Here is a 57671-nt window from a genome sequence, read left to right as displayed (position 1 = left end):
GTGGCCCAGTCTGCGAGGATCCACATGCTGGCGCCGAGCGCCATGGCGACGAGGGCGACCGTCAGCGCCGGCCAGGCCCGTTCCAGCCCGGTGCGGGCGTCGGCGGTAGCGAGGTGGGGCATCGCTTTGGCGACTGCGGTGAGCATGACGGCGGTGCCCAGGCCGGACAGCACCTGGCATACGAGGATCGTAAGCGTCATGCGCCGGTCGACGGACCATGCCAGCCGGGCCGTCTGGGCCAGCGCGGTCGGGATACGGCGGGCCATGTCCGCCAGGCTCGCGTCGTCCATGGCCCGGCGGTGCTTGCGCCCGTGGTAGTCCAGCTCGGGTGGAGCCGAGGGCTGAGGATCGGCCGGGCGCGGCGTGGGGACGGTAGCCGTGCCGTCCGCCGGGGGCGGGGTTTGCGGTACGGCGGGAGCGGTCGGCCGTGCGGTGCTGCGGGGGCGCCTCATGCGAACACCTCCGTCATCAGCCGGTTCAAGACGGCCCGACCGGGGCCCGTGGCGGCCCGTGAATCCTCGTACGCCCCGCCCAAGGCGAGGGAGCAGGGCGCCTCCAGTTCAGCCGGGACGGTCGGCAGGTGGTGCCGGCAGTCGTTGGTGAGTAGGAGGTCCCGAACATGGGAGTCGTCCCGCTGGCAGTCGTCCCTGGTTCCAGCGGCGACGCAGATGGCTCGCTCGGTGCAGCCGCGCGAAGCCTTGATACGTGCCTTGGCGTCGCTCATGCCCCCCACCTCGGTGACGGTCGTGATGCGGCTGCGAACGGTGCGCGGCGTGCGGCAGCCGGGCGCTGGACGCGCTGGAGACCCGTGGGCTTGGCGGCCCGAGCGGGAGGATTCTCGAACGCGGGGTAGGCGGCGGGACGAGGGCGCACAGGATTCACGGTTTACTCCTCAGGTAGAGATCGCATTGAGCACTCGGACAACGTGGGTGCCCACGTGGCCGATACGGGCTGGGCCGGGCGATGGGTCGAGCGCAGGTTCGAGATAGGGCGCGTCGCTCAGGCGTGGACGGCACTCCCCTGCGTTCGATTCACTCGTCGGGAGGACAGCGGCGAAGGTGTAACGCGGGTGGGGGATTGCGTGAGGCTGTCGACAGCACTGGTCTCCTCGGTGAGGGTGATGGGCCTGCGGGAGGGAACCATCGACCAGGCCACTGACAATCGGGCGGCGGCGGTGCCGGGTTCCGGACAATCCGAGCCTTCTTTTCGGCGTTGGGCAACGGTTCGCGAAGGTCGGCCGGTGACCTGGGTGAAAGCCGGAAGAAACGGCTTTCGAAGCAGCAGGTGAGTTACCGAGGTTGAGCCGTTGGCAAGTTGGCTTGAACTGCCCCCAGCCCGTCGTGCGGTTGGGTGGATTCGCACGTGGCAGGCCACGAGCGCGCGGAGTGAGGATTAAGGTCGCTTCCGGCGCCCACCTGGTGAGTGCCCGCAGGGGGCCGCCCTTGGCCAGGGCGGGTTTCGGCAGGTGGAGCTCACCAGATCCGCGCCCCGCTTGGCCGGCGGTGAGCCCTGGGGCCTGCGGAAGGTCACGAAGGAGCGCACATGGCGATTCCCACCTGCACGTTCACGACGTGGTCACCGCCTACCTGCGTCGCCATCCTGCCGAGCAGGCACTCCTGGAGCCGCCCCTTCGTCGCTTGGCGGCGGGCGGCACGGACTTCGGCGGCCACGTGACCATCTCAGGTGTCGTCGTCAACGACGGCGACGAAGTCCTGATGCTCCAGGACGAGGCATCGGGGCGACGCATCCCACCGGGAGGTCCCTGCGCCTGCTGATCGCACGTTGACCGGCGCCGTACGGCGGGCGGTCGCCACCGAGACCGGCATCACGGCCCTTCAGCCACTCTGCAGCGGCGAACCGGTCCACGTCGGCGTCCACCCGACCGGCGCCGCCCCGCAGCAACGCGAGCCAGCACACCACATCGACGTCCGCTTCCTCTTCCGCACCCGGTGCATCCCCGAGATCACCCCGGCCGGCGATGGAGCCGGCGCCGAATCGTGCGGTCCCTCGCAGTTGGACGACCCCGTGCTGCGCGCCCGCGTCCTGAAGGTGCTGGGACGCCCGCAACAAGTCCGTCCGGCCAAGGACGACCCGTACGGCACCCTCGTGGTGATCACCAACAGGGCCGGGTGAAGTCCTCATGCACCTGCGGGACGACAAGGAAGGCATCTGGGCGCCGAGCACCTGGGCACCGCTGGGCGGTGGCGCCGAACCCGGCGACGCAGACCCCCTCGCCACCGGCGTCCGCGAACTCGACGAGGAAACCGGGCTGAAGGACATCGCGCTCGCCCCGATGTTCCGCATCCTCTCCGACGGCTACCCCGTCCACATCTTCCACGGTCGGTGGGACGGCGACCCCGACACCCTGATCCTGACCGAGGGCACCGATCTCACTTTCATCAACCCCCGCGACATGCGCCGCCTGCCGATGAGCCCGCTGGCCCGCTATGCCGCGCTGCGCGGGCTCTCAGCCGATCTGGAGGACCGGGCCCACGCCGACGGCATCCGCGACCTGCTCTCCGCGGCCCTCATCCTCCGCGATGACACGATCCTGTTCGTGCGGCGCAGGCCGGAGGACTGCCTCGGCGGCACATCGGAACTCCCCAGCGGGAAGCGTGAGAAGAACGAATCCATCCTGGACTGCCCCACCCGGAAGGTCTGCGGAACGATCAGCCTGCCCCTCACGTCGGTCGACCAATACCTGGCCACTTCGATGACACCAACACACGCGGCGGCCTCAGCCGCCAGTTCGTCTTCACCCTGACTGCCGACCACCCCAGCTCCGTCATCCTCACCGAGCACGACCGCCACCAGTAGATCCCCCGTACCGACGGCCTACCGTCCACTTCAGATGACCTTCGGGCGTTCCTGCGGGCCGTTCACAAGCTGCGAAGTTGAAACACGCGATCGCATCGCCGGTGACAGCGCGGGCGATGGTCTCGGAGTTTTCAGGCGTACCGATCGATGCGAGCGTCTTGGGCGTTTCGATGAGTACATGCGAGACCCGCACGGTCGGATCAGGACCCGGGCACTGCACGCCTACCTGCAGTAGCGCAACCAGAACGCCCGCCACCCCGACATTCTGGCCCCCCAACGACGCGAAGGTGCCCGAATCCGCAGCGAAAGAAGCATCCATTGGGACGGCAGACCCCTACCCACGGGGGCCTGATCACTCAACCCGGTGAACCTTCCCGGTCACAGCACAAGCCGCGGACACGGAAGGTGACGGAGCCCGAGAGCATGTCCAGCTCCCGGGCTCCAGCTTGCCACCCATTTGCGCACACCGGCGGCGTTTAAGAACCGCGGGTCATGTTGAGATCGACGTGTTCTGCCTTTGAACTACAGCGCCACGAGAGAGGCGCCGGAGGGACTTGAACCCCCATCCGTCGATGTTCGCCCACGTTCGGTCGATCCGGTGTTCGGCGGCGAATACTGAGACTGGAGCGAGAATCTGAGTTTCACGGGGCCGCCTCTGCCAGGCTTGGGCCACCCCCGCACGTGGTGCGGGGAGAGGGATTCGAACCCCCAACTGACACCCCTTGATCAGCTTCAACATCAGTTTCAGCTTGCGCTCATCGCGCACCCTCCGCTCGCGACGGAGGGCGTATGTGGGGGCTACCGGAAGAGGTAGCCGAATACCGCGTCACCGACCCGCTGGTCGGTGACCTCGGTGTTGTTCGCCTCCTCGCGGGCGAACTTGACGGACTGCTGGAGCTTCTCGACGCGGTCGAGGAGCTCGTTGACCCGCCGGGCGGGCAGCGCGCCGGAGAACTTCACCGTGGTCCAGTAACCGACCGGGACGTCCTCGTAGTACACCTCGACCTGCGCCGGGTGCTTCTCCGTGGCCTCGGCCTTCACGTGGTTGCGCGGAACCTTCTTCGTGCGGATGGTCCGCACCGGGTCCGTCTTCCACGAGTCCGTCGAGGGGTCCAGGTTCCACGACTCGGACGCGTCGAGCACCGGCAGCTTGCGCACGAAGGTGTGCAGGTCGGTGAGTTGCTTCTCCAGGAACAACAGGTACGGGACGGGCACCTGGGGCAACAGCACCGTACCGTCGACCACCACGTCCGCGACCGCGGACCGGTTCGCCCAGTCCTTCGTCGCGGTCACGTCGAAGAGCCGCGTCAGCGTCCCGGCGGTCGCCCGCAGAGCGTCCTCGGCCTTGATCTGCACCCGCGTGGACTCGGGCGGCAACTGCTCGCCCTCCTCGTCCTTGGGCTGGTAGGTCCGGGAGATACCGGCCAGCAGGGCGGGCTTCTGCACGTCCTGGTGAACCTGGGTGAGCTCTTGGAGGGCCTTGGACTTGACGCCCTTTTCGACTGCGATGATCTGATTCAGCTTCGGCACACGGCAAACCTAACAACCCCGCGCCGCACGCACATCCGATTAATACTCCAGCCGTAGATCGTGATCTTGTTGCTGGAGTGTGGTGGAGAGGGGCCGTCGTCGGTCATCGATGAGATCGAGCTGGGCATCAGAGGCGTCCGCTACTCAAGTTCTCCGAGACGGCGGGCATCTTTGATCTCCTGGAGCCTGGCAGCCGTCAACGGGGTCCACTCCCTCCTCTGTCCGGCGGCACGGAGGGCTTCTCCGACCTCGCTGAGCTTCGCGGCGGACAACACGCCCACACGCTCGATCAGGTCGTCCCGGGCCACGGTGGTCAGCCATGTGCAAGGAGTAAAGCCTGGACGCAGGAACGCGAACCGCAGCACCCCTTCGAAGGGCAGTCCTTCCCGGGCGCCTACGGCCACTTCAACGCCCAGGCCGCTGATGTCGACACCCGCGGGAGCAACGACCTGCATCGCCTGGAACCCGGATGACTCGTCGTCCGACAGCAGCACGACCGGGCGTCGCTCGTCGAAGTCGACCCACCAGACTTCGCCGCGTTGCATGTGTCCTCCTGGCACGAGACGGCGGGCGAACGCTGCGTGCCCGAGCGGGGCACGGGATGGGGCCCGTCTTCGCACGTCGTGACCGAGGGCGCGGTGAAGACGGGTGCGGCCACCGCTGATCATCGGTGTGTGAAGACTAACGATCTTGCGGTGGCCGCAGGTCACAGCGTAGACCCTGCCCGCTGGCAGGAGGCGTTCGAGGTCCTGATGGGCCGAATAGCGGGCCGGTTCGCGCGGGTGGAGCCGAGGCGCCGGGTGCGGGACCTGGTGCTGGGACTGTTGTCGGACCTGCCGCGCAAGAACTGCTGGAGCATCGCCGAGTGGGCCGGGGATGCCAGTCCGGACGGCATGCAGCACCTGCTCGGCCGGGCCAAGTGGGATGCCGACCGCGTGCGTGATGACGTGCGCGAGTACGTGCTGGAGCATCTGCACGACGAGGACGCAGTGCTGGTCGTCGATGAGACCGGGGACGTGCCCCGCCTCACCGCATCCGCGCCCTCCCGTCGCAACGCGGCCACCAACCTGCCGAAGCAACGCGGGCTCAGCCCAGTGAATGGAGCTATGCAGGACGGCTCGGGCGCCGTGATCACAACTGCTACAGCCCGTCATCATCGCAAGGCAGTTCGCTTCGCCTTGCACAAGATGGGCGCCCGCGACTGCACGCTCCGTACTGCGATGCCGGCTCAAGCTGCGATGCCGGCTTCGGGTTGGAGTGCAGGGCCGAGCAGCAGGCCACCGTCCAGGACGAATTCCGAGCCCGTAGCGAAAGATGCGTCCTGGGAGGTGATGAAGAGCAACAGGCGGGTGATGTCAGAGGGTTCGGCGAGGCGGGGGATGGCGAAGGGGTCGGGCGAGTAGAAGTCGGCTATGGCCGGCTGGCCTGCGACGGTGGGTTCGTTGATCAGCGGTGTGGAGACGACGCCGGGGTGGATGGAGTTGACCCGGATGTTGTCCCGTCCCAGCTCCAGCGCGGCCGTCTTGGTCAGCCCGCGCACGGCCCACTTGCTGGCGGTGTAGGGGGCGTAGAAGGCCGTGCCGACGTGGGCCATGGTCGAGGCGATGTTGACAATGGTTCCCCCACCGCCCCTGCGCATCGACGGAGCCACGGCCTTGATGCCGAGGAACTGGCCGGTGACGTTGACGCTGAAGGTGTGCTCCCAGGTGCGGAGTTCGGTGTGCTCGATAGGGGCCGCCGGGTTCTGGACACCCGCGTTGTTCACCAGGATGGTGATCGGCCCGAATCGGCCTTCGACGTCTCGCACCACCGCCGCCCATTCGTCCTCGCTGGCGACATCCAGGTGAACGGACAGAGCACGATGACCGAGCTGAGCAGCGAGATCGCGGCCGGCGTCGCCGCGGCCGGCAATGACGACGTTCGCCCCCTCGGCGTGGTAGCCCTGTACATGACTGCTGCCCATGCCCCCGCTGCCGCCCGTGACGATGACGGTCTGGCCCTCAAAGCGTCCCATGGTGCATCCTTCCAGGCTTGCACTAGTGGTGAGCCGAGTGACTCACCTCTTCTCTCAAGGTAAGGGCAGGACTGGAGGCGAGTCAAGTGACTCACCTCGTAGCGAGAGGCATACTGGAGGCATGACGGCACAGCCTTCGGAGTACCACCGGCGCGTGGCAGCGCAGAAGCGTACGTCCATCATCGAGGCAGCGACGAAGTTGTTCCTCGACTCCAGCTACGACGGCACCTCGCTGGCCCGCATCGCCGAGGCGGCCGGAGTGTCGAGGGCGACTCTGTTCAAGCAGTTCACCACCAAGGCGGCCCTTTTCGAGGCGATCGTCACCGAATACTGGAAGGTCGACGAGGAGGAGGCGCCTCTCCCTGAGCCAGGAAACCTACGTGCAGGGCTTGAGACCATCGGACGCCGATACGTGGCGCTTCTCACCCAGCCCGGCATGGCCGCCCTCTTCCGCATCGTCATCGCTGAGGTACCGCGCTTCCCCGAGCTCGGCGAGACCCAGTTCAAGCTCGGCAAGATGCCCTACTTCGAATCGGTCCGCCGCTATCTGGCGGCGGAGAACGCCGCTGGTACAGCCCGGCTTGACGATGCGGAGATGGCAGCGACCCAATTCCTCGGGATGATCTCCAACTACGTGTTCTGGCCGCGAATGCTACTCGCACACTGGGAGCCCGACGACTCCGCCATTACCGACGCGGTCGACCAAGCGGTGCTGACCATGCTCGCCCGATACGGCACGCCAGGGACCCACGGCGCCTAAGACACCAGATGCCCCACCGCTCTGCGTAACCACCCGACACCTCCCGCACGGGTAGACGTTCGACCCCGTTGAGCACGCAATCGCTCACGCACAGTGCCGGAACTCTTGGAACTGCCGCCTTCGCGACGGAGGCGCGCCCGATAGCCCGCGGCCCCTGCAGCCGATCGAAGCCAAAGGCCAATTGCGGGACAGCCCTTAACGGCAGAATGGCGACCCTCAGCCCTCAACGCCTCAGGAACCGGCCACGTCCACCCGTACGCGGGAGAGGCGTTCCGATAAAGGCGCATCTCTTTCGACACCCTGCCCCGCAGGCCAGGACGATCCGCTACCGCTGGGCCTGCGATTGCGTGGCATTGCCCCACGGCGCAACCACTCCTCCGGCACCGCCGGCTATTCATCGGACAACACCGACTCGGCCTCGGCCGCCTGCAACTGCAGCTCAATGCGTCGTACAGGTAGCGCAGAATCTCCATCGCCGCGTCCATCTTCGGCCAGTCCCACCCTGCCCCGCTCCCAGATGACCACCGCCGTGCGATCTCCGCACGCCCCGGCGATCTCCAGCATGGGGCGACGCGGACTCTCCACCACCTGGCCGCCAGCCCCCGCCGGCTGACTACCCTTGGACGGCTTGCACTGAATTCGGCAGCATCGACGACCCCCGGCTGAAGCGCATCACCGAAGGCTTCCCGCCGCACTGCGCCGCCCGCCCGAGAGCAAGGCGCCACCGAGCAGCAGGTGTTCGGCATCGCCGCCGAAGGCCCGCAGGGGAAGAACTTCAAGGAGCGCGGCCGCCGCGCCCGCGAGGCTGCACAGGGCGTCTGCCGGTCAGGACTCCCCCGGCCGTAGGCGGATCGCGAACTCGGCCGGCTCGAAGAGGTCGTGGGACTCCTGGGTACGGCACATCCTCACGAAGTCCGTCAGGAGGTGGTTGCCGGATGCGGGTCGCCGAGGTACGGGAACCGGTCCAGGATGTCGGTGTGCGGCGTCAGTCCGGTCGGAGGCGCCTCGTTCTTGGTGAGGAACGCGACGCGGATGTCGATGACGTCTTCCCTGAATGTGCGGCCATTCGGGTACGCAGCAGGCATGGACGGGTTGAAGTGCAGCACGTCGGGCAGAAGGCCGTGCTCGTCGAGCGCGGCGATCGCCTCCTCACGCGAGTAGCCGCCGGTGTGGCCCAGCAGGTGGACGAACTGATCCGTCCACCTGGCCCGGTCGTTGACCGGCTCGCTGGCGTTGTACTCCTCCTTCGTGTCGTCAGTGTTGAAGAAGCTGCTCATTGACGGGTGCCCAGCGCGGTCCGCGTGAACGAGTTCGCCATCGCGCAGGACGCTGCACCGGCCCCAGATGTGCAACTCGGGCTTGGGGGCCAGTTGCGCGGTTGGCAGCTCGATGGCCATGGAGAAGACATTGGCCTTGGTGTTGGAGTCGATGCCGGTCCACGGGGACTTTCCGCCCAGATGCGGCGCGGTGAAGTTCCGCTTGCCGCTGGTGTCGAACAGATTCTTGACTCCGTCGAAGTCGAAGAAGAAGGCGTCACTGCGGCTACCGGCAGCGACCTTGTAATCGCCGCTGCTGACCACGTTGGCCCGGGGCCCGAAGGAGACGGCGGCGTCCGACACGATTTTGGTGCCGACCGCCTCGGGCCTGCGGGACTCCGCACCGGTTGCCATGAAGGCGCTGTATGTCTGCGAGCCATCGGATGCCGGCGGGCTGAAGACCCAACTGAAGGCGTGGTCGGTCAGGTAATCGCCGTCGTTGTCAATGTTCAGGCGGTAGACGGCGTCGGGGTGCATGGCATCTGCGTGGGGATTGGCGTTGAGAATGAGAACGGTCCTGCTCGGATCTCCGGGTGCCCCGAAGGCGTACAGGTCACACAGATCGAGGCGCTGGTCGCCTAGTGGTGGCCCGAGGCTGAGGCCGGTGAAGTGGTTGGACATGTCAGGCCCTTACGTTGTCTGCCCGTCGGAAACCGCTAGAGCCCTCAAACGGCCGTTCTTGGGCGCGTGAGGTACACCCCCACCTGGGGTAAATCCACGCTAGCCGCCGGAGCAGTCCGGCCATCGAATGCGCAGGCGCGGCCGTCAATCAACGCTCGAACGGCTCACCGGCAAGGACCTGCACGGCGCGGACTGATCAGTGCGAACCTGCTTGGCACGATCCTGTCCGGCCCAGCACGCGCATTTCAGGGTCGGCGCCGGGCGACGAACTCGATTCCGCCGGCCGCGGCGTTGGTCTGGTACGTCGGTGGGGAGGCGGCTGCGACGGCTGCGGCAGTCCGGTGTGGTGCGCCGCCGGCCTACTGATGGTGCGCCGCAACGTCCCGCGGGATCTCATGGCGTTCCTGCACCATGTCCACGATCGCGCCGTGCTGCGGCAGGACGGGCCGGTCAACCAGTTCCACCACTTCGACCTGCAGCACCACCTCGTACATCAGCAGCCCTGACCAGGCCCACGGCAAGGGTGGAACGGACGCTGCGCCCGAAGCGAACCCGCGCGGCAGGCTTCGGCGATCAGGCGCTCTGGGTACCGCGGGCTGATGTCGAAGGCCGGCCGTCGCTGAGAATGGAAGCCTCTGCGGTGCGGATCGACGTTCCGCCGCCTCCATCAACTCCTCGGTCGGTGGAGACGTCACCCCGCCCTGGGCTGCCATACCGTCCACCTGCCCATTGGTGTCATCCGTCGGCCAGTTGCTGGATGATCTTAAGTGTCTGACCTGCTCCGTTCTCGGTCACCAGACGTTTCGCCGCTCCTGCGGCGGCTTGGCTGTGTGCCTGCTGCTTCACCACTTGTTCAAGTGAGTCGGCAAGCCTCTCTGCGGTAAGGGACCGGAAGGGGATCGGGTCGGTGGCGGCGCCGAGGGCGGCGAGTCGCCTCGCCCAGAACGGCTGGTCTCCGGTCACCGGCACGGTGACCGCAGGCACTCCGGCGCGCAGCGCGGCGGCCGAGGTGCCGGCCCCACCATGGTGGACCACCGCGGCCAGCCGTGGAAAAAGCAGGGCGTGCGGCACATCCCCGATGGTGAGCACGTCGTCCCCGTCGGCGGCGAGTTCGGCGCTGCCGGCTTGGAGGATTCCCCGCAGCCCGGCGTGGCGCAGGGCTCGTACAGCGATCTCGCTCAGCCGTTCCCCGTCACCGGACGCCATGCTCCCGAAGCCGATGAGGACGGGCCGGGGCCCGGCACACAGGAAGTCCTCAAGCTCGGTAGGCAGCCGTTCGGATTCATCATGATGGGGCCACCAGTTGCCTACGACCTTCAGGCCAGAACGCCAGTCGGAGGGACGGGGCACCAGGGTCGCGCTGAAGCCGTGCAGAACGGTCCACTCCGCCTGTTCCTGTCGTCGACGCATCTCGGAGGGGGAGGCCGGGGGGAGCTCAAGGCGGTGGCGCAGCTTTGCGGCCGCCTGGTCGTAGACGCGGTCGGCCATCCGCAGTGCGAAGCGTCCGGTTGCTCGGTTGGCGAGACGTCCCAGCGAGCGGGAGCCTGTCACGACGGGCGGGAAGTCGCCGGTCGGTGCGGTGGGCTGGAGGTACACGCCGAGGCTCGGTATGCCCATGGCCTCGGTGAGGTGCCAGCCGAGCGGGGCCGTAGTGGTCGACAGGAGAAGCAAGTCCGTGCCCTGGTCCACCGCATCCGCGAAGCCCTGACCAAGGTCGGTGATGAACGCGGCAGCGGTCCGCATCAGTTCACGTTTGCCTGTGCCGCCGCGCACTCGTGTGTCGCCAGGCAGACAGCGGAATTCCAGCCCTGCGTCGCGTACGAGGGGCGCGAAGGTGTCCGTGGCGGCGAGGGCAACGTCGTACCCGGCCCTGCGCAGTTCAGCACCCAGGCCCGTGTAGGGGGCGACGTCGCCGCGCGATCCGGCCGTGGCGATCAGGATCCTCATCGGCCCTCCTCGAAAACGCTCCCGCCACCTGCGTGGCGGGCCGCGTTGGCGTAGACCGCGTGGTGTGTATACGCGGCCAGGCCCGGGCGTTGCTGCGAGGGCGGTACGACCAGAGCGAAGGCGCGCGGGTCGGCGATGAAGTCGTCCGCGATGCGCCGGTGCATGTCAGGCGGGCAGGCGGCAAACCAGCGTGCGACATGCAAGCGGTGCTCCTCGGCGAGGTCCATGGCCCGCTCGCCGTCGCTCGGCTCCCCCTCGTCGAAGGCCGCGAGCAGCTCGGCGCGCCAGGCGGCGGCCTCCTCCATGAGCTGACGCCAATCCTCCTTGGTGTGGGCAGCCGCGCGTGTCATCGCCTCGTGCTTCCCCTGCGATCGCGCCCATTTCAGATCTGCCTCGGTGGCATAGCTCAGGTCGAAGGTGACCTCACCAAAGACCTCGAAGCGTTCTTGAGGAGTCAGGGACACTCCGGTCTTCTGGACCTCTATCGCCCGTTCCGCCACCTCGGCCAGCCGCTGCAGCCTGGCGATCTCCTCGGTCAGCTCCCGTTGCCGGGCCCGTAGCCGCTCCAGGGGGTTCGCCTGCGGATCCTTGAAGATCGCCGCGATCTCGTCGAGGGGGAAGCCGAGCTCGCGGTAGAAGAGGATCTGCTGGAGACGGACCAGGTCAGCCTCGCTGTAGAGCCGGTATCCGGCGTGGCTGCGGTCACTGGGCGACAGTAGTCCCGCCTTGTCGTAGTGATGCAGTGTCCGCACTGTCACGCCGGCGAAGGCCGAGACCTGCCCCACGGAGTAGCTCATCCACCTGCCCTTTCGTCGGCATACAGCCTCAAGCCTGACGTAAGGGGAGGGTCAACTCGCGCTCGAAGCGGGGCATGCGCGGGCCGCTTCGGTGACGAGAGACGCAGAGATCATTCGTTGAGGTTCTGGCGAGGAGGGGGTGCCGCCCGTGGCCCACGGAATCCGAACCGGGCCCCAGCAGGTTCTCCCCGAAGCCGTCCCTGTTGGAGTTCCCCAATAGCTGGCATGCGGCCTGCGACGACGCTCTGCACGAGTCTTGTTCATGGTCGGCAGCGACGCGACGAGCGGATCACGGCCTTGCGCTGCGCGAGCCCTCTCCGGGGTCGCGGGGGACTTCCGTGCGCGCCGCCGCGGACCGCGCTGCGTGGTCAGTGGGGCTAGGCCATCCGCGTGAACCAGTCCGCCGCCGCGTCGCCGACCTCCTCCAGCGCGCCCGGCTCCGGGAACAGGTGCGTCGCGCCCGGGATCACGCGCAGTTCGTGTGGTGCGGTGAGTTGCTGCGCGGCTTCCTCGTTGAGCCTGATCACGGCGTCGTCCCGGCCGCCGACGAGCAGCAGGACTGGCGCGCGTACCTCGGCGAGCGCGCCGCCCGCGAGATCGGGGCGGCCGCCGCGGGAGACCACGGCCCGTACGAGCTCGGGACGCTCGGCCGCGGTGATCAGGGCCGCCGCGGCGCCGGTGCTGGCGCCGAAGAGCCCGATGGGCAGATCAGTGGCGCGGGCCGCGAGCCAGTCGGCAGCGCCGCTGAGCCGGCGAGCCAGCAGGGTGATGTCGAAACGGTGCTCGCGGGTGACCGCATCGGTCTGGTCCTCGGCCGGCGTGAGCAGATCCAGGAGCAGGGTGCCGAAACCGCGATCGTTCAACTGGGCGGCGACGGCCTGGTTGCGCGGGCTGTGCCGCGAACTGCCGCTGCCGTGGGCGAACAGCACCAGGCCCGCGGCCTCATCGGGCACCGCGAGGTCGCCGCTGAGCCGCGTGCCGGCGATCGGAAGGGTCACGCTCTCGACGGGCATGGTCGCCTCCCGGCTTCTCTGGGACGGTGTTGCTGAGGGTCGGTCCAGGACAAGGATGGGGCAAAACCAGGAGCACACCCGAAGACGCCGTACGGCGCGTCGCTGCGACGTGGGAAGAATTCAGCCTCGCGGCTCTGCTGGGAAGCCTGGGCCGTTGTGCACGCTCCTCCGGCGTCGTCCGGTGGGACCGCCTCGGCGCCCCGGACGGGGAGCCGCTGGTATTGCTGCACGGCACACCGTTCTCGTCGTACGTCTGGTCGACGGCGTGGCCCGTCCTGTCTGTCGCTACGGCAGGGGCCGAGGTCGCCGTCGACGACGGTCTCGGAGATCGGGGCGCTCCCAGAGGCCGAGGATCTCGTTCGCCAGGGCGACGGTCGGTCGCGGATCCCAGTCGGCGCAGACCTTGATGGCGGCGTCCCGTTCCGGATCCTGGACCAGGTCGGTGAGGGACTCGGCGAACAGCCCGCCACCGACGCTCTGCTCGTGGTCGAGCACGATGATCTGACCCGAAGTGGCCCCCGGGCCCGGCGTCAGATCGACGGCCACCTGATCCCCACCGCCGGTGTCGCCGATGACGATCCATCCCGGCGAGCCGACCACGTCCTGCACGGCAGCGTTGGTGCCGAAGGTGGTCAGGTCCTGCCCGCTGCTGCGGGACTCCACCGAGTTGATCGCGATGAGGAGGGGCCCGGGTTCTGCGGTGCGGGTGTACCGGTGGTGCTCAGGCGCCTCCCTGGGCGCGGCCCCACAGCATCAACAGCACGATGGTGGGCATCGGCGTCAGCAGCCAGCCGGAGTTGTCACCAGCGGCGTCCGATGATCTGGCTAATGGGATCGGTCGGAGCAGTCTGGTTGTCACAGGCGCGGCATCCGGCTTGTCACATACGCGCATTCAGTAGTCCTTCTGTCACCAGAAGCGAAGATCGAGAGCCTGCGGCTCGTCTTGGCGGTTCTATGGGTGCATTGGCCCAAGGCCCGGAATCGTCGGGTCGCAGAAGACAGGTGATGGAAATGCGAGATGAGGCCGCCAAGCGGGTCGAGCTGGTCTTCTCCCTCTTCGACGCCAACGGCAACGGAGTCATCGACTCCGACGACTTCGACCTGATGACGGGCCGTGTTCTGGAGGCGGCGGCTGCTTCGGACGGCGGCGCCAAGGCCGCCATCCGGGCCGCGTTCCGCCGCTACTGGACGACGCTGGCCACTGAACTGGACGCCAATGGCGACGGTGTGATCACCGTGGACGAGTTCCGTCCGTTCGTGCTCGACCCCGAGCGTTTCGGTCCCACGATCGCCGAGTTCGCCGAGGCCCTCTCCGCACTCGGCGACCCCGACGAGGACGGCCTGATCGAGCGGCCCCTCTTCGTATCGCTGATGAGGGCGATCGGCTTCGAGGAGGCGAGCAGCCACGCCCTCTTCGACGCCTTCGGTCCGGACGCCGAGGGCCGCATCACCGTGGCTACGTGGGCCGCCGGCATCAAGGACTACTACGCGCCGGACTTGGCCGGGATCCCGGGCGACCATCTGGCGGCTGCCCGGGCCGGCTGACACGGTCGTCAGCGGCATTACCGGCCGTGGGCGCCACCGCTACGACGTCACCGAACTGCGGCTTCCATCGGGGACGTCCCATCGAGCAGGGCCCGCGGCCGGGGCCCGCTCTCAGCCCCAGTGCGACGTCGTCGTGAGCGGTCGGGCGTCACGGCGAGGGCTTGTGCGCGAACACCCACCGGTTTCCCTCCAGTGCATCGTTGGGCTCGGGCAGAGGGCCGCGTCGGTGCCGGCGGGTGAAGTCGAAGGGCGTGTGCATCGAGGTGGACCAGCCCTTGGCCGTCAGATCGCCCGCGGAGTCGGGTCGTGGCCCCTTGTCGAAGAGGTGGAGCAGGTCGATGCCGATCTGCTCACGCGTCGCCGTGTAGATCGGGCTGTCGCGGTACGCCTGCAGGTCCTTTTCCAGCTTGGCCTCGAAGGCCAGTGCGCTGCCTCCGGCGGCCAGCCTGTCCACCGTGTCGATGAGGTACGTCTCGGCGGGGCCCGGCAGGTAGAAGAGGAGTCCCTCGGCCAGCCAGACACTCGGTGCGGCCGGGTCGAAGCCGACCGTGGTCAGTGCGCTGACCCAGCCCTCGCGCAAGTCGATCGGAACGGGGACGCGCTTCACCTTCGGGGCGGCCGACAGGTCCGTGAGCACCTGTTGCTTGAAGGCCAGCACGCTCGCCCTGTCGATCTCGAAGATGACGCAGTCGGACGGCAGATCCAGCCGGAAGGCGCGGGTGTCCAGCCCCGCTCCCAGCAGGACCACTTGGCGGGCGCTCGCACCGACCGACCGGAGGAGGAAGTCGTCAAGGGCCCTCGTCCGCAGGCCGAAGTAGCGGGCGAACCTCCCCCACAGCGGGTTGTCGTCCCCGTCCGGAACCTGCTCGATGCGCACCGGCCAGTCCGCGCAGGCAGGGGCCGCGCGCACGAAGTGTTCCGCGTAGGCGTCCTGGGCCAGGCTGTCGTAGCGGTGTGTCTCGATGGCCCGTGCCGCGGCGACCAGGAGGGCGGTCAGGCCCACGCCTCCGTCCACGCCTTCCACGTCTGTGTGCTGGGGCGTCGTGCCTGCCATGTTTCCTCCGTCGGCGGAAGTGGGGGATGCGGGCTGCTCACTTGTCTGATGGGGTGAGTCCTTGCCGCCGCGTGCCTCGCTCATCGGCTTGTTCTCTCCGGAAGCAGGACGGGTTTGACCACACGGCCCGCGTCGCAGTCGCGTTCGGCCTCGTTGATGCCGGCCAACGGGTAGGTGCGGATCAGTTGGTCGAACGGGAAGCGTCCGGCCTGCCACAGTCCGATCAGCCGGGGTACCAGCACTCCGGGTACAGCATCTCCTTCGCAGATGTGGCGAATGCTGCGGCCGCGGTCGAGCGTGCCCGGTTCGAGCGCCAGTGGGGTGTGGAGGCGTGCCACCAGGCCGAGGCTGCCGGTGGGACGCAGGGCTTGGAGCGCCTTGTTGATGAGCGGGGGTGAGGCCGTGGTGTCCAGCGCGTACTGGGCGCCGCCGTCGGTCAACCGCCGGATCCGTTCGGGCAGGTCGGGTGAGGCGGCAGGCAGGGGGGTCGCGCCGAACCGCTCGGCCAAGGCGAGCCTCTCGGGATGCCGGTCGACGGCCACGGTCAGTACGCCTGCGGCGGTGGCCGCCATCACCGCGGCCAGGCCCACCGCTCCCGCACCGAAGACCACGAGGGTGTCGCCGGGACCTGCGCCGAAGGTGTTCAGCACGGCTCCGGCGCCGGTGAGGGAACCGCAGCCGAGGGGCCCGAGCAGTTCGAGCGGTAGTGCGGGGTCGACCCGTACGGCGTTGCGAGCCGGAACGAGGGCGTACTCGGCGAACGAGGACTGCCCGAACCACCGGGGTGCCAGTGCTTTGCCGGTCGCGTCGGTGAGCCGCGGCGGTTCCTCCTTGCGCCCTCCGAAGAGGTTGAGGGAAGCGAAGGAGTCGCAGTAGGCAGGGGCCGCCGCGCGGCAGGTCCGGCAGTGTCCACAGGAGTCGAAGCTCAGCACGACGTGGTCACCGACGCCGATCGCGGCGTCCGGGCCGCCCCCCGTCCGCACCACGACCCCGGCGCCCTCATGGCCGAGGATGGCCGGCACCGGGCTCCGGCCGGCGGACCGCCGGACCGCGAGATCGGTCCGGCACATCCCGGTGCCCGCGATCTCGACCAGGATCTCGCCGACGGCGGGCTCTGTCCGCAGAACCACCTCCTCGACCGTGAACGGGTTCTCGTACGAGCGCAGTACGGCCGCCTCGAACCTCATCGTCACGCCTCCTGCGGGCGGTGGACGACGAACGGCCGGAGGTTGCCGTACAGCCCCCACGGCCCGCCCGCGACGCCGACCCCGCTGTTCTTGACACCTGCGAAGGGCTGGGCGAGGGACAGTTCCGCATGATGGTTGACCCAGGCTGTGCCGCATTCGAGCCGCTCGGCCACCGCCTCGGCCCGGTCGAGATCGGTGCCCCATACGGAGCCGCCCAGTCCGAAGCCGGTGCCGTTGGCCGCGTCGACGGCTTCGTCGAGGCACTGGTACGGCAGCACCGGAAGAACCGGTCCGAACTGTTCCTGGGTCACCACCGGAGTGCCGGGCGGCACATCGGTGAGGATCGTGGGAGCGAAGAAGTACCCCGGTCCGTCCAGCCGGTGGCCGCCCGCCGCCGCCCGGGCACCGTCCACGAGAGCCTGCTGTGTGACCTGCTCGATTCGGGCGAGCTGCGGGACGTTGTTGACAGGGCCCAGCCGGGTGTCCGGGTCGAGGCCGGCCCCGACGGCGACGGTCTTCGCGCGCTGGGCGAGGGCTTCGACGACCTCGGCGTGCAACCGGGCCGGTGCGTAGACGCGTTTGACCGCCATGCAGACCTGCCCGCAGTTGCGAAACGCCGCCCAGAACAGCCGGTCTGCGATCCGGTCCACGTCGACGTCGTCCAGCAGGACGGCGGCGTCATTGCCGCCCAGCTCCAAAGTGACCCGGGCGAGCGAGGCCGCCGCCGCTTCGGCGACGGCCCGCCCGGTGGACACCGAACCGGTGAAGGTGACGTGGCGGATGCCCGGATGGGACGCGAGACGGGCACCGAGGGGTTCGCGGCCGGTGACGACGGTCAGGACGTCCTCGGGCAGGACGGTGGCAAGGATGGAACCGAGCAGCCGGGTGGCCAAAGGGGTGAACGGGGACGGTTTGAGGACCATGGTGTTGCCCGCCGCGAGCGCGGGCGCGAACTTCGCCGCCGCGAGCTGGAGGGGAAAGTTCCACGGCACGATCGCGGCGACGGGCCCGAGTGGTCGCCAGCGGATCTCGCTGCGCAGCGGCCGGCCGTCGACGATCCGCCGGGTTCTGGGGGTGAGGTCTGCGAAGTAGCGCAGGCGGGCCGCCGTACGGGCGACCTCCGCGTACGACTCGGCCAGGGGCTTGCCCTGCTCCCGGGTGAGCAAGCGGGCGAGGTCATCGCCGGCCGCCTCCACTGCACCGGCCGCCACGCGCAACGCAGCGGTGCGTGCGACGGGGTCGGCCCGCCAACCGTACCAGGCCCGGTGGGCACGGTCGACCACGGCGTCCAACTCGTCCGGCTGCTGATCGGGAGCCTCGTCGAAAGCTTCCCCGGTGGCCGGGTCGACGACGGCGAAACGTACGGCCTGGAGTCCGGGGACGCGATCGGCCTCAGAGGTCGGCATGGCGGCGGTCAGTGCACGGAAGAGACGCCGACGGTGTGCTCTCGGGCGTGCCGGTCCATCTCCGCCCGGAAGGCGGCCACCAGATGTGGCTGGATCCTGCCGGTATTGCGGTCACCGCCCTCGCAGACCGCTCCCCGCACGCCCACGATGTCCGTACCGATGCGGGTCAGCGGACCGAGGTCGGCGTGCGTGACACTGCCCGCGAGGGCCGCGAGCCGACCGGAGGCGTGGGTCAGCCGGACGAACTCCGCGCACACGTCCGGCGGAACGTGGTCGAACAACCGCGTCCCGTCCTTGACGGCGGTGTCGAGCATGGCCGCGTCGGCGCCGGAGCGGGCGGCGATGTCGGGCACGGCAAGCGGATTGACGCAGCCGATCCGGTGGGCGTCGGCATAGCCCGAGGCGACGACGAGCGCGTCCGGGCGGTGGTCCTTCACTGCCCGGACCACCGCGCGCATGACCTCGATGCCCTGAGCAGGCGTCGTGCATCCGTAGAGGCCGACCTTGATGTACGTGGCCCCCGAGACGACCGCACCGAGCGCAGCCTGGGCCACCGTGCCGGGCTTGTACGGGACATCCCCTACGGTCGCGGACACCGGCTTGTCCGCCGGGACCGCTGCGCGGATCTCCCTGATGACCCAGGGGAAGTTCGCGCCGAGAGAACCCTCATCAGGCTTCTTGACGTCGACGATGTCGAGATGCTCCGCAGCCTTCGCACAATCGAGAGCCTCCTCGACACCGTCCGGGGAGATGAGAAGCAACACCTTGACCTCCTTCGCCGCCGGTCCGCCCGGCCGAGGGACCGGGGACCGCGGACCACCTGGCTGATGTGCGGTGCGCTCATCATTTCCGTCACCCTCGGAGATCGGGAGGGCGCACAGAGTACCCAGGGTGCCCATGTCCACATCAACGCGCCGTACATATCAGCGAAAATCGGTTAATAACTGATGATTCGTCCAGTCGGTGAATAACTCGGCCGCACCGGGGGCGGTGGGGCGGGGGCGTCCAAGGGGAGTTGTTTGCGGCGGATGACGGCCTGGCCGGCGGCAAGGGAGACGGTGTTGTCGCTGCTTGGTGCGCGGCGACACGCGCGCACCGGTCGGCGACACCCCCGATCGCTCCGTTTTGTCGTTAATGTCCGTATAGGGTGATGGCGCACATCGGCGCCCGGATGGTGCGGTCACCGAGGTTTCGCCTCGCGCAGCGTGGTACCCGCTGTGCTGGGACCGACGCCGGAGCGCCCGGGAGGTGGCTCATGGAACACCGGATCACCCTTCGGGTGGACGGCACGGAAAGGTCCGTGACGGTCGACGTGCGCACCACGCTGCTTGACGCGCTGCGCGAGCGTCTGGGGGTGACCTCTCCGAAGAAGGGCTGCGATCACGGTCAATGCGGCGCCTGCACGGTGCTGCTGGAGGGCCGGAGGCAGCTCAGTTGCCTGACCTTCGCCGTCGCGCACGACGGCGACCGCGTGATCACCGCCGAGGGTCTCGGCGAAGCGTTCGGCGACGGCGGGCTGCACCCCGTGCAGCAGGCGTTCATCGAGCAGGACGGCTTCCAGTGCGGTTACTGCACACCGGGCCAGATCTGCTCGGCCGTCGGCATGCTCGACGAGGCGGAGGCCGGCCACCCCAGCCATGTCACCGAAGACCTGACGCCGCCGGCCACGCCCGGCTTGCCCGTGCCGCTCGACGACGAGGAGATCCGCGAGCGGATGAGCGGCAACCTGTGCCGTTGCGGCGCGTACGTGAACATCCTCGCCGCGCTGCGCGAAACCGCGGTGGCGCCCCGGGGTGCCTCGTGATCCCCTTCGAATACCAGCGGGCCGCTCACGCCGAGGAGGCGGTGGCCACCGTCGCCGCCCACCCGCACGCCGTATTCCTCGGCGGCGGCACCAACCTGGTCGACCACATGAAGCTGGGCGTCGCCGCGCCGCAGATGCTCGTCGACGTGTCACGACTGCCCCTCGCCGAAGTGGAGGAGATGCGCGGCGGCGGACTGCGCATCGGCGCGACGGTGCGCAACAGCGACCTCGCCGCCCATCCCCTCGTACGGGAGCGGTTCCCGGCGCTGGCCCGGGCGCTGCTCGCGGGTGCCTCCGGGCAGCTCCGCAACGCCGCGACCACCGGCGGGAATCTGCTGCAGCGCACCCGCTGTCGCTATTTCCAGGATGCCACCACGCCGTGCAACAAGCGGGAGCCCGGCTCCGGTTGCGCCGCGATCGGCGGCTGGGACCGTTACCACGCGGTGCTCGGCGCCTCCGAGCACTGCACCGCCGTGCACCCTTCCGACATGGCGGTGGCCCTCCTCGCCCTGGACGCGACGGTGCACGTGCTCGGCCCAGACGGGGCCCGCACGCTGCCCCTCGCCGAGTTGCACCGGCTGCCGGGGGACGCGCCAGAGCGCGACACGGTGCTGGCACACGGCGAGCTGATCACTGCCGTGGAGCTGCCGCCCGCAAGCGGGATGACCCGCCGGTCCACGTACCGCAAGGTGCGAGAGCGCGCCAGCTACGCGTTCGCGCTGGTGTCCGTCGCCGCCGCGCTGGACCTGGACGACGACGCCGGCGTCGTCAGGGACGTGCGGATCGCGCTCGGCGGCGTCGCCCACAAGCCATGGCGCGCCGAGCGGGCGGAGGACACGCTGCGCGGCGCGCCCGCGACACAGGAGTCCTTCCGCCGGGCCGCCGAAGCCGAGATGGCCGCCGCCGAGGCCCGGAACGGCAACGCGTACAAGGTGCCGCTGGCCCGCAACACCATGGTCAGGGTCCTGCGAACCCTCACGGAGGGAAGGCGATGACGACACTTCGCCCCCGCGCCGTCGGTGCGTCGTTGGCACGTCTGGACGGCCCGGCCAAGGTGACGGGGACCGCCCGCTATGCGTTCGAGCATCCCGTCGACGACCCGCTGTACGCACATCCGCTGCAGGCCGCCGTCGCCCGCGGCCGGGTGAGCGCCGTGGACACCGAGGCGGCCGAGGGCTGCCCCGGCGTCGTGGCCGTGCTCACCTACCCCGGCGCGCCCCGGCTGGAGGAGACCGGCGACCAGGAGTTGGCGGTGCTCCAGTCCGGCCGGGTCGGCTTCCGCGGCCAGTTCGTGGGCGTGGTGGTTGCAGAGAGTCCGGAGACCGCCCGACACGCCGCCTCCCTGGTACGGATCTCCTACGACGAGGAGGAGCCGGACGTCGAGTTGCGCGCCGACCGCGACGACCTGTACGCCCCAGACGTCGTCAACCCCGCCTTCCCCACCGACAGCGACCACGGCGACGTGGACGCGGCCATGGACCGGGCCGCGGTCACCGTCGACGTCACCTACACGACGCCGATGGAGCTCAACAATCCGATGGAGCCGCACACCACGGTCGCCGTGTGGCAGCCGGACTCCGCGGTTCGGTTGCTGCTCTACGCCTCCACGCAGGGCGTCCACTCCGTACGCAAGACCCTCGCCCCGCTGTTCGGGCTCGAGGCCGACCAGGTGCGGGTGATCTCCCCGCATGTCGGCGGCGGATTCGGCTCCAAGGGCATGCCACACGCGCACGACGTGCTGGCCGCGCTGTGCGCCAAGGCGGTGCCGGGCAGGCCGGTGAAGCTGGCCCTGACCCGCCAGCAGATGTTCACCCTCACCGGTCACCGCACCCCCACCATCCAGCATCTGCGGCTGGGCTGCGACGCGGCGGGCCGGTTGACCGCGATCGCCCACGACGTGGTCGAACGCACCTCCCGCATCAAGGAGTTCGCCGAGCAGACGGCCACCGGCACCCGGATGATGTACGCCGCGCCCAACCGCCGTACCTCGCACCGGCTGGCGGCGCTGGACGTACCCGTGCCGTCCTGGATGCGTGCACCCGGCGAGTGCCCGGGCCTTTTCGCGCTGGAGTGCGCGATGGACGAACTGGCCGTCGCCTGCGGCCTGGACCCGATCGAGCTGCGGGTACGCAACGACCCGCCGCAGGACCCCGAGACAGGACGCCCGTGGTCCGGGCGGAAGCTGGTGGAGTGCCTGCGCGAGGGGGCCCGCCGCTTTCGCTGGGCCCAGCGGCCCGCCGCCCCCGGCTCCCGCCGCGAAGGGCGGGACCTGGTCGGTCTGGGCGTGGCCTCGTCCACCTATCCCTACTACGCGAGCCCGGGTTCCGAGGCTTCGGTCGTCTTCGACGGCGAGGGCCGCTGGACGGTACGGATCGGCGCGGCCGACATCGGCACCGGTACCTGGACGACGCTCACCCAGATCGCTGCCGACGCGCTGGACGCAGCGCCGGACGACGTGACCCTGCTGATCGGAGACACCACGCTGCCGCCGGCGACGGTGGCCGGCGGCTCCTCCGGCCTGGCCTCCTGGGGCTCGACGGTGGTCGAGGCCGTCCGTACCTTCCGCCAGGAGCACGGCGACGACCCGGATCCGGGCGCCGAATCCCGCGCGGGGATGCCGGAGAACCCGGACCGGAAGAAGTACGCGCTGCACTCCTTCGGCGCGCACTTCGCCGAGGTGCGGGTGGATGTGGATACCGGCGAGATCCGGGTGCCGCGGATGCTCGGCGTCTTCTCCGCAGGCCGGATCGTCAACCCGCGCACCGCCCGGTCCCAGTTCCTCGGCGGCATGACCATGGGCTTGTCCATGGCGCTGCACGAGCACGCAGTGCTGGACCCCCGCACCGGGCACGTGGTCAACAACGACCTCGCCGACTACCACATCGCCGCGCACGCGGACGTCTGCGACATGGACGCCATCTGGCTGGACGAGGAGGACCCGCACACCAACCCGATGGGCACCCGCGGCATTGGCGAGATCGGCATCGTGGGCTCACCGTCCGCCGTGATCAACGCGGTGTTCAACGCGACCGGGGTACGCGTGCGAGACCTGCCGGCGACACCGGACAAGCTGCTGGAAGCGTTGGACACACTGCGCGGCGCATGACGGCCCTACGGCCGCACCAGGCGAGGCGGCCAGCGCGGCATCCGACCTCGGACCCGTGGGCTGAACCTGGTGACGCTCTCCCCCCTGTGCCACACCCGCCTCACCACAGAGGCTGCGGTCAAGTCCGCTGCGTCGTCGCGTCGCGGCGGGTCTGGACCGTGATTCCCGCGGGCGCCTGAATGGTCGGGGTGCCGTCGGCGGACAGCACGATCTCCAGGGGGGCACCAGCGACTTCGAGGCCCGCGGCGCGGAGTGGGAGGAGGGCGCCGGGGACCTGCGGGGAGACCGTCAGCGTGCCGTTCGGGACGTCGGGAGTGAGACCCAGCAGCGACTGCAGTACCAGTACCACGGACGCGGCCGCCCACGCCTGCGGGCGGCAGGCCGCCGGGTACGGGACGGGACGGCTGCCGGAGTCCGTGCCGTAGCCGGCGAACAGCTCCGGCAGCCGGGCGTCGAAGTCGCCGGCGGCTCGGAGCAGTCCGGTGGCCAGGGCTGCCGCGGGCTCGGGGAAGCCGGCGCGAGCGAGGCCGTGCACGGCGATGGCGGTGTCGTGCGGCCAGACCGAGCCGATGTGGTAGCCGAGCGGGTTGTAGCCGCCGGAGTCGCTGCTGAGCGTGCGCAGCCCGAAGCCCGAGTCGAGGTCGGCTTCGGCCAGTCGCTTGGCCAGCAGAGCGCTCTCCTCGGGATTCAGCAGGCCGGTGCCCAGCAGATGCCCGAACCCCGACGTCACCGAGTCGACGGGGCGTTTGTCGCGGTCCAGCGCGACGGCGGGGTACGGGCCACGGGCGTCCTCGACCCAGAATGCCTCGCGGAACCGGGACTTCAGGCGTTCCGCCCATTCCTCCCAGCGCTCCGCGCCAGGGCGGCCGAAGGCACGCAGCAGCGCGGCGCCGCCCCGGGCGGCCTCGTAGGCGTAACTCTGCACCTCGCACAGGGCGATCGGCGGCTCCGCGAGCCGGCCGTCGCGGAACCGGATGCCGTCGCCGGAGTCCTTCCAGCCCTGGTTGGCCAGGCCCGTGCCGGTGGTGTCGACGTACTCCAGGAAGCCGTCGCCGTCGGCGTCGCCGTACTCGTTCATCCAGGTCAGGGCCCGCTCGGCGTGCGGCAGCAGCGCCTCGACCTCGGCCGGGTCCAGACCCCAACGCCAGGCGTCGTGCAGCAGGGTCACCCACAGCGGGGTGGCGTCGACCGTGCCGTAGTACACGGGCGGCAGCGACGCGGACCTGCCGGACAGGCACAGGCCCGCGCGGCGTACCTCGTGCAGGATCTTGCCCGGCTGCTCCTCGGTGGCCGGGTCGGTGACGGTGCCCTGGCGGCGGGCCAGGATCCGCAACGTGCTTGCGGCGAGCCGGGTGCCGAGCGGCAGCAGCATCCGCGCGGCCCACAGCGAGTCGCGGCCGAAGAGCGTGGCGAACCAGGGGGCCCCGGCCGCGAGGAACAGGTCGTCGGGGCGCCGGGGATCGGCCAGCAGCAGCCGTTCGAGGTCGGCGTGGGACCGGTCGAGCCAGACGTCGAGTCGGCGGTCGGCGCTGCGTACCCGGGGAGTGCGCCAGGGTGGGCTGCCGGGGGCCGCGGCGGGGAACGGCTCGCCCTCGGCGTCCTCGGCGGTGCACACGAGGTCGGCGTCCCAGACGTCGCCGGGGGCCAGCGCCACGTCGTAGTGCAACCGGCCCCCGGAGGCGCCGGCCTCGATGCCGGTGGGCGCCGGGGAGCCGGTCAGCCGTACCGTCACGGTGGCGTCGGTCCAGACGAGCGTGGTGCCGGTGGCGACGTCGATCGCGGCAGCGGCCTGGCCCGGCGGCCGGCCCGCTTTGACCTCCTCCATGGTGGCCAGGTCGGTGCCCGCGTCCACGGTCAGCCGTATCAGCGCCGGGATCCGGCCGGAGTTGCGCACCCGCAGCGACTCGGTCAGCCGGCCCGGAGCGGTGGCGCGCCGCCGCTCCAGCACGACGGCGGGGTCGGCGGTGGTCTCGGCGACCCCGCGCAGCACGGTGCGGAACAGCGCGCGGTCCGCACCTTCCAGCCCTCCCGAGACCGGTGCCGCGGGCACGCCGTCGGCGGAGACCGACAGCCGTGCCAGGGCGCGGCGTTCGCCGTGGTAGAAGCCGTCCGCGCCGTCGTGCAACTGCCCGTCGGGCCGGGAGACGGCGAAGGCCGGCGCATGCAGTGTGACGACACGGTCGTGCAGGAAGGGCTGCAGGCCCGCTTGAGAGGCCGATTCGACGCCGGTCCCCTCCGGGGTCTTGACACTCATCTCAGGTGAGGACCAATCTCTGAGGCATTGGAGCGTTCCAAGAAATGTAAGCGCAGTTCAAATGGATCACAATCCTTTGGATCGCTCCAACCCACGGTGCTTCAGCGGCTTCACGGAGCTCCGCGGACTGTCACCGGAGCACGGCGCAGGAGGGACAGCCATGGCAGAGCTGTCGGGCCAACGGGCGGGAGCGCCCCAGCGGGCAGGGGCGACCGGGAACGTGACGCTGGCGATGGTCGCCGCACGCGCGGGGGTCTCCCCGCAGACCGTCTCCAACGCCATCAACTCGCCCGACCTGCTACGCCCCGACACCCTGGAGCGCGTACGGCAGGCCATCGACGCCCTCGGCTACCGCCCCCACCGCGCCGCGCAGACCCTGCGCACCCGCTCCAGCAAACTCCTCGGCTACGGCATCCAGCCCGTGCCGCCGGGTACCGCCACCCCGGTGCTCGATCACTTTCTGCACGCGCTCTCCCAGACCGCGGACGAGGCCGGCCATCGCATCCTGCTGTTCGCCGCCCCCACCGGGCCCGGGTTGCTGGAGGCGTACCAGGAGCTGCTGGACACCCACAACGTCGACGGCTTCGTACTCAGCGGCACCGCGCACGGCGACCCCCGGCAGGCGTGGCTCGCCGGGCACGGCGTGCCGTTCGCCGCCTTCGGGCGGATGTGGTCGGGGCGGAAGGTCGGCGACTGGGTCGACATCGACAACGCCGCCGGCACCGACGCCGCGGTCGACCACCTCGTCGGCCTGGGCCACGTGCGGATCGCCTTCCTCGGCTGGCCACGCGGCTCCGGCACCGGCGACGAGCGGGCCGCGGGCTGGAAACGCGCCCTGCAACGCCACGGGCTGCCGGTGCGCGGCCGCCGCGCGGAGAGCGAGGACGACGTGGAGGCCGCCCGGCACGCCGCCGGCCCGCTGCTCGACGCCGGCGCCACCGCCGTCGTCGCGGCCAGCGACACCCTGGCCGTCGGCTGCTACCGGGCGCTCGCCGACCGCGGCCTCAGGCCGGGCGCGGACGTGGCCGTCACCGGCTTCGACGACACCCCCGCGGCGCCGCTGCTCACGCCGAGCCTGGCCAGCGTCGCGCAGCCGCTGGACGCCGCGGGCCGCGAGTGCGTCCGGCTGCTGCTCGCCCGTATGGCCGACTCCGGCCGCGCGCCCGAACGGCTGCTGCTGCCGCCCTCGTTCGTCGTCCGTGACTCCGCGGGCCCCGCCGCGGGGCCGCAGCCGCGCACACGCCACTGAGCTGTACGGCACCGAGCCGTACCCCCTGCGTACCTCCCCCGCACCGCATCGGCGCACCGCACCCCTCCCCGCTTCCCGAGCCGCAACCCGAAGGACTCTCCGATGAAGAACCGCACCTCTCTGGTCGCCCTCGCCGGCGGCCTCAGCCTCCTCGTCGCCACCGGTTGTTCCTCCGGCTTCGGAGACGACGACACCGAGCAGGACACCGGCGGAAAGCAAGAGCTCACCGTGCTCATCGCCTCCTCCGGCGCGGCCGAGACGAACGCCGTGGAGGAGGCCGTCGCCGGCTACGAGAAGTCCTCCGGCAACGAGGTCCGCGTACAGGCGGCGAAGGACATGAACCAGCAGCTCGGCCAAGCCTTCGCCGGAGGCAACCCGCCCGACGCCTTCTACGTCGCCTCCGACCAGTTCGCCAACTACGCCGCCGGCGGCTCCCTCTTCCCGTACGGCGACAAGGTCGAGAACGTCGAGGACTTCCCCGAGGCGCTGCGGCAGTCGTTCTCGTACGACGGCGATCTGACCTGCGTGCCCAAGGACGCCAGCTCCCTGGCCCTGGCCGTGAACCCGAAGCTGTGGAAGGCGGCCGGGCTCACCGAGGCGGACTACCCCACGAGCTGGGCCGAGTTGGAGAGCGTGGCGAAGAAGCTCACCCGCGGCGACGTCACCGGACTGGTGACCAGCGAGGAGTACCAGCGCCTCGGCGCGTTCATGAAGCAGGCGGGCGGATGGATCACCGACGTCGAGCAGACGGAGATGACGGCCGACTCCCCGGAGAACGCCGAGGCCCTCGGATTCGTCAAGCGCGGGTTGCAGGACGGCTGGTGGAAGTACGCCAAGGACGTCGACGCGCTGAACGCCGGTGAGGCATTCGGCCAGGGCAAGGCCGCCATGACCATCGAGGGCAGTTGGTTCGCCGGCCAGATGGAGCACGACTTCCCGGACACCGACTACCGGCTCGCCGAACTCCCCGACGGCCCCGCGGGCAGCGGTGACCTCGCCTTCAGCACCTGCTGGGGCATCGCACAGGACAGCACGCACCGCGCCGCCGCCGTGGATCTCGTACGGCACCTCACCGCGCCGGAGCAACAGGCCGCCATGGGCGAGGGCTTCGGTGCCATCCCCGCCCGGGAGAGCGCGGCGGAGACGTACTTCGGCGACCACCCCGACCGCGAGCCCTGGACCCCTGCCGGCGAGGGCATGCAGGGGCCGGTGACCGTCCAGGGCATGGACAAGGTGCTCGCCCAGCTCAACAGCGAGCTGCTCGGGCTGAAGGGCGCGGACCCGGCGACGATCCTCGCCGACGTGCAGCGCAACGGAGAGCCGGTGATAGAAGAGAGCACGAAGTGAGGCGCAGGGGCACCGTCCACGGCCGCGAGCGTCTTTGGGGCTGGCTGTTCGTCAGCCCCATGGCGGTTGTCCTCGGGCTGTTCCTGGCACTGCCCGTGTTCATGGCGATATGGGTATCGCTGCTCGACTGGAACGGCCAGTCCAACCCCTTCACCGGCGGCGAGGCGGACTTCGTCGGCCTGGACAACTACCGGGCGCTACTCACACAGGACGGCCTGGACCGCACGCTGTTCGCGACCTCGCTGCGGAACAACGCGTACTACGTCCTGCTGGCCGTGCCGCTCGCCACTTCGGCAGGTCTGCTTCTCGCGCTGGTCGTCAACCAGCGGCTGCTGAAGGGCCGCGGGCTGGCACGCACCACGTTCTACTTCCCGTCCGTCACCAGCTCGATCGCCGTCGCCACCGTGTTCCTCTTCCTCTTCCAGGGCAGCGGGGCGGTCAACAGCCTGCTCTCCTGGGTCGGCGTCGAGGGACCGAACTGGCTGAACGACCCGCGCGGCGTGACCTGGGTGCTGCTCGGCGGGCTCGGCCTCGTCGACCCCGACCAACCCAGCGCGTCCCTGGCGGCGCACGACTTCCTCGGGCTGCCGCTGACCGAGTGGCTCGCCGGGCCCTCGGTGGCGCTGCTCACCCTGGTGCTGATGGCGACCTGGACCACCTCCGGCACCTTCATGCTGATCTTCCTGGCCGCCCTGCAGAACATCCCGCGCGAGCTGGAGGAGGCCGCGGCGCTCGACGGCGTGGGCCGTCGCCGGATGTTGTGGCACGTGATCCTTCCGTCGATCCGCCCCGTGGTGTTCCTGGTGCTCACCCTGGCGATGATCGGCAGTTGGCAGGTCTTCGACATGGTCTACGTCATGGGGCAGGGCTCCCCCGCCAACACCACGCTGACGCCGGCCTTCCTGTCGTACAGCTCGGCCTTCGACAGCGCCGACTTCGGGCAGGGCGCGGCGGTCGCCTTCCTCCTCTTCGCGATCATCCTGACGCTCGTCCTGCTGCAGCGCTGGCTGCTGCGGGAGCGCGGCCCCGGGCGGGACCGGCTCAGGAATCGGGGACGGCGGGGCACCTCGGAGAGGAGCCGCGCATGACTGCCACCGACACCACGTCTCGCGCCGCGGAAGACGGCCGCACCATGGCCGGGGAGGGCACGGCTCACGGCAGGTCCGTACGTCGCCTGCATCTCGGCGCCCGCGCGCTCGGCCGGCGGCGCCCCACCGGCGACGCCCGGGACGAGCGGCCGGTCCTGCCCCGGTTCCCGCGGCCCGCGCGGCTGTTCGGCTACGCGCTGGTCGCGGGTCTGGCGCTGCTGTACCTGCTGCCCTTCCTGCTGCAGATCTCGAACAGTTTCAAGACCGAGGCGGACGCGGCCGCCGACCCGCTGGCGCTGTGGCCGTCGACGCCGACGACGATCACGTACGAGCGGCTGTTCGGCCTGGGCGGGGAAGCGGACAGCGTGCCGTTCCCGCGCTGGCTGGCCAACTCCGCGCTCGTCACCGTGCTGATAACGGCGGGGCGGGTGCTGTTCGACTCGATGGCCGGATACGCGCTGGCGCGGCTGCGGTTCCCCGGCCGGGCGGTGCTCGCCGGCTTCGTCCTGGCGGTGATGGCGGTGCCCGGGGTCGTGCTGCTGATTCCCAGGTTCCTGGTGCTCAACAGCTTCGGCATGTTCGACACCTACTCCGGGATGGTGGTGCCGCTGCTGGTGGACGCGGCCGGGATCTTCATCATGAAGCAGTTCTTCGAGACCGTGCCGCGCGAGCTGGAGGAAGCGGCGCGGATCGACGGGGCGGGGGTGCTGCGCACGTTCTGGTCGGTGGTGCTGCCCATGGCGAGGCCCGCGCTGATCACGCTGACGATCCTGTCCTTCCAGGGCTCCTGGAACGAGTTCACCCACTTCCTGGTGGCCACGCAGTCCGAGCAGTACGAGACGTTGACGACGGGCCTGGCGAGGTTCGTCTCCGGCGGCCTCGGCGGCGGCAGCCAGTTCCCGCTGAAGCTCGCCGCGGCGGTGCTGTCGACCGTGCCGGTGGCGGTGCTGTTCTTCTTCTTCCAGCGCCACTTCATCCGCGGGGCCAACGCCGGAGCGGTCAAGGAGTGAGGCCAGGCACTCCGGCCAGCGGTTACGCGCGGAGTTCGCCCTCGATGACCGTGACGGCGCGGCCTGTGAGCAGGGTACGTGCACCGCGCAGCCCGACGCGGACCAAGCCGGAGCGCGGCGATGCCTGCCAGCCCGTCAGGTCGGTACGACCCAGCCGCGGGCCCCAGAACGGGGCGAGCGCGGTGTGCGCGCTGCCGGTCACCGGGTCCTCGTCGATGCCGATGCGGGGGAAGAAGCAGCGGCTCACGAAGTCGTATCCGCGTGCGGGGTCCTCGGCGCGGGCGGTGGCGACGATGCCCCGCTCGGAGCACGCGATCAGGGCACGGTGGTCGGGGTCCAGGGCCAGCACGGTCTTCTCGTCACGCAACTCGACCAGAAGGTCGCCCATGTCCTCGCCCGTGTCGTAAACGGACAGCACCTGCGCCCTCAGAGCCTCGGCGAGTTCGGCCGGCACCGGCTCCTCGGCCAGCGGCGCGGTCGGGAAGTCCAGGGTGATCGTGCCGTCCTCGTTCGGTGCCGCCACCAGGATCCCGCCACGGGTCGCGAACCGGACCGGGCCGCGGGTCGTGCCCGTGGCGGCGAGCACATGGGCCGTTGCCAAGGTGGCATGGCCACACAGAGACACCTCGGCGGCGGGTGTGAACCACCGCAGTGCCCAATCCGCGTCGCCGTCCTCGGGAAGCGGGTGCGCGAAGGCCGTCTCGGCGTGGTTGACCTCCCGCGCGACGTTCTGCAGCCAGTCATCATCCGGGAAGGCGTCGAGGAGTACGACGCCTGCAGGGTTGCCCGAGAACGGGCGGTCGGTGAAGGCGTCGACGATACGAATCCGCATTCCGCGACGATAACGGCATGCGAACTGCATAATCGCAGGCCAATGCGGATGCACTGGCCTGGCCCAGCCCGCCGGCCGGCTTCAATGTATCCCGGACTCCGTATCCTCACTCAACGCCCAGGCTGCGGCGCTCCGTGGATGGGACAGCGGGCCGGAGCCGCCCAGCGCCGACTCGGTTCGGTTCCGGCCCGCCTCCCCCACTGGCGTCCGCCGACGGGGATTGTCCTCTCACCCCCGGCCGGGCCAGTGAGAATTGCTAGCCGGTTCGGGGAACGGCGGCGATGGCATCGAGGCGCAGCGGCCTGCGCGCGTCCCGCAGTTCATGCAGCGTCGGGCAGATCCAGCCGCCTTCGTCGAACTCGTTCCAGGCGTAGACGAGTACGGTATTGGCCGGGTTGTTCGCCGGGCGCGCAGCCCTCCACGTGATGGCGTCGCTCAGATGGTCCGCGATCTCCTCGGGGGTCGCCTGCTGAGCCCAATTCTCCTTGAAGTCCGTGTAGTCGGGCTCCCAGGAGACGGGATAGTCGTAGCGAGGCCGCTTGTCCCAGCCCGTCGACACCGTGGGGACGACCTGACCGGCCGCGGCTGCGTACTGCGACCACAAGGTGGCCTCGGAGCCGGCCAGGGCCGCATACGCCACGCCGGACCTCCCCCCGGTCGCGTACCGGCTCACCGCATCCGCCCCGACCGCGGCCTTGACGGCCGCCGCATCCTGCGCGGTCCACGCCATCACCACGATGTATGGATCGGGCAGCCCTGCCGCGGCCGCGGCAGCCCGCACCCTGGCGACCCGGTCAGCGTCGGCGTCGGAGAAGAAGTAGAGGAGGGGGCGTCCCCCCAGCACCCGCTGATAGTTCGACTCCCCGAACCGGGAGACCAGTTCGCCGAGATTCGCATCGAACGCGGCTGTGAAGTTGCTGTCCAGGATCGCGCACCACTTCACCTCGTTCTTGTGCGCGCTGGACAAGTAGAGTTTTCTTCCTCGCGCCAGCGGCTCCTGTGGGTAGTAGACGAAGGCCCAGTAGTCGATCCCCGCATCACGGGCGTAGCGGATCTCCTGGTCCATGACGCCCTGACTGTTCGCGTCGCAGTTCACCGATTCGGTCACTTCGACACCGACGTTATCGACGTACAGGTCGGCGGTGAGGCTCTCGTTGGTGCGGAAGGTGACGGTGTCCAGATTCCCTGAGGCCGTGGTCAACGGTGCGTGGTGCACCCTGCGCACCCCGTCGACGAAGACGTCCACCCACGGTGCGGCTCCCCCGGGCGGAGCAAGGTCGACGATCACCTTTGCCGCGTACCAGGTGTCGTCCGCTACGGTCTGAATGACGCTCCACGTATCGTTGGGGCCGCGCAGCGCGAGCTGTTTGGCGCCGGCGTCGATGCGGGTGGCGATGTCGATGACCGCCTTCGATCCGTCGCGCAGCAACGCCCGGGACCACCGGCCGGCCGTCGACTCCTTCCATTCCCACTGCACGGTGACGGCCCGGCTCTGAGCAGGGAATGTGCGGTCCATCCCGGACATCGAGGCCCCGGAAGCATCGTGCAGGCGCACGCTCTTTCCTGCACGATCCGGCCCATCCACCACTGATACGGCAGTGCCGGCCGGCGACGATACGGCCCACCCGGACGGGGCGGCCCCTGTTGCTTCCGTATCGAAGCCTTGGTTCACGAGGACTCGGCCGGCGTCCGTGATACTGGCGTAATACGGGAGCCGGAAATGGTACTTCTCCGGAGACAGTGTCCGATTCACAGTGCTGCCGACCTGCAGCCCCCGGCCGACCCAGGCATCCCACCGGATCGCTCCCACCAGAGTGGGTTCAGCCCCCTCCTCCTCCCGCCGGGCAGCCGCCCCGGCAGGAACCCCTGTCAAGCCGAGGGCGGCCCCACCGGAAACCGCCGCCGCTGTCTTGAGCACATGCCGCCGCCTCGGCCTGTCGTCCGGACTCGAGGCTGACTCGCCAACAGACATGGTTCACCTCCGCCAATCCCCTGCACTCTGAATCCCGCCTTCGCCGCTGGTGAGACACCGGCAAGGCTTGACCGTGGTCACGGGCAACCGCTCCCGTGACACTCGCGCCGACTCCCCCTTGAATCACGTGAACGGCCGCCCTCGTGTGGAGACTGCCGTCGGTGAGTGGTCCCGTCAGGTGGTGGCCATGATGCGGGTTTGGTAGGTGGTGTAGCTGGGGTAGCGGCCGGCCATCCACAGCACGCCGAGCGGCTCTCCCGAGGGCAGGCCGCGGGGGGAGATCGGGCGTACCTGCGGTTCGCCCGAGGCTGCGGTGATGGCCTTCTTGTGCCAGGTGGCGCCGTGGTCGGGTGTGGTCCAGCGTTCGATCTCGTGGACCGTGCCGATCTCCCGGGACAGCAGCACGACGGACGGGTCGTCGTGGTCGAGAGTGATGCCGCCGGAGTAGTTGGGCTCGCTCGTGTCTTCGCTGATGCTGTCGCCGGCCGCGGTGAGCTCGTGGTCGGTGAACGCACTGCCGTCGAAGCGCGCGTAGTGGTAGCGGTGGTCGGTGTCGGTGGGGAAGACCGCGTAGGTCAGCACCGGCCGGCCGTCGCCGTCGTCGGCGATGTCGTGGATCCAGGCTTTGCCCCCGCCGGAGGCGAAGTCGTAGACGCAGGTGGTCTGGTCGGGGGTGACCGGCGTGCCGAGCGGCCCGATACGGCTTCCATCCGCGCGGAAGAGGGATCCGTTCCGGTAGTACATGTAGTAGATGCCGGTGTCGACGTTACGGGGGTGCCCGTCCGTGAACGCGAAGTGGATGGTGTCGGTGTCGTTGGAGGCGATCTTGACGTAGGGGCGCTGGCCGGGCACGTCGATCAGGCTCTGGGCCGGGGTCCAGAGGTCGCCGCCGGTGGTGGTGGAGTAGGTCGGGTTGGCGTTGCCGCCTCGCCAGAACAAGTAGAGCTTTTTCCCTTCGGCGGCAAGCTCGATCGGGTTGGGATACGTGTAGCCCCAGCCGCCCGCGATGTTCGTCGGCACCGTCTTCAGCGGTTCCCAGCCCTGGCCGATGTCTTCGACGGCGACGGAGCGCCGGTAGTACATCTTGTCGCCGCCGTGGCCGGAGAAGAACACGACGACGCGGCCGTAGCGGATGACGAGGGACGGGTTGTTGTGGTCGTCGATCTGAAAGCCGCTGATCAGCGTCGAGGTGGTGGAGCGACCGGTGTCGTGGTCGTACTGGGTGACGTTGATGTCGCCGGCGGCGGTGATGTAGCCGACGTAGGTGCGCCGGTATGTGCCGCGGTGGTGCACGGCCCGGGGGTCACCGAACCAGCACCAGGCGCCGCTGGGCGCCAGCACCTTCGTACCTGCCGCGACAGGTCGCCGCGTCGAGGGTGTGGCTGCTGCGGCGCCGGCAGGCAGGGCGCCGAGGCCGGGGACGGCTGCCGTGGCGACGAGGGCGCCCAGGACGGTGCGGCGCGCCGGGTGCGACGGACCGGGGGTGAGTGCGGGCATGCGCGGGGTCTCCTTCGGCGGGTGAGGTGAGTGATCTTGGCGCTGACCGGCCCTGCGGTCTGCGCTCCGGTTCGGCCGGGGCCGCGTCAGGGCACGCACCCGGCAACCAGGGGTGGAAGGATGAGCGCCGCTCCCGGAGGGCCCGTGGGTTCCTCCGAGCCGGCGATGCGGAGGGCCTTGCCGTCGCCCGGCTACCGGGCCGACCGGGTGACGAGCAACGCCCAGTCGTCGGCAGCCGTGGGCCCGGGCGGGAGGTGCGCGGTGCCCCGGGCATCGGTGATGCCGGCAGAGCCGGCGGGTGTGTACCGGCCGGTCCGCGGGTCGAACCACTTCAGGGTGTAGGTGCCGGGCGTCAGGCCCGTGAGGGTTCCGGTGTAGGGCTCGCCTCCGTCGAGGCGGTGCGGGTAGTACACAACGGTCGTCGAGCGGTCGGGGGTCGTGGACGCGAAGGCGAGTTGCGTATCGGTGGGCGCGGTGCCCGCCCAGGTGACGGCGGTCGGGGCCGGGGCAAGCCGCCACCACGGGAGTGCGGTGAAGAAGGACCTCAGATGGCCCATCTGGGCGGCGCCGGGCAGCGCGAGCCCCTCGTCCCACGGAGTGCTGCCGTAGTTCTGGCAGTTCTCGTTGGCGTCCTGGGCGGTCCAGCACGTCCACCAGACGCCGGCGGCACCGTAGTTGTTGCCGGCGGCTCCGCCGACCCGCGCTTTCCACGCGCTTTCGCGGGTCTGCCAGTTCTGCACGATCGCGTGGTTGTCCCAGTACACGTCGATGCCCTCGTAGTTCGCCTCGGCCTCGACGACGGGGCGGGTCGGCGTCTGCCGGTACTGCTTCAGCCAGTAGTCGGCGACGCCGTCGACCCTGTTGTGCCCCTCTTGCAGCGTGACGAGTCCGTACCAGGACCGGTCACGGGGCTGGACACCGCCGCCGGCGTAGATCGGGTAGTTGTGCAGCGACGCAGGCTGCCGGTACGGATCGGTCTCGGCGAAGACCTCGGCGACCTGCTCCCAGCACTGGGCGCAGTTGGCGGGGTTGTCGAACTCCTGCGCCGTCAGCCAGACCATGGGGTAGGCCGCGTAGCGGGCCACCATGTAACGCGCCAGGCGCTTGTACTCGGGCAGTTGGTCCTTGGTGGCCTCGGTCAGGCTGCTGCCTACTCCCATGGCGAGGGCGTCGACGATGCCCTTGTCGGCGATGTACTCGATCCGCCGGTCGACGTCGTCCCAGAACGTGGGGTTGAGGGTCTGGAAGGTGCTGTCGGTCCAGGCGGGTCCTCCTTCGTTCGCGGTGCCGTCGTGATTGGCGAAGGTCTCGTTCCAGATGACGTTGAAACCCTGCTTGTCGCGGGTGTCGACGATCCCCTTGAACTGCGAGGTGAACCGGGGGTCGTTGGACTCGCTGTACCTGGTCTGGCTGACGAGGCTGCTCTGCTGGTTGTCGCCGAGCCAGAAGAACGGGGTGCCGTCCGCGTAGGTCATATAGCGGTTGTTCGCGCTGGTCTTGAGGAAGCCGTGGCGGTAGATCGGAAGATCACCCCGGTACGCCTTGGCGTCGATGGTTCCGCGGTGCCTGTCCAGCCCGCTGTCCGGGCTGTCGGTGCTGGTGGTGTAGGTCCAGCGCCCCGGGGAGGGTGGGGAGAACCGGATCCGCCAGGTGTCGCCCCCGTCCCAGAAGCCGGGCATGGTCAGCCGACGCCCGCCCGGCCCGGTGAAGGTGGCGGTCAGGTTCACGTCGCGGTACGGGTCCGCGTAGTCGACGGCACTGTGCAGGGGGATTTCGACGGGCCGCCAGGTCTCGGCGCTCAGTCTCGGGCCTCTGGCCGCGGCCGGGGCTTCGGTGTCGAAGCCCGTCAGCAGCGCGGCGGACGCCGTTGCCGCCATGAGGGCAGCAGCGGAAAGTCGCCAGCGGGACAACATACGTTCCACCCTTCTTGAATCGATTCATTCTGGGCGGTGCATTCCCCTACCGGTACGGCACGGGGTGTCGGGGCTTGCTCAGGCGCGGGACGCGGACCGGGGCCGGCGTTCACGCGTGATCCGGGAGAGGGTGTCCAGGTAGGCGGTGCCGAAGCGGTCGTCGGGTTCGAGGTAGCTGTCCTCGGTCCACTCGTTCCACGCGTTGATCAGCACCGCCGGAGCTCCGGCGCGCTCGGCGACCTCGATGGCCTCGCGCAGCGCCGTGCCGAAGACCTCCGGGGAACGGTCCGCGGTGATACCCGTGTACGGGTAGCCGCGGTCCCGGTCATGGTCCCAGCGTTCGGTGCGCGGGCTCGGGTCCCACCCCACCGTGACGTTGGGCAGATACGGCACCGTCTCCTGGCCCAGGTAGTGCGGCCACGACTTCGACGCCTTGGCCGCGACATGCGCGTACGGGGCGACGGGGAAGCGGTCGAAGCCGTGGTCGTCGTGGTGCCACCACGTGTAGTGGGTGGTGCTGTCGGCACCGAGCGCGGAGAGCACGTCCAGGCGGTCGTCGACGAACCGCGTGGAGACCAGGTTCAGGTGAACGTCCACCCCGGCGTCGGCGGCCCGGATCCGGAAGCTGTCCAGCAGCCCGCGGGTGGCCGCCACGCCGCCCTGGGCCTGAAGCAGGTCGGGGAGGTCGTAGATCGAGAAATAGGGCCGGCCGTCGATGCGCCAGTACGCGGGGTGCGTCAGGTAGTGGTCCAGGACGTGCTGGGTGGCTCGCTCGAAGGCGTACGTGCTGGTAGGGGCGTGGAACCAGGTCGCCGGGCCGCTGTTCGCGGCAGGTGCGGTCGCCGGGTACAGGTCATGCCAGGGGTGGTTGGCCCACATGAGGGCGAAGCGGAAGTCGCCGTCGTCCAGCGCAGGCACCAGCGCCTCGTCCAGAAACCGGTTCAGGTACGGCCCGTCGTCAAACCAGTACCAGTCGAGAACGAAGCCGTCGAGCCCGGCGGCTCGCGCCGCCTCGACCTTGCGGCGGCCGACGGCCGGGTCCGCCTCGTCGGCGGCACCCCACAGAGGGCTGCGCGGCCAGTGGTGGCCGGGGAAGTGCGGCTCGGCCGCCCGGAGCACCTCCCACTCCGTCCAACCCCGGTGGACGAGGACATCGTTGCGCGGGTCGGCGTGGTACTGCGGGAAGTAGTAGGCAAGCAGGTCAGTCCGCAACGGTTTCTCCCCCGTGGACGATGAGACGGACGACTTCGTCGACCGAGGAGTCGGCGGTGTGCCGGATGCCGGCGACCTCCCCCAGTCGGAGCACCATGATCCGGTCTGCGGTCTTCCACACCTGCTGGAGGTTGTGGCTGACGACGATGACGCTCGTCCCCCGGTCACGCAGATCCCGGATCAGCGTGAGCACTCGCTCGGATTCCTGTACGCCGAGGGCTGCCGTCGGCTCGTCCATGATCACGATGTGGGCACCCTGAAGCAGCACGCGGGCGATGGCGACCGTCTGGCGCTGGCCGCCCGAGAGCAGGCTCACCGGGACGCGGACGCTGGGAAGCCGGAAGGTGAAGTCGCGCAGAACCTCCTCCGACCTGGCGATCATCGTCTTGCGGTCGACGAAGGGGCCGCGGCGGGGCTCTCGCCCCAGGAACAGGTTCGACGCGACGTCCCGGGTGTCCACCAGAGCCAGATCCTGGTAGACGGTGGCGATCCCGGCCTCGGATGCATCGAGCGGGCCTTTGAAACGCCGCTTGGCACCGTCCACTTCGATCGAGCCCCCGGGATCGGGATCGTAGGCGCCCGAGAGGAGCTTGATCAGTGTCGACTTGCCGGCACCGTTGTCTCCGACGACAGCCAGTACCTCGCCCTTCTTGAGATCGAACGAGACCCCCTTGAGGGCGCTGACGTGGCCGAAGCTCTTACTGAGGTCGCTGGTACGCAACACCGTGGTGGACTGTCCGGCTGCGGTGGTCATCGGCGGCTCCTCCTCTCCGCGATCGCACCGAGCACGACGGCAAGCACGAACACCAGCCCCCGGACGAGTTTCTGGGTGTAGGAGTCGACGTCGAGCAGGGTGAGGCCGTTGTTGAGTACGCCGATCAGCAGCACACCGGCGAGCGTGCGCTGGATACGGCCGGCGCCTCCGCCCAGGCCGATGCCGCCCAGGAGCACCGCCGCCAGGACGTCGAACTCCGCTCCCTGGCCGAACGCCGGCCCGCCCGAACCGGCGCGCCCGGTACTGATGATGCCGGTGATGCCGGCCAGGACCGCACACAGGACGAGCACCGCGACGTAGAGCGGACGCACCCGGATGCCTGTGCGCTGGGCCGCGATCTCGTTCCCCCCGGTGGCGTAGACGTGGTAGCCGAACCGCGTGTAGCTCAGGACCACGTACAGCACCGCGTACAGCACGATCATGACGATGAGGGGGGCGGGGAGTCCGAGCGGGCGGGAGTTGACCGCGTCCTGCAGGGTGGTGTCGGTGACCACCACGTTCTCCCCGTCGGTGATCTGCAGCGACAGACCGTAGACGGCGATGCTCACCGCGAGGGTGGCGATGATCGAATTGATGCCGACCCCGACCACGAGGGTGGCGTTGACAGCGCCGACGGCGAGGCCCACGAGGAGACCCACGGCGAGGGAGGCCCAGATGCCCAGCCCCCAGTTCTGCAGGGCAGTCGCGGTCATCACCGAGGTGAGTCCCTGCGTCGCGCCGATCGTCAGATCGAGCTGACCGGCTATCAGGGCGACGGTCATGCCCGCGGCGAGAATGCCGGTGACGGCGATCGCCTGGCCGATGTTCAGCAGGTTCCGCTCGGTGAGGAAGAACTCGGAGTTCACCGAGAAGTAGATCACCAGGGCGAGCAGCGCCAGGTAGATCCCGAGGTCCAGCGCCAGGTCGGCCAAGGAGCGGCGGCGCACTGCGGTTTCGGCCGCGGTCCCCGCGCCGCCCCCGTCCCCGGGGCCGGGGGGCGCGAGGCCCGCGGTCTTGTGTGTCGTGGTCATCGGTGTCCCTTCGGGATCCGCGCACCGGCGGCTACTTCGCGCCGGCGTCGTCCGGGTAGTACTTGTCGACGTTGTCGGCCGTCAGCACGCGGTTGACCTGGTACTCGGCGAAGTCTTCTGCGCGCAGTGTGGCGATCGCGGCCTCGACCCAGTTCCAGCCCTCGGCGTAGGGCTGGTAGTCGATGGCGCCGATCAACATGTCCTGGTTCGCCCGGTCGCGCAGCGCGTGCCGAGCGGCCGTGTCGCCGCCGTTGGCCACCGCAAGGACGTCCTGGTCGCGCCGGCCTGACTTGGCCGCGTTCAGCGCCCCCACCACGGGCTCGTCCCCGTAGCTGACGACGGCGACCACGTCGTCGGGGTGTGCGGTGAGGAAGTCGGTAAAGGTGTCCTGCGCCGCCGCGGTCGGGTCGGTGCCGGGCGGCACCAGGCGGAAGGTGTCGGACTTGGAGACGCCCCACTCCGCCTGCGCCTTGGCGAATGCGGCGTTGACGCGGGCGTCGCACGGCGGGCAGTTCCCCGCACTGATGCCGGCGACGATCAGCTTCCTGCCCTTCCAGGCGCTCTTCTGCTTCTCCTTGACCGGGCCGGTGAGCTGCTCGACGGCGAGTTCGCCGACCTGCCGGTCATTGATCCCGAAGTCCGTGGCGCCCTTCATCGCGCCGTCGATGAGCAGGACCGGGGTCTCGTCGCGGTTGGCGGCCGCGACCGTCGGGGCGTTCAGGCTGCTGCCTCCGCCGCCGACGAGGTCCGGTTGCTTGACGGCAAGGTCGTCGTACTTCGACTGCGCCTGGTCGTACTTGAAGGCGAGGTCGGCCTCCATCAGGTCCACGCCGTAGAACTCCGCCGCGGCCTTCATCCCCTGCGACCAGCTCGCGAAGAACGGGAAGCTGGTGGAGGGGTTGATGAACGCCAGCCGGTACCTCTCGTGTGTCTTGGGCACCGCGTACAGCGACCGGACCTTGTAGGTCCCCGTCGCCTCGGCCACCTCGGCCGCGGTGTACGAGCCCTTGCCGCCCTCGACCATCTCGCCGGAGCCGTCCTCCACACCGCACGCGGTCAGCACGAGGGCCACGGACACTACGACCGTGAGCCCGCCCAGACGGCGACGACTCGTGTTTTCAGGCATGTAGAGTCCCCTTCGCTGCAGGTGAAGTGGGGTGTAAATTTTGGAACGATTCAATGCCGTTACCGTAGAGAGCCGGGTATGGGCCGTCAAGGGTTTGCGCACGGCCCCGGTGAGAAACGAGGTTGAGTGACGCGTGCACGCTGAGAAGACCCCTCCGGCGCCGGGCCGGGTGACGATCAGGGATGTCGCACGAGCCGCCGGGGTGGCTGTGGGGACGGTGAGCAACCTGCTCAACGCGCCCGACAGGGTCACACCCGACAAGCGGCGGCGCATCGAGGCCGCGATCCAGGAGCTGGGCTACGTGCGGAACGTGGGCGCGGCCACCACGCGCGCGGGCCGCAGCGCCGCCCGTACGATCGGCTTGGTCGTCGTCGACGTTGCCAACCCGTTCTTCACCGAGGTCACCCGGGGCGCCGAGGACGCAGCGAACGCAGCGGGCCGCCTGGTCATCCTGTGCAACTCCGACTCCGACTCCCACAAGGAACGCCAGTACCTGCAGGTGCTGGAGGAGCAGCGGGTGCTGGGTGCACTGATCTCCCCGGTCGCCTCCGACCGCCGCCGGCTCGTCTCGCTACGGGAGCGCGGCATGGCGGTGGTGCTCCTCGAACGCCAGCACCGGGGCTTCTGCAGCGTCACGGTCGACTCGGTCCAGGGCGGCGACCAGGCCGTGAGTCATCTGCTGGACCTGGGCCACCGGCGCATCGCCTTCGTCTCCTCCGGGCTGTCCGTGCCGCAGTTCAGCGACCGGCTCAAGGGAGCCCAGCAGGCGTGCCGGCGCGCCGGCCTGGACCCCGGAGCGACGCTGGTCCACCTGGAGTCGCCGCACATAGACGGCCACCGCACCGGCCGGGAAGCGGCAGCGCGTATCGTCGGCGAACGGCTGCCGGTCACGGCGGCGTTCGCCGCCGCCGACGTCATCGCCCTCGGCCTGATCAACGAGCTGACGTCCCGCGGACTGTCGGTCCCCGGCGATGTCTCCGTCGTCGGCTTCGACGACATCTCCGACGCACTCCACGCGCCGGTCCCCCTCACCACCGTCCGGCAGCCGATGCGCGAACTGGGGCGCCTCGGCAACGAACTGCTCATCGCCGAGGCGACCGACCCGCGGCACCGGCACCGGCAGCACGTCCTCGACACCGAACTGATCGTCCGCGCCTCGACCGCGACGCCCGCCGCGGGCGCGGCCGGCGTGCGGTGGAGTCATGTACCGGGCCGTTGAATGGTTTCATCACTCTCTGAAGACGCACCCCACTCGGGCCGACAGGGGCTACGACCTCGCATCCCCGGGTCCTGTGCAGGGAAATACTTCATTCGCGCCACCCTCTTCTACGGCCGCGAGTACCTGACGCTCAACGCCATCAGCGGGGTGGACCTCGCCCTGTGCGACCTGCTGGGCGAACTGCACGGGCGGCCCCGTCTACGAGCTGCTCGGCGGTCCGGTCCGCGACGAACAGGTCTTGCTGGCGCCGGCCGTGGGGTCGGCGGGGGTCAGCTCAGGGCGAAGGCGGATGGGACGCCGGCGTGTCGTTCGGCTGGCAACCGGCCCCGTAGGACGTGTCCGCAAGGACCAGGACCAACGCCCGATGGGCGGACGGTCCCCTGGCACCTAGGCTCCGTGACACCGCCGGGTCCCGGCGGTGTCACGTCGATCAGGAGGCAGTGCTTTGCCGGCTGACGCAACAGCTCACGTACGCATCGCCCGCCCGTCGCGCGACCTTGAGGCGGCGGAACGTTTCTGGACCTCCGGTCTCGGTCTCGACATCCAGTACCGGCACACGGCGGACGGCACTCCCGGCCAGCATTCACTCCTCATGGTCGGCTGGCCCGAAGCCGCCTGGCACCTCGAACTCGTCCACGACCCCGCCGCCCCCGTCGATCCGCGACCCACCGTTGAGGACCTGCTGGTGATCTACCTCGGCGAACCGGTGCCCGACAGCCTCGTGGAACGGCTTGAACTGCACGGTGGCAAACGGGTACCCGCTCACAATCCGTACTGGGACACCTGGGGCGTGACGGTCCAGGACCCCGACGGATACCTGCTGGTGCTGACCACCCGGAACTGGCCCCGCCAGCCGCGGCGCTAGCCGACCGGTTGCGAAGTCGGAGGCGTGGGGCACGGCTCGATCCGCTGTGACCACGCCGCTGTCTCACACGCTGATCACTTCGATCCCGGCGTCGGTGAGGCGAGCGATCATTTCGCCGGAGGCGGCCGAGTCGGTCACCAGGACGTCGATACCCTCCAGGCCGCAGATCCTCGCGAACGCCCGCCGCCCCAGCTTCGAGGAGTCGGCAGCCACGATCACCCGGTGGGCGCGTTCGGCGAACAGGCGGCTGATGCTCGCCTCTTCCTCGTGATGGGTCATCAGTCCCAGACGGGAGTCCACACCGTCGACGCCGAGGATCGCGACATCCAGCGCCACGTCGCTCATGACGCCGCTGGCCAGTGGGCCGACGAGCTCGTATGTCTGGGGACGCGCGACGCCGCCGGTCAGCACCAACTTGATCTGCGGCCGGACCGCCGCTTCGCTCGCGATGTTCAGGGCATTCGTCACCAGGGTCACGCTGGGCGCCGGCGTCCCCGCAACCTGCTCGGCGCCGTCTCCTGCTGCCCGGATGATCAGTGCGCGTGCCACCTCGGTCGTGGTCGTACCACCGTTGATGCCGACCACAATCCCCTGGCCGATCTGACCGGCGACCGCCTCCGCGATGCGGCGCTTCTCCGCGGCGTTGTGGACGGACCGGTAGCGGAGGGGCAGTTCGTAAGACACTCCATGGGCGATGGCTCCGCCCCGCGTACGCACGAGCAACTGCTGCTCAGCCAGCTCGTCGAGGTCCCGGCGGATCGTCGCCGCCGACACCTCCAGGACCGACGCCGCCTCCTCCACCTCGAGCCGGCCGTTCTCGGCCAGGTGCTGCAACAGCGTGCTCCACCGGTCGTGCTTGGACATCCCACCGTCCCTTCTCGCGAAGTCCGCCGAGCATCGTAGCCCTGTGCGCAAGTGCACGATCACGCAACGTGGCCCCTTCCCCTGGGCCGCCGTCGGCCCGTCACGTCACAGTTCGGGGGTGACGTCTGGACGAGGGACATCTGTGGATGCATACTCACGCCAAACAGGATGCGCGATACTGCTCTGAGAGCGCCAGATTCGATCAACTTCAAGCATCCACGCGAAAGTGTTCCCACGAAGGTGGCGTCAGAGATGCGCAAGAGCACGATCAGGATCCTCTCGGTCTGCGCTGTCGGTGCGCTGGGCCTCACAGCTTGCGGTGACGACGGGGGCGGCGGCGACGGTGATGGCGGGGCGACCACCATCAAGCTGGTGGCTGCCGATTACGGGGATAAGGCGTCGAATGCGTCCAAGGTGTACTGGGACGATGTCGTCAAGCGTTTCGAGGCGAAGAACGAGGACATCAAGGTCGATGTTCAGGTGATCAACTGGAATGACATCGACACCAAGGTCAAGACGATGATCCAGGGCGGGAACGTTCCGGACATTCTGCAGACCGGTGGGTATGCGGACAAGGTCGCTGATGATCTGCTGTATGAGGCGGATGAGGTGCTCTCGCCGAAGACGAAGTCGAATCTGATCGAGTCGTTCGCGAAGGCGGGCGAGGTCGATGGTACGCAGTACGGCATCCCGTTCGTGTCCTCGGCGCGGTTGATGTTCTACAACAAGGAAGTCCTGGGCAAGGCCGGTGTGGAGGTTCCGCAGAGCTGGGACGATGTCGCGGCGGCGGCGGAGAAGATCAAGGCGGAGAAGGCCGCGGAGATCCCGTATGCGCTGCCGCTGGGTCCGGAGGAGACCCAGGGTGAGTCGATGATCTGGGAGATCGGCAACGGTGGCGGTTACACCAATGCCGAGGGCAACTACTCCATCGACAGTGCGCAGAACGTGGAGACGTTCGAGTGGCTGAAGGAGAACCTGGTCGACCCGGGTCTGACGTATGAGAACCCGGCCACCACGGACCGGAAGACGGCGTTCGCCGACTTCGCGGCGGGGAAGGTGGGGATGCTCAACGGGCACCCGACGCTGATCCAGATGGCGAAGGACGGCGGTGTCGACTACGAGGTGGCGCCGATCCCCGGCAAGGACGGCCCGCTGGATTCCACCCTGGGTGTGGCGGACTGGATGATGGCGTTCAAGGACGGCGGGAAGCAGGAGGAGATCAGGAAGTTCCTGGACTTTGCGTACTCCATGGAGAACACGCTGAAGTTCGACGAGATGTACAACCTCATGCCGGTGACCACGGACACCCTGGAGGAGATGCAGTCGAACGGGAAGCACAAGGACCTGGAGCCGTTCTTCGAGGTGCTGCCGGCCGCGCAGTTCTACCCGCTGGGCAGCACGAGCTGGGACGTGGTGTCCGCGGAGATCAAGAAGTCGGGCGGCAAGGCCGTCTCCGACGACCCGGGCAAGGTACTGGGCGAGTTGCAGCAGAAGGCCGAGGACACCGCCGCCGACATGGGCGAGTGACCCCGCACAGGTGATGCGCTCTGGGTGACCGTTTCCGGGGCCGGGCCGCCGCGCAGTAAGCCGCGCGGCGGCCCACCCCCCGGGGCGTTGTCGCCTGGGGTGTTCCCCCCTCCCGTAGCCCCCCGTGCGGTCCCCTCAGCCGCCGTACTCGCAAGGAGTTTCCCCGTGCCCGTCACGGTCAAGGAGCCCGCGGCCGCTGCCGGTCCCGGGCCCGGCGGGCGGAAGACCGGGCCGCAGCGCCGCCGCCGTCGCGGCGGCGGTCTGGCCCGGCTCGGTCCGCTGCCCTGGATTGCCCCCGCCGTCCTGCTGATCGTCGTGGTGGTGCTGTGGCCCATCTACGAACTGATCCGCACCTCGTTCCTCAACGTCAGCATCAGCGGTTTCGTCCGCGGCTCGGCCGGCACCGAGAAGTACCGCCAGCTCTTCGACGAGTCCGGCTTCGGCAGCGTGCTGACCATGACAGTGGTATGGACGATCGCCGTCGTCGGCGTGACCATGCTCCTCTCCCTGGGCCTGGCCCAGTTGTTCAACAAGCCCTTCCCCGGCCGCACCGTCACCCGCTGGGCGCTCATCGCCCCGTGGGCCGCCTCCGTGCTGATGACCGCGATCGGCTTCCGCTGGATGCTCGACCAGACCGCCGGCGTCCTGAACACCCTGATGACCGACATCGGCCTGACAGACGGCCCCAAGGACTGGCTGGGCGATCCCGCGACCGCCTGGCCGTGGATGATGTTCGTCGCCGTGTTCGTCTCACTGCCGTTCACCACCTACACCCTCCTCGCCGGGCTGCAGACCATCCCCCACGAGGTGTACGAGGCCGCCCGCATCGACGGCGCCAACTCCCGCCAGACCTACTGGCGGGTGACCGTACCCCTGCTGCGGCCCGCGTTCCTCGTCGGCTTCGTCATCAACCTCATCAACGTCTTCAACTCCTTCCCCGTCATCTGGGCCATGACCAAAGGCGGACCCGGCAGCGACACCGCCACGACCACGGTGTTCATGTACCAGTTGAAAGACACCGACATCGGCGAGTCCGCCGCGATGTCCGTCGTCAACTTCGCCATGGTCGTCGTACTCGTCCTGATCTTCCTCAAGGTCAGCCGCTGGAACAAGGAGGACGCATGACCCTCTCCGCGCCCTCACACACACCCGGAAACGGCCCCATCCCCCAGCAAACCCGCGGCAAAAACACCAACACCAGCACCAGCACCAGCAGCGGCAGCGTCAAGCGCCGGAAGTACGGCCCGCGCACCCTGGTCATCGCCGCAAGCGCCTGGATGCTGGCCGTCATCTTCATCGCCCCCTACCTGGAGATGATCATCACCGCGCTGCGGCCCGCGGACGAACTCCGCGACCGCACCTACCTGCCCACCTCCTTCGAGTGGCACAACCTCGTCGACGTCTGGAAGGAATCCACCCTCGGCGACAACCTCCAGGTCACCCTCCTCATCGCAGGCGGCGCCACCCTCCTCGTACTGCTCGTCTCACTGCCGGCCGCCTACTACACCGCCCGGGTCCGCTACCGCGGCCGCAAAGCATTCCTGCTGCTCGTCCTCGTCACCCAGATGTTCCAGCCCACCGCGCTGCTCATCGGCCTCTACCGCGAGTTCCACCAGCTCGACATGCTCAACTCCACCTGGACCCTCATCCTGGCCAACGGCGCCTTCAACCTCGCCTTCGCCATCTGGATCCTCACCGCCTACATCTCCTCCATCCCCGCCGAACTGGAGGAAGCCGCGATGGTCGACGGCACCGGACGCTTCGGCGCACTGTTCCGGGTAACGCTGCCACTGGCCATGCCCGGCGTGGTCACCGCCCTCATCTTCACGTTCATCTCCACCTGGAACGAGTTCGTCATGGGCCTGACCCTGATGACCGAACCAGAGAAACAACCGCTCACCGTCGGCATCAACAACTTCATCGGCAACTACACCGTCGAATGGAACTACCTCTTCGCCGCCTCCGTCGTCGCCATCATCCCCGTCATCGTCCTCTTCGCCTTCATCGAACGACACGTCGTCTCCGGACTCACAGCCGGATCCGTGAAATAAGGCAGACGGCGGGCCGAGACCGGATTCTTCTTCCCACCGCTCGGCACCTTGGCAATCGTCCGGGTGCATTCCTCACCAACATCCACGTCAGATGGGGTGATTGCAACTATGCGTCGTTCGCTACCAGTTCTGATAGCGGTCCTTGTTGCGCTCTTCGGCTCCCTCCTTGCGCCGGCGGCGGCCGCTCCCGCTCCCGACCCGCTCGCCGACGGCGGCCCGCCGCCGGTGATACCCCGGCCGGCACAGTGGGAGGACCTCGGCGGCACCGTCGACCTGACCTCCCGCTCGCGCATCCTGCTCGATCCCGGCTCCCGTGCCCGTACGACGACCGAGGCCGGCCGCCAGGAGCTGCCAGGCCCTGCCCGGCAGACCGGACAGGGCCTGGCCGAGCAGTTGCAGGCCGACATCCGGTCGGTCACCGGGCTGCGGCTCGCGATCAGCAGCGGGCCCATGAAGCCCCGGCCCGGCGACATCCACCTCCGGCTCACCGACGATGCCGAACTCGGCGCCGAGGGATACCGCCTGGACAGCTCAAGCGCGATCAGCATCGAAGCGGCCTCCACCCACGGTCTGTTCTACGGCACCCGCACCCTGCTGCAGACGCTGCGCGCCGACTCGTCACACCGCGCCGTGCCGCGCGCCCGCAGCACCGACGTGCCCACGCAGCAGGTGCGCATGGTCCAGCTCGACGCCGGTCGCAAGTACTGGGAGATGGACTACCTGGAGAACCTCATCCGGCGCATGGGTGACATGAAGCTCAACACCCTCTTCCTGCAACTGTCGGATTCCGAGGGGTTCCGCCTCTACAGCCCGAAGTTCCCCGGACTCGCCGAACGCGAGCACAGCTACAGCCGCGCCGACATCGAGCGGCTGAAGGCACTGGCCGCCCGGCAGCACGTCCAGATCATGCCGGGCATCGACGTGCCGGGCCACGCGACCGTGATCAGCGAGGCGTTCGGAATCGGCTTCGGCTCGGGCGCGAACCCGTGCACGGGCGCGCACACCCACTCCCACCTCACCCCCGACTGGATCATCGACATCACCGACCGGGACGCGGTCGACGTGACGAAGAGGCTCGTAGCCGAGTTCACCGGCTGGTTCGACGCCCCGCTGTTCAGCATCGGCGCCGATGAACTGCCCGGGCAGCTCGCCGAGTGCCCGCGGGTGAAGCGCCACCTCGCCGAGGACCCGGACGTCAGCACCCTCGGAGATATGCTCAACCGCTACATCAACACCCTCGACGACGTGGTGACCGCCCACGGCAAGCGGACCGCCATCTACAACGGCACCGAGCACCTGGCAGCGCCGCAGCAGCAGGTCCACTCCCCCGTGGTCTTCCTCACCTGGGAGGGGACCGGCACCGACCCGGTCATTCCGGGGCACGACGAGATCGCCATCGGCCCCTTCTATGTGACGCCGAACAACTACCACAACCTCTACCCCGACGAGCGGTGGATGTACGAGCGGTGGGTGCCGAACACCGCGGACGACATGCTCGGCTCCGGCCTGATGAACTGGGCCGACTACAACTTCTGGGCCGAGGACCGGTACTTCGAGCAGGTCATGGCCGCGCCCCGGGCGCTCCTCGCGGACCGGGCCTGGAACGGCTCCGCCGTCCCCGACACGCTCGCCGGATTCCAGGCCCGGACGGCCGCGCTCGGTGACCCGCCCGGCGTCACCACCGCGCCGCAGCCGCCCCGGACGGACGACGGACGCCCCAGCCACCACTGGACGTTCGACGCCGCCTCGTACCCGGCCGGCTGGACCTACGCCAGCCGCCCGCCCAACACGATCATGGCCGAAGACCTCGCCGGCGACCTTCCCGGCACCACGTACATCATCAACAACCCCACCCTCGTCGAGGACGGGGTACGCGGCCAGGCGTTCCGCTTCGACCACAACCGGGACGGGGTGGGCTTCGGCGGCACCGACGTCGCAGCGCCCTGGACCGCCTCCGCATGGGTCAAACTCACCGCGACCACGAGCGACCAGGTGCTGCTCAGCTCCCGCACCGGCGCCCTGAAGCTGCAGCAATACGGCAGCGGCAAGGTGGGCTTCACCCGCTTCGGCGACGCCGACCACAGCTTCGGCTACACCGTGCCATTGAACCGCTGGGTCCACCTGACCTGGGTGGCGGAGCCGGACCGCACCACGCTCTACGCCGACGGTGAACCCGTCGGTGCCGTGAACGCCTCGATCCCCCTCCCGCTGCGCTCCATCGGCACGCCCAACGCCAGCCTCCGCGGTGACCTCGACGAACTCGTCACCTGGGACGAGGCGCTGACGCCCGCACAGGTGCAGCAGCGCTACGCCGCATACGGGCGCTGACCAGCCGGCGGGCAACTCGAACGACTGTGCCCCTGGCTGCGGTCCCCAGGGGCCTAGGAGGCGCGGCCGGGCCTTGCGGAGTGCCCTGGCGCTCCGCAAGGCCGGGCGCTTCCGGTGACCGCGCGCGCCGACAGGCCCGGTGTGGGCGGCTGGCGCGGAGTACCGGCATCGGGCGGCGCACGTGCGCGGACACGCGCGTGCGCACCCGGAGGTCGTTGACGGCAGGGGCGGGGCGCGGTGGTGGCCTGGGGCGGCCCAGGCGCTGTCCCGTCAGCGTGGACACAGCAGCGGGTACCTTTCGCCTCCGGCGTCGCGCGTGACGCCGGAATCCAGGGCCTTCGCATCACACCGCCCGTCTGAACTGAGGACGGTAACGCCGCACGCTTTGCTTGAAGTTGCTTGAAAGAAGCAGCTTTCGCGCACATCTTGACATGCTGTTCTGCCTCCGGGAGATTCTTGGGCACCAGCGATGTCCAAGCCGGGGAGCAACGCATGCAGGAAACATCTGGAGTATCAAGACGGGCAGTACTGGGCGGAGCAGCGGCCACTGGAGCCATGGCCGCACTGGGGACTGCGGGCACCGCGAGGGCCGCCGAAACGGCCGGAACGGCCGGGACGCCCGGTCGGCCCACCGGGCAGACCTCGATGGTGAAGCAGCCCTTCGACGCCTATCCGACCGTGCGGGTCGGGGTGATAGGAATCGGCAACCGCGGAAGCGGGATGGCCGACGGGTGGGCCGCCGTGCCCGGATGCGTGGTGCGCGCAGTCTGCGACGTGCGGGCCCCCCGCGCGAAGGCCAAGGCCGATCGGCTGGAGGCGGACGGCAAGCCGCGGCCCCTGGAGTTCGGCGGTTCGCCGGATGCGTACAAGGAGATGCTCAAGCGCGACGACATCGACCTCGTCTACATCGCCACCCCCTGGGAGTTCCACTACGAGCAGGGCAAGGCCGCGATGCTCGCCGGCAAGCACGTGCTGGTCGAGTTGCCCATCGCCACCGAGCTGGACGAGCTGTGGGATCTGGTCAACACCTCGGAGCGGACCCGTCGGCATCTGTTGCTCTCGGAGAACGTCTCCTACGGCCGCAATGAACTGGCCATGCTGCGTATGGCACATGACGGCGTGTTCGGCGACATCACCAACGGCCACGGTGGCTACCTTCACGACCTGCGGGAACTGCTGTTCTCCACCACGTACTACACCGACTCCTGGCGGCGGCTGTGGCACACGCGCTCGACCGCCTCCTTCTACCCGATGCACGGTCTGGCCCCCATCGCAGCCGCGATGGACATCAACCGCGGGGACCGGATGGTCACCCTGCGCGCCACGGCCACCGAGCCCAAGGGACTGGCCGACTACCGAGCCCGGTTCGTGCCCGAGGGCCACCCGGCGTGGAAGGAGACGTACGTCAACGGCGATCTCGTCACCTGCTTGATCGACACCGCCGACGGCCGCATCATCCGGGCCGAGCACGACGTCAGCTCGCCTCGGCCCTACAGCAGGATCAACACGATCGCCGGCAGCCGGGGCATCTTCGAGGACTACGCCGGTCCGGCTCCGACCGGTGGCCGGGTCTACGTCGAGCCCGACCACGGCGGCCATTCCTGGCGGGACTTCAAGGCGATGCGGGACGAGTACGACCACTGGCTCTGGAAGAAGATCGGCGACGACGCCGCGAACAACGGCGGGCACGGCGGCATGGACTACGTGCTGCAGTGGCGCACGGTCCAGTGCATGCGTGCCGGCCTGGTGCCGGACATGGACGTGTACGACGCCGCGGTGTGGTGCTCACCGGTGCCGCTCAGCGTGATGTCACTGGAGAACAAGGGGCGTCCGGTCCAGGTGCCTGACTTCACCCGCGGCTCCTGGGTGAACATCCGTCTCGGTCTCGACACGCGCGAGTCGGACATGCCCTCCGTGCCCTGAGCAGGGCTCGCCCACTCGCCCCATCAACCAGTCTCCTTGGAGGAGAGGAAACGCTCATGCCGATAGAGCCATCCCGCGCCGCCCTGTCCCGAAGATCCTTCGCCGTGGCCGGAGCGGGGGCCGTGCTGCTGCCCGCGACCGTCCTCGCGGGTGCCGCCCGCGCCGCCGACGCGCAGACCGAAGTCACCATCTCTCCCCTCGACCTCGACGGACCGGCCGTCACCACCGTCACCGTCACCGTCCGCAACACCGCCCCCAAGCGACTGCGTGACGTGCGGGTGAGCTTCTCCGGGCCGGTCGGCTGGGTGGTGGAGCCGGAGGTGCTGACCGTCAAGGGCGGCATCGCCCCGAACTCCCAGGCAACCGTGACCTTCGAACTGCTGGTCCCGGCACCGGCCTCCGGCTTCCAACTGCTCAACTTCACCGCGACCGCGCTGTACGAGGGCGGCGACGGCCTCGCCCGCGCCACCGTCACTCGCACGGAGCGACGTGGCGAGCCGCTGCCCACTCTCGCGGCGGCGTACAACAACGTCGGCGTCACCGATGAATCGAACACCGCGCCAGGCGACTTCGACGGCGGCGGCAACAGCTTCTCCGCCCAGAAGCTCGCCGACGTGGGCCTGAGCCCGGGCGCGTCCGTCGCCGCTCTCGGCGCCGAGCTGACCTGGCCGGACGTCCCGCCGGGGGCCAAGGACAACGTGTCCAGCGGCGGCCAGGCGATCTCCCTCAGAGGATCCGGCAGTAGGCTGGTCTTCCTCGGCTCGGGGGTCGGCAACAACGCGGTGGGCACCGCCCGGGTCTTCTACACCGACGGCACGAGCAGCGCCGGCAGCTTCGGCTTCCCCAACTGGTCGTTCCAGAACGTCACCGACCACGGCGCGACCCAGATAGCCGCGTCGAACGGCCGCAACCGGCAGGACGGGTACGGCAACGCGGGCGTCACGTACAGCGTCTTCGCCCATTCCGTGCCGCTCCAGGCGGGCAAGACGGTGGATCTGGTGGTGCTGCCGGGGCAGGGCGGCATCCACGTCTTCGCCATGGCCATCGCTCCCTGAAGCACCACGAGCAGCATCCGAACCACTGCTGAAGCCGGACTCGTCCTGTCCACCGGACGGCGGACAGGACGGTCCGGGCCTCTCCCCGCCCACTCGCCGGCTCAGCGCCACTGCAGGGCGGCCACCGTTCTCAAGGGACCAGATCACTTCGGAACCCTCTCCTACAGCGCTCGAGATGCCAGAAGTAAGCACTCCACTTGTGTGATCGCGCACTTACCTGTCCATCGATAGGGAGTTCCCATGCAGTTGCGGAAGCGGACGAGACGTTCGTTGCTGTCCCCACGAGGTAAGCCCCATCTGCTGGTCGCGGCGATCCTGACAGCCCTGGTCGGGCTGGCGGGGGCCCCGTCGGCCGGTGCCGAGCAGGACTCGTCCGCCAAGCTCGGCGGCACTGCGCTCATTCCTCGTCCTGCCGTCCTTCAACAGGATGCCGATGAAGAGCCGTTCGTCCTTCGTCCCTCCCTCCAGATCGTCGCCCGCGGCAAGGCCGCCCGCGTCGGGGAGCAGCTCGCGGAGCAGTTGCGCCGCGCGACCGGGTTCCGGGTGCCGGTGCACGACCAGGGCGTCGGCATCCATATCACGGTGGACTCGACGGCCGAGTACACCGTCAAGGGCGCCGCGCCCACCCCGGAGTCGTACGTCCTGGACGTGGACCGCACAGGCGTCACCATCACCGCCCGCACCGCGCACGGCGCGTTCAACGGCGTGCAGACTCTGCGTCAGCTCCTGCCGGCGTGGGCCGGTTCGCCGCGGCCGGTCGTCACCGACTGGCGCGTACCCGCCACTCATATCGAGGACGCACCGCGCTTCTCCTACCGCGGTGTCATGCTCGACGTGGCCCGGTCGTTCCAGGAGGTCGAGGAGGTCAAGGACCACATCGACACCCTGTCCCGGCTGAAGATGAACGTGCTGCACCTGCACCTCGCCGACGACCAGGGCTGGCGGATCGAGATCACCAACGAGGGCAAGGAACCGGGTGATCCGATCGACTACCGCGATCTGCATCGCGAGTCGGGCAAGACCGCGATGAACCGGGAGGGCTACCGCAAGGAGCTGGGCCGTAGCGGCTACTACACGCAGGAGCAGTACCGTGACATCGTCGCGTACGCCGAGGAGCGGTTCGTCACCGTCGTCCCCGAGGTGGACGTCCCCGGCCACACCAACGCGGCCCTGCACGCGATCCCGCAGTTGAACACGGACCGCTCGCTCCCGGCGCGCGACCCCGGCACCGGGGTGGTCGACTGGAACGGGACCGGCAGCGTGGGGTACTCCGCCCTGGACGAGCAGCACGAGCTCACGTACACCTTCGTCAAGCATGTCTTCCGGCAGCTCGCCGAGATGACCGGGGGCCCGTACGTGCACCTCGGCGGCGACGAGTCCCATGCCATGGGGCACGAGCGCTACGTCGACTTCATCTCCCGCGCCGTCCCCGACATCAAGGCCGCGACCGGCGTGGAGACGGTGGGCTGGTCGGAGTACGCCGAGGCCGGGCTGTCCCAGGGGCAGGGGTTCTGGGACGGATCGGTCGTGCAGTACTGGGTCGGCAGCGGCGACTGGGTGCGCGACTTCATCTCCAAGGGCGGCAAGGCCGTGGTCTCCGCCGCGGGCGGTGCGTACCTGGACCAGAAGTACACTGGCGAAACCCCGATCGGCCTGTCCTGGGCCTGCAGCGGCACCTGCGACTTCCAGCGCTACTACAACTGGGACCCGACGACGACGGTCAGCGGCGGCATCCCCGAGTCGGGTGTGCTGGGAGTCGAGGGCGCGCTGTGGTCGGAGACGGTGCGCGGCAGCGACCAGGCGGACTTCCTCACTCTGCCGCGAGCCGCCGCGATCCTGGAAACCGGGTGGACAGCCGCGGACCAGAAGGACGTCGCCGACTTCGGTGAACGTCTCGCCCGGCTCGGCCCGTACCTCACCGTGGCCGGCGAGGATTTCTACGAGAGCCCCGGTGCCCGGTGGGCCGCCACCGTCGCCGGTACCGACGCGACCGCGCCACGGGGGGTGACGACGCGCGTCGAGCTGGGCCAGGTCGCCGCTCCCGGGACCAAGGTCTCCGAGGACGGTACGAAGATTGTTCCGGACACCGTGTCGACCGACGGTGACCCCGCTTCCGCCAGCGCCCTGACCGAGCCGCTGACCGCTACGGCGACGTGCGGAAACCGGGTGCTGCCGGTGACGTTCAGCCAGAGCCGGCCACGCGATTCCCTGCACGCCGCCGGTGTCTACACCGCGGGTGTGCAGGCGGCGTTCGCCAAGGACACGGCGTGCACGCTGAAGACATCGGCGGGCGACGAGGTGTTCGTCCGGGTCAGGCTGGCCGACGTCCCGGACACCGGGGAGCGCACCGCCTCGGCTCCCGCGATCTCGGTCCCGTCCGACGTGAAGGCCGGTACCTGGGTCCCGCTGAAGCTGACCGGTTTCGCGCCCGGCTATGTCGACATCCGTATCGACGGCAAGTCGCTCTACACCGTGCGCGCCGACACGGCCGGTCGCTTCGACCGGCACGGCGTCATACCGGCGACGACCGTCCACGGTGAGCAGACGATCAGCGCCGTCCAGGGCGAACGGTCGGCGCACGACACGGTCTCGGTGACCTCCTCGGTGCGACCGCTGCCGGATCGCATCGACCAGTCCACGCTGCGCGTGCATGACGTCGACAGCGAGGAGACCGTCGGCGAGAACGGCGCCGCGGTCAACGCCATCGACGGAGACCTCGACACCATCTGGCACACCGAGTGGTACAACGCGACCTCGGCCTTCCCTCACCACATCACGGTGGACCTGGGCAAGCAGTACGACGTCACCGGCCTGCAGTACACGCAGCGGCAGAACGGCTTCAACGGCCGGATCAAGGACTACCGGATCGAGGTGAGCGCCGACGGCACCACCTGGTCCCAGGCGGCGACCGGCTCCTTCACCACAGCACTCACTCCGCAGAACGTGGAGTTCAGCGCCACGGGCGGCCGGTACGTACGCCTGACAGGCACCAACTCCCAGGCAGGCAACGCCTTCGCCGGCGCGGCGGAAATCAACATCGGAGGCCGCCCCATGTGATTCCGGCCCTCCGGAGGTGACACGTGCTCCGATGCCAGGCGGGATCTGGCCGTGGTAGCCGAAGCCGGCGACGGCGCCGAGCCAATCAAGCCGGCCCGCGCCGGCCCTCCCGACCTGGCCATCCTCGACATCGCCATGCCAACTTCCTGCAAACCTCCGCGTCGAACGAGGACACTCAGTCCCGGGCCCTGACCATCCGCGAAGAGGAGATTCTCACGCTGGTCGCCGAGGGGCCCACCTCGCAGGCGATCGCCGGCATGTTCGTCATCAGCATCAAGACCGTCGAACGCCACCGGGCCGACCTGCTCCAGAAACTGGCCCTGCGCGACCGCCTCGAACTCACCCGCAACGCCATCAGGTCGGCCTGATCGAGCCGTGACACCCGCGGGGGCCGCCCGTCGCAGGCCGGGTGGACGTTCGTGGTCAGCCCTTCGCGGGGCCGCCCGCTCGCCTCACCCGGCCTGCACTACCCGGACGACCCGTCCGCGAAGGAACCAGCAACGGCTGAATCACCGCCCACGCCTGGGTCAACTCATGACGACGCACCACACACAGACCTTCGCACCAACCCGCTTCGCGGACACTGCCTAGAGCCCCTTGGCGCGTTCGATGAGCGCGAGTGCGGTGGCCTCGACCGCGTCGTAGCGGTCCGGGTAGGCCGAGACCTGGACGCTCTGCGCGACCTGGCCCGCGGACATGCCCGGGTTGTTCGCCGCCACCTTGATGGCGGGGGTGAAGAACGCGTTGGACGCGTACGACACGTTCATGATCTGCTCCGGCGTGCCCCAGCCCTGCGACGGGCGCTGCTGGAACACCCCGAGCGAGTCGCGGTCACCGCAGTCCAGGTTGTTCATGTTGGACTCGACCACTCCTGCCTCGAAGCCTGCGAGCATCACCCGGTCGGTGACGCCGAGTTCGATGCCGGTCCGGTAGACGGTCTTGAGCACCTCGGGGTCCGGCTCGGCCGGCACCGCGCAGCCGCCGCCGTCGTCACCGCCGCCCTCGCCGAGAAGGCTCTGCCAGGTCTGGGGGCCGACGATGCCGTCGGCGGAGAGGCCCTTGGTGCTCTGGAAGTCGGTGACCGCGGAGGCGGTTGCCGGGCCGAACTCGCCGTCCACGGCGAGCCCGTAGCCGAACTTGTTCAGTGCGGTCTGCGCTGCCGCGACGGTGTCGCCGCTGTCGCCCGCGCGGACGGTGGAGATCAGGCCGGGCCAGGTCTCCGCGCCGATGACGCCGTCCGCGCCGTAGCCCTTGGACTGCTGGAAGGTGAGCACGGTGTTCTCTGTCGCCGGGCCGAACTCGCCATCCACGGCGATGTCGTAGCCGCGGTCGCGCAGCAGGTACTGGGCGGTGGAGACGTTCGCACCGGTCGAGCCGTTGCGGAGGACGGGCCAGGCCGGGGCGGCGGTGGCCGACTGGACGACGGCGAGTGACATCAGCAGTACCGCGGCGCACGCGGTGGCGATCACGGCCCACCAGCGGGAGGTCAACCGCTGCGTGGTCATCGTTGTTGAGTTCAACCGGACTCCCCGTGGAGTGATTCGGCGGATGGGTGGACGGGTGGAGGGTGCCCGTGCTGTGACGGACGGGACGGACGGGACGGACGGAACGGCGCCGGGGCCCCGGGTGGGGGGTAGGTCGCGATGACCTGTTCGCCGGGGCCCCGGCGCACGGCTACTCGATGCAGCCGCCGGTCGGTAGATCACCGGGCGCAGGCGGGGTGGATCCGTCGTAGACCGGGCCGAGGAGGGCGCCGGGGCAGCGGTTCACGCCGCCCGCCGCGATCTCGACGTGCAGGTGCGGGCCGGTGGAGTTGCCGGTGCTGCCCGACAGCCCGATCTGGGTCCCGGCGTCGACCCGGATGCCGGAGCCGGCTCCGTGCGCGGAGAAGTGGCAGTAGTAGTAGGTGGCGCCGTCGTCGCCGACGACCTCGTAGCCGAGTCCGCACCGGTCGTTGTTGATCTGGTTCGCCACGCCGGAGCTGATCGAGTACACCGGGGTCCCGGTGCCCACCGGCAGGTCCAGCGCCGCGTAGTCGTGGTGCGGCACGTCGTAGTAGCCACGGGACAGGGCGTCGCGCGGGATGGGCAGCGAGTAGTTGCCGCTCCCGCCACCGCCGTTCTCACCGATCAGGTTCTGCCAGGTGTCCGGGCCGACGATCCCGTCGACGGCCAGGCCCCTGGAGCTCTGGTACGAGGTGACGGCGGAGGCCGTGCCTGCGCCGAACTCCCCGTCCACGGCGAGCCCGTAGCCGAATTTGTTCAGCGCGGACTGGGCCGCGGCGACCGCGGGGCCGCTGTCGCCCTGCCGCACCGTGATGACGAGGCCCGGCCAGGTCTCCTGGCCGATGACGCCGTCCGCGCCGTAGCCCCTGGACTGCTGGAAAGCGACCACGGCGCTCTCGGTCGCCGGGCCAAAGGCGCTGTCGGCGGCGATGTCGTAGCCGTGTCCGCGCAGCAGGTACTGAGCCGCGGCCACGTTCGATCCGGTCGAACCGCTACCGAGTACCGGCCAGCCCGGGGCTGCGGTGGCCGACTGGGCGAGGCCGAGCGAGACCATCAGCGTCGCGCACACCGCGGC

48 protein-coding genes and 5 pseudogenes (2 of these 53 cut by a window edge) are annotated in these 57671 nt (G+C 69.4%); 25 read left to right on the top strand and 28 right to left on the bottom strand.

Annotated elements, in window-relative coordinates; genetic code table 11:
* Nucleotides 1-452: the beginning of an ATP-binding cassette domain-containing protein gene (locus tag CXR04_RS34570; protein ID WP_101426111.1), read on the bottom strand. Its footprint begins 1501 nt before the window's first position; only the first 452 of its 1953 coding nucleotides appear in the window; the start codon lies at nt 450-452; its stop codon lies off the left edge, out of view.
* Nucleotides 449-724: a hypothetical protein gene (locus tag CXR04_RS34565; protein WP_101426110.1), complete on the bottom strand. Its 276-nt coding sequence runs from the start codon at nt 722-724 to the stop codon at nt 449-451. The genes CXR04_RS34570 and CXR04_RS34565 overlap by 4 nt, the downstream gene beginning before the upstream one ends.
* Nucleotides 725-1571: 847 nt before the next feature.
* Here CXR04_RS34565 and CXR04_RS36330 point away from each other — a divergent pair.
* The 4 genes and pseudogenes from CXR04_RS36330 to CXR04_RS36315 all read left to right on the top strand — a co-directional run.
* On the top strand, nt 1572-1775 hold the full coding sequence (locus tag CXR04_RS36330; protein WP_234380657.1) for a hypothetical protein: 204 nt from the start codon (nt 1572-1574) through the stop codon (nt 1773-1775).
* Nucleotides 1776-1782: 7 nt separating this feature from the next.
* A complete protein-coding gene (locus tag CXR04_RS36325; RefSeq protein WP_234380656.1) occupies nt 1783-2133 on the top strand; it encodes a hypothetical protein in 351 nt (116 codons plus the stop codon).
* A 7-nt stretch (nt 2134-2140) separates the two neighbouring features.
* Nucleotides 2141-2764, top strand: a complete 624-nt coding sequence (locus tag CXR04_RS36320; protein ID WP_234380655.1) for an NUDIX domain-containing protein — start codon at nt 2141-2143, stop codon at nt 2762-2764.
* A gap of 255 nt (nt 2765-3019) precedes the next feature.
* A pseudogene (locus CXR04_RS36315) lies at nt 3020-3169 on the top strand (IS630 family transposase); the annotation flags it as partial.
* A gap of 446 nt (nt 3170-3615) precedes the next feature.
* Here CXR04_RS36315 and CXR04_RS34555 read toward each other — a convergent pair.
* Together CXR04_RS34555 and CXR04_RS34550 are read right to left on the bottom strand one after the other, a co-directional pair.
* Entirely contained in the window at nt 3616-4347 is a 732-nt protein-coding gene (locus CXR04_RS34555; RefSeq protein ID WP_101426109.1) for a DUF7873 family protein, read from the bottom strand.
* A 140-nt stretch (nt 4348-4487) separates the two neighbouring features.
* A complete protein-coding gene (locus tag CXR04_RS34550) occupies nt 4488-4892 on the bottom strand; it encodes a type II toxin-antitoxin system PemK/MazF family toxin (RefSeq protein ID WP_101426108.1) in 405 nt (134 codons plus the stop codon).
* Between the two features lie 207 nt (nt 4893-5099).
* Between CXR04_RS34550 and CXR04_RS34545 the strand changes: the two are divergent.
* Nucleotides 5100-5399 (top strand): annotated as a pseudogene (locus CXR04_RS34545) (transposase); the annotation flags it as partial.
* On the opposite strand, the pseudogene CXR04_RS34540 reads toward CXR04_RS34545, so the two are convergent.
* Both CXR04_RS34540 and CXR04_RS34535 read right to left on the bottom strand, forming a co-directional pair.
* Nucleotides 5366-5482: pseudogene (locus CXR04_RS34540) on the bottom strand (IS5/IS1182 family transposase); the annotation flags it as partial. The pseudogenes CXR04_RS34545 and CXR04_RS34540 overlap by 34 nt on opposite strands.
* Nucleotides 5483-5575: 93 nt before the next feature.
* On the bottom strand, nt 5576-6361 hold the full coding sequence (locus CXR04_RS34535; RefSeq protein WP_101426107.1) for an SDR family NAD(P)-dependent oxidoreductase: 786 nt from the start codon (nt 6359-6361) through the stop codon (nt 5576-5578).
* A gap of 121 nt (nt 6362-6482) precedes the next feature.
* On the opposite strand from CXR04_RS34535, the gene CXR04_RS34530 reads away from it, so the two are divergent.
* Entirely contained in the window at nt 6483-7121 is a 639-nt protein-coding gene (locus CXR04_RS34530) for a TetR/AcrR family transcriptional regulator (RefSeq protein WP_101426106.1), read from the top strand.
* 390 nt (nt 7122-7511) lie between these two features.
* Here the strand turns inward: CXR04_RS34530 and CXR04_RS35025 are convergent, their stop codons facing one another.
* The 5 genes from CXR04_RS35025 to CXR04_RS34510 form a co-directional block, all read right to left on the bottom strand.
* Nucleotides 7512-7685 (bottom strand): hypothetical protein, encoded by a 174-nt coding sequence (locus tag CXR04_RS35025; protein ID WP_159072431.1) that lies wholly within the window; start codon nt 7683-7685, stop codon nt 7512-7514.
* A gap of 353 nt (nt 7686-8038) precedes the next feature.
* On the bottom strand, nt 8039-9058 hold the full coding sequence (locus CXR04_RS34525) for a DUF4331 family protein (protein ID WP_101426105.1): 1020 nt from the start codon (nt 9056-9058) through the stop codon (nt 8039-8041).
* A gap of 735 nt (nt 9059-9793) precedes the next feature.
* Nucleotides 9794-11005, bottom strand: coding sequence for a glycosyltransferase (locus CXR04_RS34520; protein WP_101426104.1), 1212 nt, complete (start codon nt 11003-11005; stop codon nt 9794-9796).
* Nucleotides 11002-11802, bottom strand: a complete 801-nt coding sequence (locus CXR04_RS34515) for a MerR family transcriptional regulator (protein WP_101426103.1) — start codon at nt 11800-11802, stop codon at nt 11002-11004. Before CXR04_RS34515 ends, CXR04_RS34520 begins: the two co-directional genes overlap by 4 nt.
* A 377-nt stretch (nt 11803-12179) precedes the next feature.
* On the bottom strand, nt 12180-12815 hold the full coding sequence (locus tag CXR04_RS34510) for a dienelactone hydrolase family protein (protein WP_101426102.1): 636 nt from the start codon (nt 12813-12815) through the stop codon (nt 12180-12182).
* Nucleotides 12816-12949: 134 nt separating this feature from the next.
* Here CXR04_RS34510 and CXR04_RS36310 point away from each other — a divergent pair.
* Nucleotides 12950-13072 (top strand): annotated as a pseudogene (locus tag CXR04_RS36310) (alpha/beta fold hydrolase); the annotation flags it as partial.
* 28 nt (nt 13073-13100) lie between these two features.
* Here the strand turns inward: CXR04_RS36310 and CXR04_RS36980 are convergent.
* Complete coding sequence (locus CXR04_RS36980; protein WP_442802436.1) at nt 13101-13478, bottom strand: SMI1/KNR4 family protein; 378 nt, start codon at nt 13476-13478, stop codon at nt 13101-13103.
* Between the two features lie 348 nt (nt 13479-13826).
* On the opposite strand from CXR04_RS36980, the gene CXR04_RS34495 reads away from it, so the two are divergent.
* Nucleotides 13827-14360, top strand: a complete 534-nt coding sequence (locus tag CXR04_RS34495; RefSeq protein ID WP_101426101.1) for an EF-hand domain-containing protein — start codon at nt 13827-13829, stop codon at nt 14358-14360.
* 148 nt (nt 14361-14508) lie between these two features.
* Here the strand turns inward: CXR04_RS34495 and CXR04_RS34490 are convergent, their stop codons facing one another.
* From CXR04_RS34490 to CXR04_RS34475, 4 genes are all read right to left on the bottom strand, one after another.
* Complete coding sequence (locus CXR04_RS34490) at nt 14509-15414, bottom strand: class I SAM-dependent methyltransferase (RefSeq protein ID WP_101426100.1); 906 nt, start codon at nt 15412-15414, stop codon at nt 14509-14511.
* A gap of 80 nt (nt 15415-15494) precedes the next feature.
* Nucleotides 15495-16601, bottom strand: coding sequence for an NAD(P)-dependent alcohol dehydrogenase (locus tag CXR04_RS34485; protein ID WP_101426099.1), 1107 nt, complete (start codon nt 16599-16601; stop codon nt 15495-15497).
* 2 nt (nt 16602-16603) lie between these two features.
* Nucleotides 16604-18007, bottom strand: a complete 1404-nt coding sequence (locus CXR04_RS34480) for an aldehyde dehydrogenase family protein (protein WP_101426098.1) — start codon at nt 18005-18007, stop codon at nt 16604-16606.
* A gap of 8 nt (nt 18008-18015) precedes the next feature.
* The gene (locus tag CXR04_RS34475) at nt 18016-18771 is read right to left on the bottom strand and encodes a (5-formylfuran-3-yl)methyl phosphate synthase (protein ID WP_101426097.1); all 756 of its coding nucleotides are present in this window, start codon (nt 18769-18771) and stop codon (nt 18016-18018) included.
* A 491-nt stretch (nt 18772-19262) separates the two neighbouring features.
* On the opposite strand from CXR04_RS34475, the gene CXR04_RS34470 reads away from it, so the two are divergent.
* The 3 genes from CXR04_RS34470 to CXR04_RS34460 are packed head-to-tail and all read left to right on the top strand — an operon-like array spanning nt 19263 to nt 22917.
* Entirely contained in the window at nt 19263-19811 is a 549-nt protein-coding gene (locus CXR04_RS34470; RefSeq protein WP_101426096.1) for a 2Fe-2S iron-sulfur cluster-binding protein, read from the top strand.
* A complete protein-coding gene (locus CXR04_RS34465; protein ID WP_101426095.1) occupies nt 19808-20806 on the top strand; it encodes an FAD binding domain-containing protein in 999 nt (332 codons plus the stop codon). The genes CXR04_RS34470 and CXR04_RS34465 overlap by 4 nt, the downstream gene beginning before the upstream one ends.
* Nucleotides 20803-22917 (top strand): xanthine dehydrogenase family protein molybdopterin-binding subunit, encoded by a 2115-nt coding sequence (locus tag CXR04_RS34460; protein WP_101426094.1) that lies wholly within the window; start codon nt 20803-20805, stop codon nt 22915-22917. The genes CXR04_RS34465 and CXR04_RS34460 overlap by 4 nt, the downstream gene beginning before the upstream one ends.
* Nucleotides 22918-23035: 118 nt before the next feature.
* On the opposite strand, the gene CXR04_RS34455 is transcribed toward CXR04_RS34460, so the two are convergent.
* Entirely contained in the window at nt 23036-25171 is a 2136-nt protein-coding gene (locus CXR04_RS34455; protein ID WP_101426093.1) for an amylo-alpha-1,6-glucosidase, read from the bottom strand.
* Nucleotides 25172-25331: 160 nt separating this feature from the next.
* Between CXR04_RS34455 and CXR04_RS34450 the strand changes: the two genes are divergently transcribed.
* The 4 genes from CXR04_RS34450 (at nt 25332) to CXR04_RS34435 (ending at nt 29865) form a co-directional block, all read left to right on the top strand.
* The gene (locus tag CXR04_RS34450) at nt 25332-26420 is read left to right on the top strand and encodes a LacI family DNA-binding transcriptional regulator (RefSeq protein WP_101426092.1); all 1089 of its coding nucleotides are present in this window, start codon (nt 25332-25334) and stop codon (nt 26418-26420) included.
* A 102-nt stretch (nt 26421-26522) separates the two neighbouring features.
* The gene (locus CXR04_RS34445) at nt 26523-27767 is read left to right on the top strand and encodes a sugar ABC transporter substrate-binding protein (RefSeq protein ID WP_101426091.1); all 1245 of its coding nucleotides are present in this window, start codon (nt 26523-26525) and stop codon (nt 27765-27767) included.
* The gene (locus CXR04_RS34440) at nt 27764-28855 is read left to right on the top strand and encodes a carbohydrate ABC transporter permease (RefSeq protein WP_234380653.1); all 1092 of its coding nucleotides are present in this window, start codon (nt 27764-27766) and stop codon (nt 28853-28855) included. Before CXR04_RS34445 ends, CXR04_RS34440 begins: the two co-directional genes overlap by 4 nt.
* The gene (locus tag CXR04_RS34435) at nt 28852-29865 is read left to right on the top strand and encodes a carbohydrate ABC transporter permease (protein ID WP_234380652.1); all 1014 of its coding nucleotides are present in this window, start codon (nt 28852-28854) and stop codon (nt 29863-29865) included. The genes CXR04_RS34440 and CXR04_RS34435 overlap by 4 nt, the downstream gene beginning before the upstream one ends.
* Before the next feature lie 22 nt (nt 29866-29887).
* On the opposite strand, the gene CXR04_RS34430 is transcribed toward CXR04_RS34435, so the two are convergent.
* The 8 genes from CXR04_RS34430 to CXR04_RS34395 all read right to left on the bottom strand — a co-directional run bounded on the left by CXR04_RS34430 (nt 29888) and on the right by CXR04_RS34395 (nt 40202).
* On the bottom strand, nt 29888-30697 hold the full coding sequence (locus CXR04_RS34430; RefSeq protein ID WP_101426090.1) for a PhzF family phenazine biosynthesis protein: 810 nt from the start codon (nt 30695-30697) through the stop codon (nt 29888-29890).
* Between the two features lie 256 nt (nt 30698-30953).
* Complete coding sequence (locus CXR04_RS34425) at nt 30954-32252, bottom strand: hypothetical protein (RefSeq protein WP_101426089.1); 1299 nt, start codon at nt 32250-32252, stop codon at nt 30954-30956.
* Nucleotides 32253-32843: 591 nt separating this feature from the next.
* On the bottom strand, nt 32844-34166 hold the full coding sequence (locus CXR04_RS34420) for a BNR-4 repeat-containing protein (protein ID WP_101426088.1): 1323 nt from the start codon (nt 34164-34166) through the stop codon (nt 32844-32846).
* A gap of 191 nt (nt 34167-34357) precedes the next feature.
* Nucleotides 34358-36043 (bottom strand): apiosidase-like domain-containing protein, encoded by a 1686-nt coding sequence (locus CXR04_RS34415; protein ID WP_159072430.1) that lies wholly within the window; start codon nt 36041-36043, stop codon nt 34358-34360.
* 114 nt (nt 36044-36157) lie between these two features.
* Complete coding sequence (locus CXR04_RS34410) at nt 36158-37291, bottom strand: glycoside hydrolase family 99-like domain-containing protein (RefSeq protein WP_101426086.1); 1134 nt, start codon at nt 37289-37291, stop codon at nt 36158-36160.
* The gene (locus CXR04_RS34405; RefSeq protein WP_101426085.1) at nt 37281-38045 is read right to left on the bottom strand and encodes an ATP-binding cassette domain-containing protein; all 765 of its coding nucleotides are present in this window, start codon (nt 38043-38045) and stop codon (nt 37281-37283) included. Before CXR04_RS34405 ends, CXR04_RS34410 begins: the two co-directional genes overlap by 11 nt.
* On the bottom strand, nt 38042-39076 hold the full coding sequence (locus CXR04_RS34400; protein ID WP_101426084.1) for an ABC transporter permease: 1035 nt from the start codon (nt 39074-39076) through the stop codon (nt 38042-38044). The genes CXR04_RS34405 and CXR04_RS34400 overlap by 4 nt, the downstream gene beginning before the upstream one ends.
* Nucleotides 39077-39107: 31 nt before the next feature.
* Nucleotides 39108-40202 carry a sugar ABC transporter substrate-binding protein gene (locus tag CXR04_RS34395; protein WP_159072429.1) on the bottom strand — a complete coding sequence of 365 codons (1095 nt, stop codon included), beginning with the start codon at nt 40200-40202 and terminating at the stop codon, nt 39108-39110.
* 133 nt (nt 40203-40335) lie between these two features.
* Here CXR04_RS34395 and CXR04_RS34390 point away from each other — a divergent pair, with 133 nt between their 5' ends.
* Both CXR04_RS34390 and CXR04_RS34380 read left to right on the top strand, forming a co-directional pair.
* The gene (locus CXR04_RS34390; protein WP_199850588.1) at nt 40336-41421 is read left to right on the top strand and encodes a LacI family DNA-binding transcriptional regulator; all 1086 of its coding nucleotides are present in this window, start codon (nt 40336-40338) and stop codon (nt 41419-41421) included.
* 445 nt (nt 41422-41866) lie between these two features.
* On the top strand, nt 41867-42286 hold the full coding sequence (locus CXR04_RS34380) for a VOC family protein (protein ID WP_101426082.1): 420 nt from the start codon (nt 41867-41869) through the stop codon (nt 42284-42286).
* A gap of 63 nt (nt 42287-42349) precedes the next feature.
* Here CXR04_RS34380 and CXR04_RS34375 read toward each other — a convergent pair whose 3' ends face one another.
* A complete protein-coding gene (locus CXR04_RS34375; RefSeq protein ID WP_101426081.1) occupies nt 42350-43150 on the bottom strand; it encodes a DeoR/GlpR family DNA-binding transcription regulator in 801 nt (266 codons plus the stop codon).
* A 252-nt stretch (nt 43151-43402) separates the two neighbouring features.
* Between CXR04_RS34375 and CXR04_RS34370 the strand changes: the two genes are divergently transcribed.
* The 8 genes and pseudogenes from CXR04_RS34370 to CXR04_RS34335 all read left to right on the top strand — a co-directional run.
* Nucleotides 43403-44677, top strand: coding sequence for an ABC transporter substrate-binding protein (locus tag CXR04_RS34370; RefSeq protein WP_101426080.1), 1275 nt, complete (start codon nt 43403-43405; stop codon nt 44675-44677).
* A gap of 165 nt (nt 44678-44842) precedes the next feature.
* The gene (locus CXR04_RS34365) at nt 44843-45802 is read left to right on the top strand and encodes a carbohydrate ABC transporter permease (protein WP_101424710.1); all 960 of its coding nucleotides are present in this window, start codon (nt 44843-44845) and stop codon (nt 45800-45802) included.
* Nucleotides 45799-46728, top strand: coding sequence for a carbohydrate ABC transporter permease (locus CXR04_RS34360; RefSeq protein ID WP_199850587.1), 930 nt, complete (start codon nt 45799-45801; stop codon nt 46726-46728). The genes CXR04_RS34365 and CXR04_RS34360 overlap by 4 nt, the downstream gene beginning before the upstream one ends.
* A gap of 108 nt (nt 46729-46836) precedes the next feature.
* On the top strand, nt 46837-49056 hold the full coding sequence (locus CXR04_RS34355) for a family 20 glycosylhydrolase (RefSeq protein ID WP_234380651.1): 2220 nt from the start codon (nt 46837-46839) through the stop codon (nt 49054-49056).
* Nucleotides 49057-49548: 492 nt separating this feature from the next.
* On the top strand, nt 49549-50979 hold the full coding sequence (locus tag CXR04_RS34350; protein ID WP_101426078.1) for a Gfo/Idh/MocA family protein: 1431 nt from the start codon (nt 49549-49551) through the stop codon (nt 50977-50979).
* A 122-nt stretch (nt 50980-51101) separates the two neighbouring features.
* Nucleotides 51102-52034, top strand: a complete 933-nt coding sequence (locus CXR04_RS34345) for an NEW3 domain-containing protein (RefSeq protein WP_101426077.1) — start codon at nt 51102-51104, stop codon at nt 52032-52034.
* Between the two features lie 270 nt (nt 52035-52304).
* Nucleotides 52305-55091: a family 20 glycosylhydrolase gene (locus CXR04_RS34340; protein ID WP_159072428.1), complete on the top strand. Its 2787-nt coding sequence runs from the start codon at nt 52305-52307 to the stop codon at nt 55089-55091.
* A gap of 30 nt (nt 55092-55121) precedes the next feature.
* Nucleotides 55122-55470 (top strand): annotated as a pseudogene (locus CXR04_RS34335) (response regulator transcription factor); the annotation flags it as partial.
* A gap of 208 nt (nt 55471-55678) precedes the next feature.
* Here CXR04_RS34335 and CXR04_RS34330 read toward each other — a convergent pair.
* Nucleotides 55679-56596, bottom strand: a complete 918-nt coding sequence (locus CXR04_RS34330) for a peptidoglycan-binding domain-containing protein (protein WP_234380650.1) — start codon at nt 56594-56596, stop codon at nt 55679-55681.
* A 169-nt stretch (nt 56597-56765) separates the two neighbouring features.
* Nucleotides 56766-57671, bottom strand: partial view of a peptidoglycan-binding protein gene (locus CXR04_RS34325; RefSeq protein WP_101426075.1) — the 3' portion only. It continues 9 nt past the right edge of the window; only the last 906 of its 915 coding nucleotides appear in the window; its start codon lies off the right edge, out of view; the stop codon is at nt 56766-56768.

This window comes from Streptomyces sp. CMB-StM0423, assembly GCF_002847285.1.
Taxonomy (GTDB): Bacteria; Actinomycetota; Actinomycetes; order Streptomycetales; family Streptomycetaceae; genus Streptomyces.
Note: the sequence above shows the minus strand (reverse complement) of the source record. Positions and strands in the feature narration are given on the sequence as shown.

What these genes read in the sequence shown, in the direction of transcription:
- CXR04_RS34565 (WP_101426110.1), bottom strand. Translation starts at nt 724, where the DNA reads ATGAGCGACGCCAAGGCACGTATCAAGGCTTCGCGCGGCTGCACCGAG.
- CXR04_RS36320 (WP_234380655.1), top strand. Translation starts at nt 2,141, where the DNA reads ATGCACCTGCGGGACGACAAGGAAGGCATCTGGGCGCCGAGCACCTGG.
- CXR04_RS34550 (WP_101426108.1), bottom strand. Translation starts at nt 4,892, where the DNA reads ATGCAACGCGGCGAAGTCTGGTGGGTCGACTTCGACGAGCGACGCCCG.
- CXR04_RS34535 (WP_101426107.1), bottom strand. Translation starts at nt 6,361, where the DNA reads ATGGGACGCTTTGAGGGCCAGACCGTCATCGTCACGGGCGGCAGCGGG.
- CXR04_RS34530 (WP_101426106.1), top strand. Translation starts at nt 6,483, where the DNA reads ATGACGGCACAGCCTTCGGAGTACCACCGGCGCGTGGCAGCGCAGAAG.
- CXR04_RS35025 (WP_159072431.1), bottom strand. Translation starts at nt 7,685, where the DNA reads ATGCTGGAGATCGCCGGGGCGTGCGGAGATCGCACGGCGGTGGTCATC.
- CXR04_RS34525 (WP_101426105.1), bottom strand. Translation starts at nt 9,058, where the DNA reads ATGTCCAACCACTTCACCGGCCTCAGCCTCGGGCCACCACTAGGCGAC.
- CXR04_RS34520 (WP_101426104.1), bottom strand. Translation starts at nt 11,005, where the DNA reads ATGAGGATCCTGATCGCCACGGCCGGATCGCGCGGCGACGTCGCCCCC.
- CXR04_RS34515 (WP_101426103.1), bottom strand. Translation starts at nt 11,802, where the DNA reads ATGAGCTACTCCGTGGGGCAGGTCTCGGCCTTCGCCGGCGTGACAGTG.
- CXR04_RS34510 (WP_101426102.1), bottom strand. Translation starts at nt 12,815, where the DNA reads ATGCCCGTCGAGAGCGTGACCCTTCCGATCGCCGGCACGCGGCTCAGC.
- CXR04_RS34495 (WP_101426101.1), top strand. Translation starts at nt 13,827, where the DNA reads ATGCGAGATGAGGCCGCCAAGCGGGTCGAGCTGGTCTTCTCCCTCTTC.
- CXR04_RS34490 (WP_101426100.1), bottom strand. Translation starts at nt 15,414, where the DNA reads ATGGCAGGCACGACGCCCCAGCACACAGACGTGGAAGGCGTGGACGGA.
- CXR04_RS34485 (WP_101426099.1), bottom strand. Translation starts at nt 16,601, where the DNA reads ATGAGGTTCGAGGCGGCCGTACTGCGCTCGTACGAGAACCCGTTCACG.
- CXR04_RS34480 (WP_101426098.1), bottom strand. Translation starts at nt 18,007, where the DNA reads ATGCCGACCTCTGAGGCCGATCGCGTCCCCGGACTCCAGGCCGTACGT.
- CXR04_RS34470 (WP_101426096.1), top strand. Translation starts at nt 19,263, where the DNA reads ATGGAACACCGGATCACCCTTCGGGTGGACGGCACGGAAAGGTCCGTG.
- CXR04_RS34460 (WP_101426094.1), top strand. Translation starts at nt 20,803, where the DNA reads ATGACGACACTTCGCCCCCGCGCCGTCGGTGCGTCGTTGGCACGTCTG.
- CXR04_RS34455 (WP_101426093.1), bottom strand. Translation starts at nt 25,171, where the DNA reads ATGAGTGTCAAGACCCCGGAGGGGACCGGCGTCGAATCGGCCTCTCAA.
- CXR04_RS34450 (WP_101426092.1), top strand. Translation starts at nt 25,332, where the DNA reads ATGGCAGAGCTGTCGGGCCAACGGGCGGGAGCGCCCCAGCGGGCAGGG.
- CXR04_RS34445 (WP_101426091.1), top strand. Translation starts at nt 26,523, where the DNA reads ATGAAGAACCGCACCTCTCTGGTCGCCCTCGCCGGCGGCCTCAGCCTC.
- CXR04_RS34435 (WP_234380652.1), top strand. Translation starts at nt 28,852, where the DNA reads ATGACTGCCACCGACACCACGTCTCGCGCCGCGGAAGACGGCCGCACC.
- CXR04_RS34430 (WP_101426090.1), bottom strand. Translation starts at nt 30,697, where the DNA reads ATGCGGATTCGTATCGTCGACGCCTTCACCGACCGCCCGTTCTCGGGC.
- CXR04_RS34420 (WP_101426088.1), bottom strand. Translation starts at nt 34,166, where the DNA reads ATGCCCGCACTCACCCCCGGTCCGTCGCACCCGGCGCGCCGCACCGTC.
- CXR04_RS34415 (WP_159072430.1), bottom strand. Translation starts at nt 36,043, where the DNA reads ATGGCGGCAACGGCGTCCGCCGCGCTGCTGACGGGCTTCGACACCGAA.
- CXR04_RS34405 (WP_101426085.1), bottom strand. Translation starts at nt 38,045, where the DNA reads ATGACCACCGCAGCCGGACAGTCCACCACGGTGTTGCGTACCAGCGAC.
- CXR04_RS34400 (WP_101426084.1), bottom strand. Translation starts at nt 39,076, where the DNA reads ATGACCACGACACACAAGACCGCGGGCCTCGCGCCCCCCGGCCCCGGG.
- CXR04_RS34395 (WP_159072429.1), bottom strand. Translation starts at nt 40,202, where the DNA reads ATGCCTGAAAACACGAGTCGTCGCCGTCTGGGCGGGCTCACGGTCGTA.
- CXR04_RS34375 (WP_101426081.1), bottom strand. Translation starts at nt 43,150, where the DNA reads ATGTCCAAGCACGACCGGTGGAGCACGCTGTTGCAGCACCTGGCCGAG.
- CXR04_RS34370 (WP_101426080.1), top strand. Translation starts at nt 43,403, where the DNA reads ATGCGCAAGAGCACGATCAGGATCCTCTCGGTCTGCGCTGTCGGTGCG.
- CXR04_RS34360 (WP_199850587.1), top strand. Translation starts at nt 45,799, where the DNA reads ATGACCCTCTCCGCGCCCTCACACACACCCGGAAACGGCCCCATCCCC.
- CXR04_RS34355 (WP_234380651.1), top strand. Translation starts at nt 46,837, where the DNA reads ATGCGTCGTTCGCTACCAGTTCTGATAGCGGTCCTTGTTGCGCTCTTC.
- CXR04_RS34350 (WP_101426078.1), top strand. Translation starts at nt 49,549, where the DNA reads ATGCAGGAAACATCTGGAGTATCAAGACGGGCAGTACTGGGCGGAGCA.
- CXR04_RS34330 (WP_234380650.1), bottom strand. Translation starts at nt 56,596, where the DNA reads ATGACCACGCAGCGGTTGACCTCCCGCTGGTGGGCCGTGATCGCCACC.